We start from the raw sequence: 57,081 nt of genomic DNA, 5'->3' as shown, positions 1-57,081 counted from the left end.
CTACCCGAAGCCGTTTAAGTGCAATTCCGGAATCCTTCTCCATTACCGCTGCTACATCACGTGTTTGATACGCCAATGCTTCAAGCGTAGCCCGAACAAAATGCTCCTTCTTGGTTCCCCGAGTCAGCCCGAAGACAGCTCCTCTAACATCGCTGTCCCAGTATGGTGTTCCTAAGCCGACAAAAGCAGGAACAACATATACGCCGTCCGTAGAAGTTACACGCTTGGCATACTTTTCGCTTTCAGCAGAGCTTTTCACCATCCGCAAGCCGTCCCGCAGCCATTGGATGGCTGAACCGGCAACAAAGATACTTCCTTCCAGCGCATAATTGATCTTGCCGTCTGCGCCCCAGGCAATCGTCGTCAATAGACCATGTTCCGATTTAACCGGCTTCTCCCCAGTGTTCATTAACATAAAGCAGCCTGTGCCATATGTGTTCTTGCCCATGCCGCTTTCAAAGCAGGCCTGGCCAAATAGGGCAGCCTGCTGATCACCGGCAATACCGGCAATCGGAATATTTTGGCCGAAGAAATGATAGTCGATCGTCTCGGCGTAAACCTCGGATGACTGCTTAACTTCCGGAAGCATAGATTTCGGCACATCCAGAATTCCCAACAATTCGTCATCCCACTTCAAATCATAAATATTGAACATGAGCGTCCGGGAAGCATTCGAATAATCAGTTACATGCGCTTTCCCGCCCGAAAGCTTCCAGACTAGCCATGTATCGATTGTTCCGAATAATAAATCCCCCTTCTCCGCCTTCTCTCTTGCACCTTCTACATTGTCAAGGATCCATTTCACTTTTGTACCCGAGAAATAAGCATCTATAAGCAGTCCGGTTTTGGACTTAAACAAATCATTATAGCCTTCCGCATTCAATTGGTCACAAATCTCAGCTGTTTGCCTGGACTGCCAAACAATCGCATTATATATCGGCTTAGCCGTATTTTTATCCCAAACGACAGTTGTTTCGCGCTGGTTTGTGATTCCGATTCCAGAGATTTGTTCCGGTTTGATGCCTGATTCAGAAAGGCAGCTCGCAATAACAGAAAGGATGGATCCCCATATTTCGTTCGCATTATGCTCAACCCAGCCCGGTTTAGGGAAAATTTGCTGAAACTCTTTTTGGGCTACGTGGACAACTTCTCCCTTTTTATTAAATAAAATCGCCCTTGAACTTGTTGTTCCCTGATCTAATGAAAGAATATATTTTTCCATCTCTTTTCATCTCCTTTATCTCGTTCACTACCCATTATTTTAACCTATAATTCAATTCTGCAGAATTAGACCTCTTTTTATCAATAATTCCGGCTGTAATTAATGTCAGGCACAGAATGGCCAGCATTACCCAGAAAGAGACGCCGACTTTCCCTAAAAAGACAGCCTGGTAGAACACGGCCGCCGTTCCCCCGCCGACTAACGGACCAATGATCGGAATCGGCGCATACTTCCAATTCGATGATCCCTTACCCGGAATCGGAAGCAGAAAATGAGCAATCCTTGGACCCAGGTCACGGGCTGGATTAATCGCATAGCCAGTAGTACCGCCAAGGGACATTCCGATAACCACAATCAGCAAGCCGACTGCAAGAGGATTCAGCCCTTCTGTAAAATCATTTGCACCAATTGTGAGAAGACCGATAACCAAGACAAAAGTTCCGATAATTTCACTAAGAAGATTGCCCATTGTATGAGGGATTGCCGGTCCCGTTGCAAAGATGCCCAATTTAGCACCAGGGTCATCTGTTACTTTCCAATGCGGCAAATACTGAAGGAATACAAGACTTGCACCGAGGATGGCGCCAAGCAACTGCCCAAGGATATAAAGGGGGACATCGCTCCAGGCAAAATTCCCCGTCATTGCCATAGCCACTGAAACGGCTGGATTCAGATGCGCTCCGCTGTAATTGCCCACGGCATACACACCCATTGTTACGGCCAGCCCCCAGGCGATTGTAATCACAATCCAGCCGGAACCATTTGAAAAAGTTTTCTTCAATGTATTTCCTGCGCCTACACCGTTTCCTAAAAGAATGAGAATCATGGTTCCAACTACTTCGCCCCAAAATGCTGTCATGCTGTCTCCACCTTTCTGAATGTTTTCCCCAAGCAATACCTTCCTCGGCTATATGAAAAGCAACCGCTTTCAAATATAAGGAAAAATGTCTGTTTATGAGAGAAAAGTCATAAAAAACCTGCGGCTTTTCCCACACCGGAACAAAAAAGAGATTCACACCAAATACACCTGCCGCTGCAGGATATCCCTTGTGAATCTCCAGTTCTCGACACAATCTATTAACTTAGTTAAAACCAATATAGTATAAGATGAAAGCCCTGTCAATCATATTTCACCACAGTCAGAAATTCATAGTAAAATCCTTTACTCCCAAAGGCGGACGTCAGATGTTGTCACTCCAAGCGCTCCTGCCTGCAATGCTGCTTCTACATCTTGCTTCGTTCGAATGAATCCGCCAGCCATGATCGGAATGTCGGATGTCCCCGCAATTTCCTCAATAATTTGCGGCATGGCTCCAGGAAGCAATTCTATATAATCCGGACGGGTTTTAGCTACCAGCGCCAAGCTCTTCTCAAGGGCATGCGAATCAATCAGAAACAGCCTCTGAATGGCTTTCACACCTTTTTTCTTAGCAGTTATAATGACATTTGCTTTTGTCGATATTATTCCGTATGGCTTATACTCCTGGCAAATAAATTCAGTTCCAGCTTCATCACTTTTAACCCCATGAATGAGATCAAGGTGATAAATCATTTTTTTATTATGCTGCCGGGCCAGTGATTGGACAGATTTAAGCATGGAGATATGCAGTTCCAAAAACACCCCTAATTCATAGGGGCTTTTCAGGAATCTCTCAAACTCTTTCATGTTCCGTGATGCCGGGATGATTTTTTGCATGGCCTGCGACTCCCTCCCCTGAAGTGTTTAATTCTTTATTCGCAGCAAGTTCTTCGCTCCATTGCGCCATAGAACATGTCCTATTTCAAAAAAAGTCCGGGAACTGTGTCCCGGACCTGAATTTTTATGCGCGAGAAGTATATGTGCCCTCAGAAGTATTGATGATCAATTTATCTCCTTGGTTAATGAAGAATGGCACCTGTACAACAAGGCCAGTTTCCATTACGGCTGTTTTTGTGCCGCCTGAAGATGTATCTCCTTTAATGCCCGGTTCTGTCTCGGCAACTTCCAGTACAACTGTGTTTGGAAGCTCAACACCGATTGTTTCGCTTTGGAACGTCATGATATGAACATCCATGTTTTCTTTCAAGAATTTCAATTCCCGTTCAATCTGAGAAGCAGGAAGTTCGATTTGGTCATATGTCTCGGCATCCATAAACACATGGCTGTCTCCGCTCGCATATAAATATTGCATTTTGCGGTTTTCAATATGGGCTTTCGCCACTTTCTCTCCTGCACGGAATGTCTTTTCCTGAATCGCTCCAGTTCTTAGATTGCGCAGTTTAGAACGGACAAAAGCCGCCCCTTTACCTGGTTTAACGTGCTGGAAATCAATTACCTGCCAAATTCCATTATCTACTTCAATTGTTACGCCTGTACGAAAATCGTTTACAGAAATCATTTTTTGTCCTCCTACACTACTACTTACAGAATGATTAATTCTTTCGTTGACTTGGTTAGCGATTCATTACCTTCTGCCGTTATGATGATATCATCTTCTATCCGTACACCGCCGGTTCCCGGCAAATAAATCCCTGGTTCCACCGTCACCGCCATTCCAGGCTCCAGGATAATATCTGACCGTACTGATAAAGCGGGACCTTCATGCACTTCTAAGCCAATTCCGTGTCCTGTGGAATGGCCAAAATACTCACCATAGCCTTTTTCAGCAATTAAATTACGCGTAAGTGCGTCCGCTTCCCTGCCGGTCATGCCAGGCTTGATGCCTGCCATCCCCCTCAGCTGGGCTTCCAGAACGATATCATAAATAGCTGCCAGTTTTTCATCCGGACGGCCGACTGCTAATGTACGGGTTATATCGGATACATACCCATTAAAATAAGCACCATAATCCAGTGTGACGAAATCACCCTGTTCAATTACTTTATCCGTAGCTACTCCGTGCGGCAGAGCAGATCTCTTGCCTGAAGCGACTATAATATCGAAAGAAGAAGAAGCCGCTCCTTGTTTCCTCATGAAAAATTCCAGTTCATTGGATACTTCGAGTTCTGTCACGCCCGGACGGATATAATCGAGAATATGAGTGAATGCTGCATCGGCAATTGCTGCCGCTTCCTTTAATATCTTAATCTCTGACGCTGTCTTAATCAAGCGTAAATTCTCTATGACACCTGATATAGGAACCATCTCAGCTTTAACGGCGGATGAATACGCGCTGTAGGAGGAATATGTTACATGATCCTGTTCAAATCCCAGACGGGCAATCCCCATCGCTTCTGCCTGCCTGCCTACTTCTTCTATAATGGTCCCTTTATGCTGCACGATTTCAAAACCGGCTGCCTGCTTGCCTGCCTGTTCAACATAGCGAAAGTCGGTGATGAATTTTGCTTCGTTCCCAGAAACCAGAACAACACCCGCACTGCCGGTGAAATTCGTTAAAAAGCGCCGATTATATGTACTTGTAATCAAAAAACCATCGACCTGAACCTTTGCCATTGCCTCTCTTAAACGAGTTAATTTATCCATCATGCTCCCCCCTTGCCAAATTTATTGCCGCTTCTAGCGCCAGTTCATATCCAAATACGCCCAGACCGACAATCTGCCCCGCTGCCACAGCAGCCGTTACTGATTGATGACGGAAGCTCTCCCTGGCATGTATGTTTGAAATATGAACTTCAATGACCGGCACGTCTATACCGGCAATCGCATCCCTTATCGCATAGCTGTAATGGGTAAAAGCGCCTGGATTCAGTATTATCCCATCGATACTTTCATCTTCCGCCCAATGAAGTTTATCGATAAGGGCTCCTTCATGATTGGACTGGAAACAGCTCAGTTCCGCACCTTGCTCCGAAGCCTTCCGGCTGAGCGCCTCTTCTACATCCTTAAGCGTTGCAGAACCATAATGAGCCGGTTCCCTGCTTCCCAGACGGTTAAGATTCGGACCGTTGATTAGTAATATCCTTGTCATGCCAACACCCGCTTTTATAAAAGTAAACGATATGCTTTACAAGAATATTCTAACACACCTATAAATTGTCTTACTACTTTTTTCAGAGGACTCTATTTAGCGCTCAGATTCATGTAACCGTTCTTCCGGGCGATGGAATTCATGATAATCAAACGAAATAGAAAAACCTGTGAATACTCCATACAGTAAAAAAATGCATATGCTCGTGATGATTGAATTCTTGGACATTTCCTGAACAGCCGGAAGATCGGAGAACATCGGATTTAACGCATACATAACCAGCAGCCAGCAAATAATTCCGAAAAACAGGCCGCCAAACATACTTTTTATCCGCTTCATCAACAAGTAATAGAATAAAGCCAGCAAAACAGACAGAATTCCGCTCAGCAAGATAACGGCCGCCTTTCCCTGCCACCGGTCAATCCAGTTTAGGTCCGACCAGGATGTAAGAAGAAATAGGGGCGTGAATTCCATCAGGTTAAAGTATTTTGCCAGCAGTGCAGCTATGCAGGCAAGCGCTCCGCCTGTAAATCCGGTCACGGCGGAATGCAGCAAGACCCCTCCTGAAGAATGGGCTGATTTTGGATGATTTTGCATATCTTTGACACCTCCGGCTTTAGTATGCCCGTCCTAAATAGAAATATTTTCTTTTTCTTCATTTGGACAAACAGATATAGTAGAGGTTTTCTGTTTTTTTAGGTATCATGAATCTAAACACGCAACTTCACCGATTCGGAAGCTACGTGAAATACTTAATTAGGTTGGTGTCAGCATGTCAGAGGTTCAAAAACCCGTCTACGGCGGGCAGGCAGTCGTTGAAGGTGTAATGTTCGGCGGTAAACGCCATACAGTCACGGCAGTCCGCCGTAAAGATTCAACGATCGCTTATTACCGTCTCCCTAGAAAGGCCAGCCCTGCCATGGACCGATTAAAAAAGATCCCCTTCCTCCGGGGCATTGTTGCTCTGATCCAATCGAGCGCAACTGGTTCAAAGCATCTAAACTTTTCATCTGAACAGTATGAAGAAGAGAAGGAAAATGATGCCAGTACGGAGAAAATAGAAAAAGAGACATCTAAACTGAGTTTGTGGCTGGGTGTCGCTGTGGTTGGAGTGCTTTCTTTCCTCTTCGGAAAACTGCTTTTCACCTTGATCCCTGTATTTCTCGCGGAATTCACTAAACCGATATTCAAGAGTGATACTTCCCAGATTCTGATTGAAGGCCTTTTCAAGCTAATCCTTCTTTTAGTTTATATTTATCTCGTTTCATTGACACCATTAGTCAAACGCGTTTTTCAGTATCATGGAGCCGAACATAAAGTCATAAACTGTTATGAAAGCGGCAAAGAACTGACAGTGGCAAATGTCCAGGCAAGCTCCAGGCTTCATTATCGCTGCGGAAGCAGTTTTATCCTGTTCACCGTAATTGTCGGGGTATTCGTATATATGCTCGTTCCTGTCGACCCTCTTTGGGTGCGGGTCGTAAACCGGGTTCTGCTGATTCCTGTCGTACTGGGTATTTCGTTCGAAGTTCTTCAGCTGACAAATAAAGTAAGGGATATTCCTGTTCTTCGTTTTCTCGGCTATCCTGGATTATGGCTCCAGCTATTAACCACAAAAGAGCCCGATGACAGTCAGGTAGAAGTTGCTTTGGCTTCGTTCAATGAACTGCTCAGCCTCGAAAAAAAACAGCGAGAAGGTTTAGGAGCAGAAGATATAGTGTAAAAAAATAACAGAGGATACAGAATTCAAGAATATTTATACTGAATGGGTTTAAAATAAGGTAAAAATGCTTAAGATGCTCTTAAGGAGGTGTCTTTGTGAATCGTTCTTTATCATATCTGATGTTTGGGATCATTACCCTCGGAATCCTCGGAATTACCATGAGCCTCGTATCCAACCCAATCGGATTTTTCAGGAATATCCTGATAGGCGCAGCAGTGATAGGGGTTATTTATATGATTTATACCCGATTAACAAATGCCGGACCCGATAAAAAAGAGCAAAGGTCTTTCAAAAAAGCGGCCAGACAGTCCAAAAAGCGCCACAAAAGCCGTTCAGCCAAAACAAAAGAAAGCAATGTGGCCAGTTTCTCCAGCGCTAAATCGAAGAAGAGACCCATTTCAAGACGAAAATCTGATGTTCAGTTAACTGTTATAGAAGGAAAAAAAAACAAAAAGAGAAATCGGGCCTCCTTTTAAAGGTCCGATTTCTCTTTTTGTTCATTCAATATCCCCATTTTTTCAAAAACTCCATCGTATGAAGTCTTCCAATTTGGAGCAATTCTTCCCGCTTTTCGTCATTCACTAAAAAGTCAGTGGCAGAGACACCCTTAACCGGGAGGAAAACGATATTTTTCACATGCCGTTTGGAAATATACCGAGAGTCATGAGCGTCCTTCATCGTCCTGAATAAGGCGGTAAACATTTCAACCGCATTTCGGATTCTTTGAGGCTCAGCATAATCTTCGCCCGTCAGTTTCAATCCGATAACAGGTCTCACCTTTTTCCCTTCAGGTGAATCGAACAGCCACATTGGAAAGTTGCTTAAGATTCCGCCGTCAATGAATATATTCTCGCCGCGCTTCCCCTTCAGTCTTACCGGCTCAAAAAAGTAAGGAATGCCGCAGCTCATCCTCACTGCCTTAGCTACAGGGAAATTCTTTGGATTAATCTGATACTGAACAAGATCATCAGGCAGGACCACAAGCTTGCCATTCGTAATATCTGAAGCAATTACACGCAGGGAATGATCCGGAATATCCTTAAAGGTTACGACCCCTCGTGCACGGAGCTTCTCATGAATCCATTTTTCCAGAGCATCCCCTTTATATAGGCCCAGTTTCCAATACATCATCAGCCATTTAGCGAAGGGAAAAGGCAAGAAAGGCCGCTTATCAAGGAAATCACCAATGTCTAAATCTTCCAGAATATGTTCAATTTCTTTCCCGGAGTAGCCCGCCATTATGAAGGCCGCTACGATCGATCCGGCGCTTGATCCGGCTATTCGCTGAAAAGTGAAACCCTTTTCTTCCAAAACCTGTACAGCGCCTACCATCGCAAACCCCTTGACCCCTCCTCCAGAAAAAACCCCGTCTATGATCACTTCCCCACCCCTATTCCGGCCTACTACATTTTTAAGCTGCACATACCGGAATTATGACTTTTTTAGGAAGGGACTCTCTTGAGGATATAAAGGCATACTGGCTCCAATATTTTTTTAATAATAGAACATGCTATACATAAGCACGTACAGAAAGGAGCAAATCATTTGGCAAAAAAAAAGGATCATACGTATACAGCGAACGGCCGCGACAAACAGGCCGTCACAATCCAGACCGACAATCAGTACCCGAATAAGAAATTTATTCCCGGTGATTCAATCGATGAATATACCGACTTAAAAGATGCCAATCAATATATAGCGGAAAAGGAAATAGGTCAGCAAATGGAAAATCAGTAAACCGTACAGCTATAAAAGACTATGCCATCTGGCATCGAAATTCAACTGGTGCTAGGTGGCTGAGCCATTTTTGAAAGCGTTGATAGTTATGAAAATAAATAGAGTTTTCTATAGCCAAGAATTAACTCCTTTATAGAAGCGGCGTTTCTTACGAATGATGGATTGTACACTGAGCTATGCATTAATCAATACATTTTTTTAGGATTCACAAAGAAGCCTCGTTCTTGTAAAGCAATTTTCATACGAGGATAGCCATATTCCTTATGTTCTTGATGAATAGGTAAATCTGTTGTTTTAATGATTTTTCTTTTTTCGCGCGGCTTGACTGCCCCCCCATTTTTCACCCATTTGTAGTAACCAGAATGCTGTATCCCCGCCATTTCAGCTAACCAAGTAATGAGGTAAAGCTCCTTCATGGAATCAATGAGTTGATATCGATTGGATTAACTCGGTATACCTCCTCCTCTTACAGATTTGGATATTGCTTTTTTAAATATTCGACCTGGTTTTGTAATAGATTATAAGATAAATTTCACTTCTGCCATCTGCTAATTTCCATTGTGTCGTTTCAAATACGGTTTGATCCCAACTGTATCATCATTTACTTTATGAAGAATCCGCCATTTGGAAAGATCAAGTATATCTGGCTTCGCATATCTTGATTGCTCTTGTCGATTTTTTAATACTTTCAGAAAAAAAAGACATTAAAAAGGAAGCACGCTGCCCCAATCTTGTAACACTTTATGCAAATCGGGTAGTGCGTGCATGTGTAATCTCTAAAAGATTATGGCGATGGAACAGCTCGACTTATGGATTAGACATTTGTCACAGCAGCAAATCTTCTTTACTAAATTAAAAAAGCTTTCATTCATTTAAAGCCATTTTGTATAAGTATCCTTTGCTTTAACTAATTAACGATAAGACCCATTCTTTTATATCTACCATTCGTAAATATGCTGGTGTTGAACGTGTACCTGTTATAATCAAAGGTACTAAAGAATCTTGTTGGTGCAATCCTCCATGGCTAGCCCCTCCTACGTGGGTAGGTGAGCCTTCACCAATAAATTCATAGCCTGGTTTAGCACTGACTATGATGAAATTCCCTTCATGTGAATGTAAGCTGCTATATAATCGGCCCAACGCATCTGGATAGTCACCGTAGAGAATTTGATTGTCATTTACAGTAATATCTAATAGTCCATGATCCCCTTCAACAAACCATGTCTGGTTATATATATCAATCAATTCTCCACCTTTTCGATAATGAAGTTCTCCTTTTTTTCCACCAGACTTGACCTTAATAGTTGCCCCTTCCAGCCATGCAATCACGTCAATTCGTTTATCATTATCTAGCTCTTGTATAAGCTTATTTATAGGTAACGTGTTTGTATCTAATGTGTAAATATATGACATACGTTCATTTACGGCAAGCACAATCTGATCTTTTTGTTGAATCCCTTTCTTTAGTTTCATAATTCGATATGCCCCTAGCATTTTCTTAAGATCGATTAAAGCCACTTTACGTTCAGACTCAATCCAAGCTTGTCCATTATCCCCTATTGTAATCCATATATTGTTCTGTAATGCTTCTTCCCATGAATCATATGCATTAAGAATCTTTTGTAAATGTTGATCGACTTTTTCAATTCCTTTTACATCCATACGTCCATGTTTATGAACACTTTGATCAAGATCAGGAAAGTAGGCAATCGTAAAGGAAGGAAGTTGATTTTTGTTAATTAAATAAGTTAATTCCTGAACTGAAGAAGAACTGTTAAACCCGAGCCTTTGCCAAAGTCGTTGATACCGTTTAGATCGACTTATGTTTTTTAATGAACCATAGGTAAAAACTTTAGCGCCTAATGTTGAACGGTCTTTTTGAATAGAAGTAAACCATGTTAATAATTTTGGCAATTTATAAGAGTGGGATGTATTCCCTCGATACACGAGTGCGTTAATCGAAGCCGACTCTTTACCTTTGTCCTCTAACTCCTCATGTATGGTTTTTACTCCCTTACTGATATGATTACCATTCATGTGAAATAAGATATCTTCCAGAGATCGACTAAGACCAAGTTTCCATAATTCACGAATATGACTACCATAATTTATGAGACGATTTTCTTTTTTATTGAACCAAACTAGTCCGGGTAAATGGTGGTCATTACAATAGGTACCAGTAAGTATTGTTGTGTCAACATTAACAGACATTGTTGGAAAAGGACTGACAACATCTGAAAAGTACATGCCGTTCTCCATTAAATACTTGAATGCTGGTGCTCGATTATTTTTAATGGCCTCATGTAGGGGTGGGTCCATTAATGTATCAATAACAAGCATAATGACTGGTTTTGATTTTTGAACACTTTTTTCTTGTGAAGATGTCATTAAATCATCCTTCCACCTATTTATTGAACCAGCATTTCAAATCTTCACTGACATACTGAAGACTGTTTTATTTATTTTTCCATTAAACAAATTTTTTATGTCTTGTTTTTGATACATATATAAAGAAACAACAGGATCTTAACTAGACGATGCTTGTTTAAGAGGGAATTTTATGTATCTAGAAAAGAAGATATATTTAATGAACTTTAAAGTATTTAAATCAATCAATGTTCTGGAATTTGTTCTCCCATTGACTTGCTGATGATATTGATATCGAAAAAAGACTCGTTTTGTATTTATTTATGGGTTAAAAAATGATTCTTACAAAAAGTATCTTGCAACGCGGGGATATCTGTAGGGGTAACTTTGTTTATTAACACTTTGATTAAATTGACAGAGAGGAACCAGGAACGAACCAATAATATTTGGGATGGTGTTTGGTCCTTTTGTTTAAATGAATTCATTCTTAACCTAGCAGAAAATTCCATTCCTTATTAACTCATTTTTTGTAAATATTAGGATTTTTTCTCTTTTAATCGATTGAAAAATTCTTTTTTCTTAACAGATTGTTATGTAGTTTTGAGAAGGTTAGCAGTACAATGATAGAGCCTATTAATGTTAACGACATATCCCATTGTGCATCCCAAATATCACCTTGTGTTCCTAAAAAGTCCTTTGAAGCTTTTCCGCCTTTTGAAATTATTGTAGCTAACCATTCTATAATTTCATATAAGGAGGCAATAGTAAGTGCAAAACTTAATGTGACAGCCCATAACCACGGCCCTTTTTTAAGCGGGGTTTTACGTATTACTATTTCTCTAATCACAATCGCATATAAACCTTTTAGAAAATGCCCAAACCGATCATATTGGTTCCGGTTTAGATCGTAATGATCTTTTATCCAATTAAATAGAGGAACTTTTGAGTAAGTATAATGGGCGCCGATGAACATAGTAATAGATAGAATTGCAATAATAATATAGGATAAAGTGGTGAGGCGAAACTTATTATATGTGGCTATTAAGATGATCAATAACACACCCGCAGGAAGGACTTCCATTGTCCATATCAAGTATCCTTCCGGCTGAATAACTGACCAAATAAAAACTGCAGTAACTAACGATAGTAATACTAAATGAATTTTTTTAGTTTGATCTTTTCCCAATTTTTTCACTCCATTAGATTTATGATATTTTCAATTGTAAAAGACAGAAATAACTACATTGCACTTTAATGGATCGGATTATGTAATCAAAAGAATCAAACAGTATGTGTATGGATAAAATGCTTAATCCATTTAAGTCATTTGCTGCTTGGGAAGGGATTTGGCTTTGCATGGTCATTGAACTTTAATTCCGCACATGCAATTTTGCAAGTGATATTCCTAAAGAATCTTTTGCTTTACATATTTATCCCTTATTCATTCCACTTATTACAATGCCTCCAAGAGCCCTATCTGCACAACACAGCAAATATTCCAATACGATAGAGCCATCGATTGAATATCGCATATGATTGCTTTTTTAATTTTCAAATGATCCAACAGATGTTTAATATCTTCTCTAATCAGGGGATAAATCACTGGCAGTCTTGATACTGACTGCTTCCATGACCTCTAATATTAAAAGGAATAACATTAAATTCTTGGGATAATTCCTTAACTTGGTATTTGAAATTCACACTGTTAGTACAGGAGGATGAATAAAAACCAATAGGAATACCTTTTCCCTTTAAGAATAATCCAAGTAAATACCATTCACATCTAACATTGGCATGAATATTCACTTCACTAATCTTAAATTTTTGCTAAAGTCCTCAATCATTCTTTATTCAGAAAGGTTTCAATATGTTTTGCTTTTAAATCCCTTATAGGAAAAAAAGAAAAGTGCTTTTATGACAAGCGACTTGGATTTAGATAGGGAGGTATGGAAAAGTAAAATTCCTATACCGTTTTTTTCTTATTATTTATCCCTTTAATTTAATTTTTTGGTATTAGGTCAATAAAGTAGACACAATTTTTTAGATTTATTTCACCTACCGCGCTTACGCTTGGTGGCCTCTTCCTTCAAGTACAGAATGCATTCTGTACTTGAAGGAAGAGGAAAAGTTGAGTTTTGGCTTAATTCGCAATCTTATCAAAGTACATACGTTCGTATTCGGATGGGGAAAAATAACCATTTGCAGAGTGTATTCTTTTTGAGTTATAGAATATCTCGATATATTCATAGATTTCCTTTTTCGCTTGTTCTCTAGTCTTGTATTTAGTCAAATAAATTAGTTCTTTCTTCAATACACTGTGAAAAGATTCAATACAAGCGTTGTCGTAACAGTTTCCTTTTCTGCTCATGCTTACATCGATCTTGTAGGCGGCTAATTGCTTTTGGTAATCTTTCGAACAATATTGACTTCCACAGTCTGAATGATGAAGAACAGATCCGAGCGGCCGTTGCTGGCGATTATAAGCCCGGTCCAAAGCGTTGATAACCAAGTCTTTTGTCATTGTTTTATCGACGGACCAGCCTACAATTTTACGGGAAAACAAATCCATTACACTCGCCAGATAAAGCCATCCTTCTGATGTGGGAACATAAGTGATATCAGCCACCCATACTTTATTTGGCTCATCAACTTTAAACTCTTGATTGAGCTTGTTTTCATAGACTGGGAGTGTGTGTTTTGAGTTCGTCGTCGCTTTATATTTTTTTACAGTCTTTGATCGAAGATCCTCTTCTTTCATGATTCGAGCTACTGTTTTTTGACAAACCGGTATCCCTTTTTTCTCTAGGTCTTTCGCTATCTTCGGACTTCCATAAAGTCCTCTGGATTCCAAATAGGATTTATGAACATGCTTAACCAGGGTCTTATGGCGTTTGGTTTTTTCACTTTCAGGGCGGTCCACCCATTTATGATATCCGCTTCGTGAAACATTCATAACGTTGCACATCTTCTCCACACGGAACTTGAAGCGATTCTCGAAGATAAATGAGAAAATTACCGATGGTCTTTCGCGAAGAAGTGCATAGCCTTTTTTAAGATGGCATTCTCCTCTTCCAAATCACGGAGACGTTTTTGCATGGCTTTTAATTGTTGGTTTTCCGTCATGTTTGGAAGGGCAGCTTCTATAAACTCTTCACCGTATTTCTTTTTCCAATTGTGAATAGTATTTGGGTTGATATCCAGATCCCTGGCCGTCTGGGCAACTGATTTGTTTTGTTCAATCATCATTTGGACTGTGCTTCTTTTGAAATCTTCATCAAATGTTTGTCTGCTCATTTGGACACCTCTTATTATTAGTTATTTTAATAATAAACTGTGTCTACTTTTGAGTCTAACATCATTTCCTTTATATCATTTTTTTATTACTAATTGTTTTGGTAACAAACACCTTGAATTTTTAAGGTGTTTTGACCCAAGATATTAAGGTTAAGGAAATGAACAAACATTTAATAAAATGAGGTGATATAAATGAAAACAAACATGGATAAAATCTTACCGATTTTCGCTTCAGTTGGAGTAGGTATTGCTGCTTATCAAATGTTGAGTGGGAATGGCGGAAAAATGAAAAATATGATGCCACTTGGCTCTAACATGATGGGGATGGGAACTGGCATGCAAGGACAGAATAACAACAGTCTGGAAATCAATAACGCATATAAAAACCGAGTTTCCTAATTAAAGTAATTCCTTCTAATCCATATATAATCCCCCTTCCATGCCAGAGGTACGGTGAGGGGGTTCTAATTTATTTCAAGAAATAGGTTGCAATAACCGGTCGAAGGTGTAATACAATGAAATCATTCAAAATGGTTCATTCCTTACCTATTCGATGGCCTAGCTATTATAGATGTAACTATTCCAATCATACAAATCGTTAATCCAGAAAAAAGAAAAGCTTTTAACTCTAACATTTTAAACGCCAATGTTACAATTAGACCATCTATCATGAAAATAACGACCCCAATATTTACGGACATAGCTTTCGATATAAATTGAGCTAACAAGTCGGTTCCTCCGGTACTTGCTTCATATCGAAGCATGATTCCTACTCCGATTCCAATCAATCCTCCTCCTATTAACACACTCGGAAAAACAGAAAGAGAAAATTGGTTTCTTAAAGGGGCCAGCCAATCAATGAACACAGAAGCAGCAATTAAACCGAGAAAGCTATTAAAAAAGAATGTTCTTTCATGGATCCAGGCGAATATACACAGAGGGATGCTTAAAAGGAATATCGCTAAACCTGTTGGAAATTCAAAGTAATAATGGATGATGAGGGCAATGCCTGTAATCCCTCCATCTAATAATTGATGGGGAACTAAAAAGCAATTTATTCCGATACTCAATAATAGACTGCCTATAAGAATAGCCGTGATTTTCTGAAGAATGTGCATCACCTTTTTTCATGGGTTTATAACTAATATATGTACAAGCATATGATTACAGAATGAGGCTGAGATTTGTAATTAGGTGAATGCAGCCTTTTTAAAAAAGGGCGTGACAAGTTGAATTTCCCTATAGTCTATATATACATATAAAACCTCCTTAGTTTGACAACTCTTTGAGTGAGTCTTAGGAGGCATTTATCTGCCTCCTATTTCAAATTTATCTGATGGGAATGGTTTCTTCCCATGATCAACTCGATCCTGATTCAATTCTTCTTGAAGTTTAGCTTCATATGCCCGAGTCTCTTTACGAACTATCTTCTTTTCGAATTTACGTTTATTCGCACTTGCTTTAACATGTGTTGAATCGATGAAGACATGGTCAGCACTTAGTAGTCCTTTATCTGCAATTTCTTTAAGAATTCGATAGAAAATCTGTTCGAAGATATCCGTATCTTGGAAACGACGTTCATAATTTTTACCGAAGGTAGAAAAGTGCGGTACTTCTGAATGAAATCCAAACCCTAAAAACCAACGATACGCCATATTTGTTTCAATTTCTCTTATTGTTTGACGCATTGAACGAATTCCAAATACATATTGAACAAATGTCATTTTAATGAATACGACTGGATCAACACTAGGTCGACCTAATGTTGAATACAGTGATTCAACTAGTGGATAGATGAAAGAAAAATCAATCGCTGATTCAAGCTTTCTGACCAAATGATCCTGTGGTACAAGTTGCTCTATTGTAATCATTTCCATTTGATCACGTTCACTTATTTGATTTTTTGTCATCATATCCATTCACCTCAGACATTTATTTAGAAAGGAGTTGATTGTAGTGCAGGCGGCGACTCCTGCGGGAAAAGCGTGAAGGCCGATACCCCGCAGGAGCAAAGCGACGAGGAGGATTGGGCCACGCCCGCGGAAAGCGTCCGCCGAAACGAAAATCAACTTACACTATTTCAAAAACTATTACTATTATTTTAAAAGAAAAAAGCCTGTAGGCAAACTCGAAATTTCGAGTTTGTCTACAGGCTGTTAGGAGGCATTTATCTGCCTCCTATATTTTTGGAACTATTTAAATTTAAATAACCCATGAACTTAAAAAACTGATCATACAATCAACTTTTTAAAATATGCGTAACGTTATCAATTGCTTTTTGTAGTTTTTCACTGTTTTTTTCATATATCTGCTTAGCTTCTTTATTTTCTGTTCCTAGCGCAAAGAGTTCTAAGTCTGCTTGGCATTTTTTCATAGTCGAAAGAAGTAAAGGCCTTTCTTGAGGAGACGGTACTTGCAATATATCATCAAAAAGATCCACCGTCAGTTCTCCATAAGAATTTATTTGTCCAAGAAAGACATTTTCAATGGTGACTCCTAATTTTTCTAATTCAGTGTGTAACCAACCTCGACTTCGACCAATCGTCGCAAGTGGTTCATCCAATATTTCCCCATCCATTATGACGGTCTGAGGCTCTTTGACTGAAGCAACCACCAAGTTTAAATCCTTTGCCGTTAATGGCTGGTTCTCTTTCTTTAACATAACGGATAAATCTCCGGTTGCCTCTAATACCGCAAATTCCACATCAGACACCTGAAAAGCATCCTTCTTTCGAAGTAATGCTAACAATTCATCCGTTGTATATCTTTCCTTCTTCAAGTTATCTTCCATGATTTTTCCATCTTTGATAAAAACCGTTCCTTTCCCTTCTACAAGGTCCCGAACCATTTTGCTTTTCAAAGAAAGGATTCCAACTATAAAAGGTAGTGCGGCAGTGGTAACAATCCCTATAACCCCCACTAAAATACTTCGTTCAAGACCCGTAATAACTTCCGCCCCAATACTACCTATGGTTATACCAACCACATACTCAAAGTAAGAAAGTTGAGATAGTTGCTTTTTACCTAGCAATTTAGTTACTAAAAAAAGGATAATGAGAAACAACAAAGCCCTCAAAAATACATCTAACCAATCAGGCATTACATAACACCTCCTATATACTTTATTTTAAAACCCTTTATACTGGAATTCCTCCCTCTCCAATTCTCCCACCCTTTTTTTCAAATCTGTGACTACTTCGTTCACTACCATCATCGTTTCATGTAAGGTTTGTTTCGATTCGTTATCTTGTGTACGTAAGGCTAAACTGGATAGACTAGCTTCTACGCCTTTTAGGCTGGCAAGACATTGCTTTACTTCCGATCCGATGGTCATCTTACATCCTCCTTATCCCTTTGGTTTAAAAATCAAAGCTCCTAACATGCCGAAAATAATGGCAGATGAAATGCCAGAACTTGTCACTTCGAACATCCCTGTAAGTACGCCGACTAACCCGTGTTTTTCAGCTTCTTGCATGGCCCCGTGTACAAGTGAATTCCCAAAGCTTGTAATAGGAACAGTAGCCCCTGCCCCAGCAAAATCAATTAAGGGTTCATATAAACCTACCCCATCTAAAATAGCCCCTATTACGACAAGGGTACTTAGCGTATGTCCCGGTGTCAGTTTAAACACATCAAACATAATTTGCCCAATGACACAAATCAAACCACCTATAACAAAAGCCCAAAAATAGATCATGTCTATTGTTCACCCCCGTATTCAATCGATACCGCATGGGCGATACAAGGAATCGTTTCATTTTGCTGAAAGGATAGGGGGGATAATAAGGCCCCTGTTGCCACCACTAACATTCTTTTAAATTCACCTTTTTTCATTCGGTTTAATAAATGACCATAGACAACTGTTGCTGAACACCCCGCACCACTACCTCCTGCCAAAACCGGTTGCCCTTCCCGATAAATCATTAATCCGCAGTCCTGATACTGGTTTTCACTAATAGGGGTTCCATGCTTTTTAAATAAATCCAGGGACACTTCATGGCCAATCTGGCCAAGATCCCCGGTGACAATTAAATCGTAATAAGATGGATCAATATTCCTTTCCTTTAAATGAGCTTCAATGGTATCAACTGCAGCTGGAGCCATCGCCCCTCCCATATTAAATGGATCCGTCAATCCCATATCGATGACACGGCCAATGGTTGCAGACGTGACACGTGGCCCTTCCCCGGTATTACTTAATAAAGCCGCACCAGCACCTGTCACGGTCCATTGCGCAGTAGGTGGTTTTTGTCCACCGTATTCCGTTGGATAACGAAATTGTTTTTCAACGGCTGTATCATGACTGGAAGCTCCTGTTAACAAATATTGGGCTCCGTTTGTATTGACAATATAGGCCCCTAAAGCTAATCCTTCCATCGAGGTAGAACAGGCACCAAACAACCCAAAATAAGGGGCACCAATTGTTCGGCATGCGAAACTAGTCGGAGTAATCTGATTGATTAGATCTCCTGCCAGGAGAAACTGAACCTGTTCCTTTTGAATTCCGCCTTTTTCCATGGCTTTTTGACAAGCTTCTTCAAAAAAGATTTTATGAGCCTTTTCATAAGAATCCTGTCCAAGCCATAAATCAGTATGCAAAAGATCAAAATCTTTCGCGATAGCTCCATCTGCTTCAAATGGCCCTCCCACTGTACCTGTAGAAATAATCACGGGCTTTTGTTCGAAGACCCATGTACGATGACCTTCTAACATTACAAACCACCCCACTGTACAAGAATTGTTTTAATCAAGGCAATGACAAACGCAGAAAAGACGCCAAATAGAATCACCGATCCTGCAAGTTTAAACATATTACCGCCTACCCCTAATACCAACCCTTCGGTTCGGTGTTCAATCGCTGCAGAAATGACGGCATTGCCGAAACCAGTAACCGGTACAGCCGTCCCAGCCCCTCCAAATTGAGCCATACGATCATAGACCCCGAAACCTGTAAGAAGCATCGTAATAAAAACTAAAGTCCCTACGGTTGGATTTCCAGCTGTTTGGTCCGTAAAATCAAAATAATTAATATAAAACGCAGAAATGAGCTGCCCGATCAGACAAATAAGGCCCCCTGTTAAAAATGCTTTTATGCAATTTTTAACGACTGGTCTCTTTGTTTCCCGGTGTTTTTGAATACCTTGATATTCTTGTTGAACTGGTGTCAATTGTTTCTTTTGTTTATTCGACATGGTCCGACCCCTCTTTCTCCTTAGGTTTCTTCTTTCATCAGACTTTTGATTTTATTAAAATCCTTTTCTAATTCCTTCCTATTGGTGTTATCCTTTTGGATTTTTTGTTCTAATTGATCAAGTTCCAAATACATTTTTGAATCGGTCGAAACCAAGATTTTATGATCCGGATAGTCTTTTTCCAAGTCTGATTTCACGTGCTTTTCGATTTTCTTTAATTGAAAACGCTCAAAGTTTTCGACTTTGATCGCTATCAATAGCTCTTTATCCGTATTCACAGCCTTCACATCTGAAATGTCTTCCTCTTTGATGACCTTCTTTTTTGCTTGATTCGCCATGGATTGATTGATTGGCTTGCTTGTATGTACCTGTGAAATACTTAAATCCTCATGGTCCTCACCAGATTGTTTTTGATTACAACCTGAACCTAATCCGATAACAGTTAGTAATAAAAGAAACATGATGAATTGGTTTATTTTATCTTTCATGAGATCACCCTTTATTTATTATCTTGAGGTAAAAAAGGTTGGTTAACACTCAACCAACCTTCCTTCCCTAGCTTTTACATTATTGTTGTTTGTATTGGGGTTCTTCTTGTTCGACTTGTTGAATACGTGGTTCAATGGTGTCTACAACGGATTGAGTTTGTTTAGCAGCATCTTGGTAAAGTTGCTTTGCTTGTTCGTTGTCTGTACCAAGTGAAAAGGTTTCGAAGCTAGCCTGTGCACTTTTCAAACCTGCAAGAGTGGTCTTAAGGTCATTGATTACTGTCATGAATAACGCCTCCTTGTTTTTAATAAATTACTTTTTTAGAATGGCGAAAACAGAACTTTATATACATTCAAAATTTATCCATATTTTATATCCAAAACCCGTCATCAGAAGAAATTAAAAATAAATGACAAAATATAAAAGAGCAACCGTTTTATATTTACACGGTTGCTCTTTTTATTGTTATAAACGATTCCAAACTCTTTTTAAATCCAATGGGACGAATACTTTATCCCCATGTATTTCCTTATGTATGATGGGTTGTGAAAAGCATGGATCTACACTTAGCCCTTCTGTTTTATGCCTAGCTGGATTTATTCCTAAAAAATGTTTAAAGTCTTCGGGTAACTGCATAACATTAGCTCCTTTCCCCTTTTTTATTTTTTATAAAGAACAATTCTTAATATATCCATTAAGAATATTTTTATTGCTATTTTTATCAAATGAATCAATTCTTAGTAGATATTTTGAGCATAAAGCTAAGAACTTCAGAATCCATTTTAAAAAATTATGAACATCGATGTTGATTTAACCAGCCCTGATTTCATTTAGCCGGGTTTTGGAAACAAATAGAGTGCAAAATCTGAATGCCTTGCCTTACCGGGGTGACTCCCATCCACTGCTATAAAACATCATCGTGAAATTCTCTGTGATTGAAGATAAAGTTGATGCAGTAAAATTTGATTGTATAAAAAAGGTTGAAAGGGAGAAGGTAATATTGCAAGTAAAAAACCAATAGAGAGGACGATAAAAATGAATCATAATTGGTTAAGACTATTAACAGTTGTTTTTCTTTCTGCCACGATGTTAATGGGATGTAATAATACAGATGGGGATAATGATCCAGCTCCTCCTGATACAGAGGAACCAATTGAAGATCCTAACGATGCAACAGATCCGGATAATACAGATGAAAATAAAGATGATGAAGCTGATTTAGTTCCTGATTCAGAAGATCCAGATGATGATGAAGCTGATTTAGTTCCTGATTCAGAAGAACCAATTGAAGATCCTAAAGATGTAAACGACCCAGATAATACAGATGAATAATAATTTAAATAGATAAACAGCAATATGTTTTAATACCGTTTGTTTTCAAACGGTATTTTTTTTATGCTTCAAATTGAACTTTATTATATATCTAAAAAAGTTTACTTTTCCAAGGGGATAAATCTTTATCCCCAGTATTTGGAGACTACTTCTGTATGGAGAGTTACAGAGCTAAAATAATTAATAATAATACGAATAAAGGGGGTATGCCAATGGATAGTACGGATAAGGAATATATGGATAAGGATAATATCTATATCTACTCAATAATGCTCCAGCCAATAATCCAACTAATACTCCTCCAAAAAAGGGGCTAACAAACTAATTGGCCTAGTGACAGGGTAGCTGCTCTAGTCCGCAGGATTTCTTCTAATAAAGTAATTAATTGTTAAATAAGGCAATAGAAAAGAAATGACAATAGGAAAAAACAAAAATAAACCCATTGAAATTACCATGCGAGTCTAATTCATCGCAATAAACCTCTGCTTCAATAAAACAATTCCTCATATCAGCCTCATTATCCAATTCACCGAGAATATCATACACAGTCTTTTCTAAGGCATCGACAGTTGTATAGGGGATGTAGATTATATACTCGTTAGCTATGATCTCCATTTTTGTAATTATCTTTTAGGAACTGTTCGATACTTCTCTTACCTTCCCTTTACCACGTATTCGCAGCCCCATTCTTAAAATTATTTAGGGCGTCTCATGAGAAAAGGTCTATCTAAACAATTCATTCGTATTCCAAACGTATACTCGCTACATAGTTTGTATATGTTAAGAAAAAACAAGGGAGGAATTTTAGTTGGAGTGGAATTTTTATCTATACTTGTTAAATACGTTCTTTATGTTATTCATAGCAATTTGGGAAGTTCGTCGGCCAGCCAAAGCTTTGAATTGGATAGTAATCGTCCTTGTTTTGCCTGTCATTGGTTTCTTACTATATCTTAGCATATCAAATCCCAAGCTTATTCATCGTAAAAGATTGACCTCTTCTCATAATGAGTCTAATAAGTTACCTGATACATATGGTGATTCAGCATCGATAATCGCCGATGCTTTAAGGTATTTTACTGTAGGCGGGCTTCGAGTCGGCAAAGTCCAAGTACTAAACAATGGAATAGCAAAATATGAACAACTTATCGAATCCCTACAAAAAGCCAAAAAAACCATTGATCTGGAATATTTCATCTATCGGAATGACCATATTGGTAATCGCATCACAGAACTGCTGATCGAAAAAGCAGTAAATGGAGTGCGGGTTCGTTTTATTAGAGATGGTTGGGGGGAGTAAAAAATTTCCGCGTCAAAAAATTCTTCAGATGGTGGAAGCAGGGATAGAATGTCGGACAATATTTCCTTTAAGCTTTCCCTGGATTTTGTCCAATTGGAATTATCGGGATCATTGTAAGATTGTCACGATTGACAGAAAGGAATCCTTTACTGGCGGTATGAACGTTGGGTATGAATATACAGGATTAAAGCCAGACGTAGGATTTTGGAGGGACACTCATTTGCAAATTTTAGGGGAAGCAACAGGCGACTTGCAGACTATCTTCGACGTTCATTGGAATATCGCTGTACCAGAACGGATAAAGTCAAAAACAAAATCTGAAGCAACGAAAAAGCCCACTAAAATCCCAAAATATAAATCAAAGGAAATCAATCCAACCGGCAGCATAGATCTTTCAAGATGGTCTGCCGAATTAGGATCTGAGTTATGGCCTATAGAAGGTAAAACAGACAATACCCAAACAAAGACAGGAGGATTGCAAAAAGCATACATCCATACGTTGGAAGGAAACCCTGGAATTCCTACACCAGTTATTCGGCAAGCTTACTTTATATGTATAACACAAGCGACCAAAACAATTGATATAACAACGCCCTACTTTATACCAGAAACAGATATTATTATGGCATTAAAGACAGCTGTGGCTCGTGGTGTACGCGTAAGATTACTTGTTCCTCGCCATATTGATCAAAAAATCGTGGGCTTTGCAAGTCGTACCTATTACGGGGAACTTATAGAAGCTGGGGTCCAAATCTACCAGTACGATAAAGGAATGTTACATGCGAAACTGATGATCATTGATGAGGAAATTGCAGAAGTAGGCGCAGCAAACTATGATATGAGAAGTTTTCGCCTGAATTATGAAGTGTGTCAAGTCGTGTACAGTGCTGATGTGGCAAGGGAACTCACAGAGCAGTTCGAGAGGGATCTTACTGATTCTGTATCATTAAGAATTGAAGACTTGTTGCAACGATCCCTGACCGAGCGCATTGTTGAACAGGGTTCTCGCCTGCTTTCTCCATTATTATAAGTTGATGTATCCTGTTTTTATTGTTCTATCTTAAATCTAGATTTAAAAAATTTCATTGTTTTTAAAATATTTCTGATTCATTTGAAAAAAGTCGAAAACCCGTGTAAGAAGAACTTTCAACATGGGTTTTTTTCTTATTTACGATGGAAATTCATTACTAAAAAACGGTAATACTAAAAAGGCAGCTCAAAGAGTTTGAATTCAAAAATATCTGTTACCTTTAATTGAAATATAGGGGGATATCAATAGATAATATATTTGAAAATCTTAAGGAAATACGTTTATTAGAAGATAAACCGTACCTTATAGAACTAAATGATTGGCTAAAGAATGAGTTTTTAACTTGGGAATAGTGGATACTAGTCGGTTTTTTAGTTGTGCCTTGGGTTCTATGGGCTAAACTCGTTAAACGAGACATTATTTTAGAAATTTTGTTTTTTGGTACCATAATTATCATAACAACAACCTTATTAGATAATAGTGGGCTTACAATATAGGTTTTGGGATTATCCCATTGCATTCCTACCTTGGTTCGATATTTTGAGTGGAGATACAGTTATTCATTCATATATTACATCATCGTTGGAATAGGAACTCGAGCTTTAATACTAAAACTAGCCTTTTTATCTAAACTTCAAGATCTTACTACTAAGTAAAATTTAAATTGGAGGAAAAAACTTTGGAAGAAGTTAGTATTGGTTTACTGACAATCAAAACCATCGTAGGCTTTGTCACCTTATTTTTTATCATTATCATAACAGGCAGAACATCCATCTCTCAGTTAACCCCGTTTCACTTAGTTTTTGTGTTAGTACTTGGAGATTTTTTAGGAAATACCATTTATGAAGATAAGGTAAGTACTTTTCACTTTTTATATGCCATCGGATTGTGGACGTTTCTTATGTTGGGAATAGAGTATATGACTCTAAAAAATAAATCGACACGTTCTCTCTTATTAGGCAATCCTAACATCATCATTCGGGATGGTGTCATGGATCGAAAGTTACTTAAAAAGAACAAATTGGATGTAAATCAAGTATTAAGTATACTTCGACAAAATAATGTTTTTTCAGTTCGCGAAGTCAAATACGGTATATTGGAAGCTAATGGGCAAATAAGTATATTATTAAAATCCAAGTATCAGAAACCAGACAAGCAAGACCTCAATCTTCCAGAAAGTACAGTAGACCTCCCAACATCGTTAATTATAGAAGGGGAAATTCTATGGGATAATTTGCATAAACTCGGATTTGATCAACAGTGGTTAGATACCCAATTAACTACCAATGGATATGATAATGTTAAGCGTATACTCTACGCAGATTGGAGAGAGAGTGAAGGCATACATATAAGTCCCAAATGAAATTTGTAGGATAAAAGCATATCAATTTTCTTGATAGAATATAATGTGGATTTAAAAAAGATGAACCAGAGAATCCGTTTTAAAAATTTATCTGATAGGGCGTTTGTTATTCTTTGGCCTTCCACAATCAGGCGCTTTTTCGGAGTAAGGAGTACGCTCTTTTCACGTCTAAGTGTTCATTACAAAGACCAGCTAATATCATGACAAGAGATTAGCTGATCTTTTGGTCACCGAACAGAATAATGAAAACTACGAAACTTTAGAGAACCAATATATTTGAAGTGTGGCATCAATTTAAAACCAAGTAGATGGCAAAAAGCAAAAGCAACAACACTTTGTCCATGCGTATCGACATAATTTCGGTCTACTTCCATGTCCGTACAATGACGAAGAACCCCTTCCATCAAAGGATAGCAATCTGGGAAGTTCGTCCTTCCAAGGCTTTAAATTGGATAACAATCGGACTTATTTTGCCTATCATTGGTTTCTTGCTATATCTCAGCACATCAAATCCTAAGCAATTTCTTCGGTAAAAATTGACATCCTCTCATAATAACTGACAAATTACCTGATACATATAGTGATTCAGCCTCGGTAATCGTTGATGCTTTACGGCATTTCACCGCATGGGCTTCGAATCCGCCAAGTTCAAGTACTTAACAATGGAATAGCAAAGTATGAACAACTCATCGAATCCTTACAAACAGCCCAAAAAACATTGATTTGGAATAATACATCTATCGGAACGACCAAAATTGGTAATCGAATCACAGAACTGCTGGTCGAGAAAGCAGCAAACGGTGTTCGGGTTCGTTTTGTAAGAGATGGTTGGGGAAGCAAACCTAGTAATAAAATCCTTCCAGATGATGGTTGCAGGGATTGAATGCCGGACAATATTCCCTTTCCGCTTTCCCTGGATTCTGTCCAATTGGACTTATCGGGATCATTGTAAGATTGTAACGAGTGACGCCTAGATCCTTGCCCCTGCGAGATTTGTTCATTTTACAATCTTCGTATATCTTTTACGAAATGGATTATATTAACTACGAAGGGCGAAACGCTCAGGGGCAACCGAAACTCTTCATCTCCCTGACTCTCGTCCTTCATTTTTTTCCATTCTTTGTTGGTTATATGCATCGTACCATCCATTACGTATCCAAAAATTTTTCTTGTCATCAATGAGGTAATAACTCCAATATATATGGAAAAATAATTCGATAAGAATTGGCCTTAGAAGTCAATTCCTCTTTTTCCTATTTGAGCACTTCTTTTCAGGGAGAATGTCCCATTGCAAGTGACCTAGTAAGACTAGGGCGGTGCTTGATTGGAGAGGATTAAACATACTAGGGAAAGGTATAATTCCCATGGACTATGGAGGGGACAATAGTATGAAAACATTAGCGAAATTAGACGAAGAATATCAGGAAATTATTCTTTTAGTAAAAGAGCCTATGAGAAGCCATCTATTAATTGAGTTAATGACCGAAATGGAAAGGGAATACCATATCCCTATGATAAGTACTGAAGATTGGGAAATTAAAGATAAACCAGTTATTGCATTATATAGAAAGATCAGTTTAAGCATAAACTTAAATTCTCATATTTATTTCGATGGTTAAATAAAAGTCCTTTTTCGAGTGCCACTTTTAAGGGTGGTATTTTTTTGTTTAGTTGTAGCTTTGTAATAATGCTCAATGAACAAATAAATCTAGTTATTTTTATAGTTCAGTTACCATAACACTTCTTAGAATAAGTAATTAATTAAAATCCTTTCGTAAAAGTGTACTTTTACGAATGGGGTACCAACTCATTCCTGTATTGCATGGTTTTTGTCTTGTTGCTTTGTGTGTACCTATAATTTTTGCCAACACGGGCAAATCCCCATATTGATTACAAATAGTTATTATTTATAAAGTGATTAAAATGCAACGTTGTTTTCGATGTTTGCCTTAGCTTGATGGGCATGTGGTAGGACCCCTATAAGATCGGAAACAGCAATTATTGAAATAAAATTAATGTCGGTTATTCCCAGTGAAAACCAGTCAGCATCCATCGCAAGCACTTTTAATAAAATGCTCTTTTTATGAATATTCCCGGAAATCAGGTAACTTGCCAAATAGGATAAATTTCCCCAAATTAAATGGTAATGCTGATTATTTTTTTTGATTAGGAAATGGTGCAACTTCCCAGAAACCAAATATAAACATAATTCGCTTATTGTAAAAGCAATAAAAAATGAACCTTTATTAAAGGTATTAACAGTGCCCTATAGTTGAATAAGGGGTACTTTTTAAAACTAATTTGAATGTATGATAATGCTAAGAACCACACATTCAAAAAGCCACCAAATTGGTGGCTTTCTTATAAACTAACGCACCTGTTCAAAAACCATGGTTTTTGAGAAGTCGGAAGAATAATTCTACAATAAAAGGTATTATATAGGGTTTTTCTTTTGACCCTTAACCAATTGACACCCCAGGTTAGCGAAAAACAAAAAACACAAGTGGAAGAATTTTAGTCTGAAAACCATTTATGGGGTTCAGACTAATTGATACTCACTTGTGTTTTTTTTGTACGTTCAAAGTAGACCTTATCCTAATCGGTCTCCTTTTTTTACTTTTTGTTGAGGTTCTATAAGAACAACACCCTGTTCTGAATATACACCCATCACTAAAACCTCTGAACTAAAATCAGCAACTCTCAGGAGGTTTGCCGCTTGCTTCCTTCAGATTCCACGTCACCGTGGACACCCTTGCATTAAGCTAACCACTACTACTGCCTTCATGGTTCGGGACTTTCACCCTATAGATTGCACCCATGCCGGGCGCACGAAAAAAGCGACACTTCATTATTGAAGTATCGCACCTTTTAGTTATTTAACTTACTGTTTTATATAAGGCGAACCAGCAGGAGGTTGTTCTTTAACCTTCTTACGGATTGGCTTATGACCTCTAGCCCCTAGAACAGGAGCTAGTGAACTGTCTAACATTCAGAAAGATATAATTTCTGATAGGATAAAAAATATTAAACCTTCTCAGAGTAAAAGTTAACGTCTTTCGCTTACAGATCTAAGTCCTGCTTTGGTCCATTATAATCTTGCAGATTGGAGCTTTGATTCTGTTGGTTCTGACTGCTATTGTCATTGCCGTTCTTATTGAACATCTGCTGAATCTTATCTACTGCTTGAGGAGCAAGATCGAGTATCTTTTCATATAAATGCGTGCTTTCATCAAGATGAACCATTTTCACCTCATTGGAATTCACAATTAAGAAGGCAATTGGGGTAATGGAAACACCGCCTCCGCTTCCTCCACCGAAAGGTTGTCCCTTTGATTGTCCTTGACCGCTGCTACTTGAATCTCCATCAAGCATAAATTCGCTTCCACCTGCTGCAAATCCGAAACCAACCTTAGAAACAGTTAATATCACACTGCCATCAGGGGTTTCAACAGGGTCTCCTATAATAGTGTTAACATCAATCATTTCTTTCAGATTTTCCATAGCAGTTGTCATTAGCCCTTGAATTGGATGGTCAGACATATACTTCTCCTCCTTTTCTATACAGATTTTGATTTATCATAAGATAGGGCAGAAAGCGGTTTAGTTTTAAAATTCGACCGTCCACCTTTCCAAAATTTAATCAGTTTAATTCCTGATAACAGCATGCCCGATTCGAAATTGAAAAATACATATAAGAGATGTTTGTGAAACAACAGCTTGAAAGTGAGGAGAAATCGTTGATATCTGGAACCGCCTTCAATTTTGCATTTTGGTTTGTAGTGTTGACTTAAAATAAAGTCTGATCAAAATTAACATCCAATCCTTGATTTTTGGTTTACTTTACCATAAAACCCTATAATTTCAATAATAATCTAATCATTTGCCATTAACAGCAAATCTTCTTTACTGATAACATAATTCACGAATATGACTACCATAATGTATTGACCATCATATACCTGGTTATGTCTTATTTTTGATAACTTATACAAAGAAACAACTGGATTCTGACTAGACCCCATTCCCTTATTCCAGAGAATTCTCTTTTCCCGATTTTTACATATTTCTTGCTTAAGAGGGAATTTTATTTGTATCTATAATGTAAGGAGATAAATTTTATGAACTACAAAGTATTTAAGTCAATCAATCAACTTTCTAGAAATTGTTCTCCAATTGATTTGCTGATGATATTGATATCAAATAAAATTCGTTATGTGTTTATTTTTGTTTTGATTTTCATGTGGTTTAGAAATGATTCTTACAAAAAAGTGTCTTGCAACGCGGTGATATCTGTGGGGGTAACTTTGTTTATTAACACTTTGATTAAATTGTTTTATTTTAAACCACGTCCGTTTGTGAAACGTCGGGTCGGCATACTCATTCCTTCAAAAATGGATTCTTCATTTCCAAGTAAACATACTCTGCTTGTATTTGCTATATCTACTTCTATCTTTCTTTATGACCGTGTCCTTGGTTCAATCATGTGAGTATTATCTATGTTGACGGGCTTCTCACGTATTTGGGTAGGACATCATTATCCATCTGATATTATCGGAAGTGCCTTTATTGCCACCATGTCCAGCATCATATTAGATAAAATTGCCCACTTCGTAAATTATTTTGCCCGTCAATAGCAGCTATATTTTAGTCGAAATCATGTGGGAATATTATTTGTTTTTATACAGGAATCAGTCTTTTACCAAGAGAAATTTCAGATTTTACTGATTCCAATTTCTTCACATAAAAATGCCCACATTGAAGTGGGCATTTTTATGTGAAGAAATTCATTTGTTTGTTAAAGGATTTTTGTCAGGTACTAATTCCTTTGAAAACTCTGTTATAGCAGCAGCGTTTGGCATTCGGCCAGCTGTTTGCGTTCGAATATTATTCATTACATTTTGAACAGGACGCAGCATATTTCTGTTTTGATTTCTTCCTAATCCATAAACAGCTGCACTGACTCCTAGACCTAATAAAGACGCCCACATCATACCTCTATTATTTCTTTTTCTGCTAAACATCTTTAACATGTTTTGCCTTCTCCCTGTATTCAAAAGCGCTGGTATCCAGTTATTCATTTTCAGACACTTCCTCTATATAAAATTTGGAAAGCAAAATTTTCCCCTTCCATCATCTAATATTTGCTTTTAGGGGTTTGATGATGCTGGCAATGTTTTGATATGGACTTAAATTTCAGTAAACCAAATTCGATAAAGTATTTAAACTGATTAAGATATAAGAATAGAAACATTTTACAGATAAATAAAAGAAGTAATAGGAGCCACAATTTCATTGATTTTTTGCCTGTTGTTTCCGGTTGTCATATCAATTTCTTACTCCTTCTGTATTTTACTCGTTTTCAAAACTAACCTTTTTTACTATTTTATATATGAAATTCCTTCTTAAACTTACCTGCCCCTTTAGCTCTATAAGAAAAAAAGCGACGCTTCGTTATTGAAGTATCGCACATGTTAGCCATCCATGCAGCGGAAAACCGGCGCTGTACCACAGAGAATAAAAATGGGGTTCCGGGTCAATAATGTTTAATGGCTTGCGAAGAAGGTCTTTGAACTATGGTGCCTTAGAGCCCATCTGTTAGTCTCTGACTCCAACGACTACGTGTACCACCGACTGTCGCGCCCTATAGGGGTAGCACTCATGGGAGATTAATCCTTTTCTCGTCGTTGGCGCCAGCCCATTCTTCATGGGAGTTCAACAACTATTTCATTTGCATTAAGCTTGTCCACAAAAATTCTTCTCCGAAAAATTCACTTGGTCATTCCCCTAAAACTTATGATATCAAAATCCTTTAGGAATTTTTCTTTAAGTCTGCTACATACGGCAGTCTTGATGGCATCATTGTGTTAATGAACTGGTTTTATCTATCTGGGCTCATCATCATTATAGTGGGAGAAATCAATGCCTTCATAAATGAAGATCATCCAAAATGTGAATGAGCTTCCTTCAGTTCCCGTAATACCTGAAAGCTCTTCAACGAACACTAATCAAGAAATAACATCTTGTATTGGGGAGGAATTCTTTCATGAGTAAGAAAGGAAAGCATAAGGGTAAAAAGGGGAACCATAAAACATCAGGTTCTGCAAATGGGCAGAATGGCTATCATTAAAAAGTTAAGCTGCATAGCCTTTTGGGCTCACTTTGTAAGTATAATTATTGTAAGATTAACGAATCTCTTTACCAGAAAGGCAACCGGAAGTTTGAAAATAACGAAAGCTTCTTGTATGTTCCCTTCATTAACTTGAGCAAGAAGGCTGACTTCAGTCTTTTTGGGAAACGGACGACAGGAAGCACTATTCCTTGGATGAACGTGCGAAAAAGTGACGGAATCTAATAGTGGTTCAGCCTCTGATCGCTGGCGAACAGCGTTTGAAGAAGGAGGAACCGATTGAGAAGTAATAATTGAGGATGCCGGATAGTTTGGCCATTCAATAAATCATGAGGATAATTATCAGGTAGAAAATTTCCTAAAAGTTGAATATAAGGGCACTGATAAATGATCCATTTATCAAAATATAGAACTAATTAAGTGTAGCTTTGAAATAAAGATTGACAAAAGGTCCTCTTGAGGCCCCATATTAGCATAAATAAAAAGAATCCATTTTGAAAAAAGATGAACAGCTCCCTGTCAAGTATACAGTGGAAATAATAAAAATACTTTAAGCGGCTTGAACCCTGTATTCCAATGGGCTCAAGCCGTTTAATTTTTCTTGGTAACGTTCGTTATTGTAAAACTGGATATAATCAAATCAATTCCTAATAAACTTTCACCTGGAAACTTAATGCCACAGTCGATAATCACGATATCGTTTGAATATTCGATTGCATACATATTTTTCCCGATTTCATTCAAGCCGCCTAAGGCGAAGATAGATAATGCATTCTCTTTTGTACTCAAATTTATATCCTCCCACTTTAAATATAATCTTAGTATGCCCTTTGGGTTTCCTTTCATTAATCATATATTAGGATTCCAAGGGTAATGAAATCCTGCGAATTAGTGATCATTTAAGAAATATACATATCTTTCTGAGGGAGTATAAGTACATTTCTTCACAATCCCACATCAGGATTAAATAAAGGAGAAGCGATGAATGGGCTCTCACGAGCTATTTTCTTTGGAAAACAAGGAGAGCTTCAGGAACGAACCTTATAGCACCAGTTGCAAAGAGCCAGTGCATTAAACATAATTATTAATGCCAAATCAAGCTTCTCAATACGTTCAAAGTAATCGAGCATTAACTCAAATGAATCAAGCTGTAAGTCAAGCACAACAGCAATTACAACAAATGACCGGTGGGCAGCAACAATCTGGACAACAAATGGGAAAGGGCAACAACAATTTGGCAAAATGGGACAGCAAGACCAACTACAATAATGTAAATGAGCTTATATAAATATTGAGAATTTTGTAGTAAACACCGAATGTATGATTTTGCTAATTATCGTTTCTTCTAGTATATTCACTTGGCGATTTTTAAAATTTGAATCTTCCAAAGGTTGGTGACTGTTAGGCCTCCTTTTTATTTTGAATATTACCATCTAAAAAATTACCAAATGTATGTATATTTTTTTCATAAAGTTGGAAATCTAAAGTGGTAAATCAAGGAATAAGGAGGAACTGTTCATGCAACAGCAACAACCGAATCAATCTCAAAATCAGCAGCCGGTCTTTCAAGAACCGCCACAAGTAATCACAGGGAAAGATTTTAATTACTTAAAGGACATGCTTTCGTGGAACCTTTTAGGATTCAAAAAGGCACATTTTGCAGCAGGCCAGTGCCAAAATCAACAGATCGTAGCGGCCCTTGAAAAGGCATGCATGATGCACGAAAGACATTATCAGCGCATTTTGCAGCATTTGGAGCAAAATGGAAACCAGATGAATCAATAAGGGGGACATACGAAATGAATAACAATCAAAACAAGATTCAAAATCCAGAAACACCTGTACCAAAAACACCTGAGATGAATGAGCGTGACTTCCTAAACGATATGCTTTCGTATGAAAAGTACATGACGGCATCTTATTCTACTGCAATGAATGAGGCAAGCCACGCTTCGCTATATCAGGACATTCACGCGATTTTCGACGAAACGAAGAATATGCAGCGTGAACTGTATAATCTGATGTTTCAAAAGGGATGGTACTCGCTTGAAGCGGAACAACCACAAAAACTTCAACAGGCCGCACAGCAGTTTACAGGGTACATGTCCCAGTTTCCGCATAATCCTCCATTGCAATAAGATCGCTCAAAAAGCTATGCTAACCAGTCCATAGCTTTTTACTCATTCCTTTTTTCATCGACTAACCCTTTTTCACCGTTGTAGAAAGTATACTTTGTTTATGTTATGTACTACCAAAACTTTCCTGAAGAGTGTTTTATAATGGGTTTGAACGGTTTATGGTCGAAAGATTATAAATAAGTAATCAGCTATTAGTACAAGGTAAAATTGTTACGTGCTCGGACCATAACGGTCATTATGGGACAAAAAAGAGGTTGGGTACCTAAAAGGAGCCCTAAATACACAAATTGTTGAAATCATTAAGAAAGATGTTGCTCTTCGATAAAAGCTCAGAATCAAATGGAAGATTGATAAAAAGACGTACTAAGGTTTATCCTTGTACGTCTTTATTCATTTATATCCTTCGCAAATAATATTAAAATTGACACCATAGAACAGAGTGTACAAATTAAACAACCGAAGGATGGTGAAAGCCCCACATCTAGGTAGATAACTAGATAACTAACAATTGGACTCTTAGATAAAAATTCCAGCCTTAAAAACTGACTTTGGCGTGGTTATCCGTAAGCTATATAAGAACCCACTTCTCATTAGGTTTTGAAGCTTGAAAAGCTCACTAAATTGGAGGTTTCAGAAAAACAGATATAGTTCAACATTGCCAAACATCATAAGTATACCGTTTTTGGTGTGTTTTAACCAAAAACGGCCGAAAGTTGGGTTAGCTGCCCCACATAGCTCATATAAAGTGGCTAATTCATGTTACCTGTTTATCAGCTTGTTTAAAAATCCCTTAACATTATTGGTTTCTTTAATTACTAATTTAAGAAATAAAACCCTGCAACTTTTATAAGTTACAGGGGAATTAAGTATTTTATTCAGATTTTTGGGATAAAAATGCACTTTGCACTTGGCTTACTACTGTTTGAGCTTGTGCAATCTCATTAGCAACTTGTTTGATTGCTTCTTGAGCTAAAGTTGGGTCTGAAGATGATTTCTCAATTGCTTGAGTTAGTAAACTTTGTGTAAGGGTCACATTTGCTTTAGCTTGATTTAATTGGTTTACGTCAATTTGTTTTTGTGCCATTAAGATCTCCCCTTTTTATTAGTTGAATTACTTTTATATCTTTACCTAGTTCAGTCTTTTTATAACCGGGAAAATCCCCAAAAATGATGGTTTTATTTGAACAACTTTTTTCTCTTCCTGTAGAAAATAGGTGTATATAAATTACGCGTTTTGATCACCGGTACCTGTGTCAACGATTAAAGAATGATCTTTATCCATGACGGCCGCATAAAAGATGTTATTGATTTGGTGAAATCCTTGGTTTGTCAATTCTTCCTGAAGCCATTTTTCATCCTTTTGGATTAATTTTAAATTTTTATGCTGGATTTTCCCTTCGACGACCATGGCAATCGGCAGCCCTTGATAGTCTGCTTCAATATTTAAGTGTCTAGGCGTTAAATTAACAACAGATTGGTTAGGCAATATACTAAGTTCTCCATTCGGTTCCAGAATCACATAATCGATGTCCCTTATGTTCGGATATCCTGCAGCTCGAATGGTTGACAATAGCTCCACAAGAGAAAAGCGAGTTTTCCGTAAGTCTTTTTTGGAGATTTTCCCATGTTTGATTAAAATGCTTGGATGGCCAATGAACATTCGATTTAACCTGCGAAAAAGACTTAATTTAGAAAACAACAGATACATGATGACAATCGTAATGATTCCCACAATGGTCTGTCCAATTCCATTGGCTCTGATAGGACTGACGGACAACGTGACAAGAAACACAATGGCGGCAAGATCAGGCGGAGTCAACTGAGCCAATACAGTCTTTCCCATACAGCGCATTGCCAAAATGACTAGACCAAAAAGCAGAATTAACTTCCCAATAAAAGTGAGCATTTTTTCAACCTCATTTTTATGTACTTATTAATAAAAAATACAAATACTATTCTGTCACATAAACTTGAAAACATACTTAGCAAAGTGGACAGCTTTATACAATTGAAGAAATGATGATTCTAAGCCAAGTGTTTAATTAACTGCTCCTAGCATTTTACGTAGAATAGTTTCGGATATCCTAGCCAAAGATAATCAAATAACCATCACATTGATAGGCGGGATTAAAATGTATGAATTCACTTGGAGAGTTTTTAAAGAAACAGGTAATGTGGACATTTACTTACTTCTAAAGGAACTTGAGAAAGAAAAGCATATGATTAATATTTTACCGTCAGTGGAAAGTTCCAATAATGTGAATTATCCTGTTTCTTAAACGAATTTACATAAGCGTAGAATGATGATTTTGAAAAAGCAGTAGTCAATCATGAAGGCTTCTTCATCTCAACCAAGTTCTCCTCCCAAAACTTCAGCCAAAAAACAGGGAGTTATAAAATGGACAGTTAGACCTCTTGAAGAAGTATCTCTCCATTTTGAAATTCCACCTCAAATTACTGCCTCTGAGGGTATACTCTTCAGTTAAATACGAAACGCCCATTCATATTGTAAGGTATACCGCCTATATAAGCATATCCTTGAAGAAATTAAAAAACGCGAGGAATTATGTAATACTTCTCCATTGTTTATTGGATTATTCTGCTCGTGGTGCATATACTGGGATTGTTCCTTTAAACAAGGGAGTAAATAACATATCTAATCCTTTTTTCCTCAGAACATAAACTTTTAATGAAGGAGAGTTTAGCATTGGAAACTTCTCAGGTAACTACCTTGGTTAGTTTTCCATTCCCATCAGTATGGGGTTTCCACGCTGCTATAGCTGGCAGACCGATTATTTGGGGCACACTTATCATTAACTCTATTACAGATAACAGGGTAATTGGTACGGTTAATTTTCGTGGTATACCTATTCCGATTAATGGATTTTGGAATGAAAGCACCAAACAAATCACATTTGATTCACCTTATGCCACATTCTCTGGCAACTTAACCATATTTGATGATCCCCAGATTAGAATTCGACATTTTATTCTACGAGGACGTTTTCTTATGAAGCCTCCCTCTCTACAAGCAGGTGAGTATGGATCGTGGATTGCTACAACTGATATAAGTCTGAATGAATATCCTATTAGTGGTAATACCTATACCGAGCAATTGCCTCCTGTTGGAGTCTTTTTAACATCGAATATTCTTCATCAACTGCAGCATCAGAATTTTGGGGGATATCGGGGTTGGACAGAGGGTTTCCTGCCTTATTAATTTTTAAAAATAGGCTTACCAAGGTATTTTACTTCTCGCAAATCAGCGATTATCGAGAAGTAAAATTCACCTTTTTTATTTTGTCCTCAGGTCGGATGAAAACAAAGGTAAGGTAATAACCGAGGAAGAAATTTAGGGGTATGGAAGCTGTGAATACAGAAGGAGCTATTAGTGGCAGTAAAAGTAGAACAATACTTAAAGAAAATCAAAAAAAGTGAAATAAGATGTAGAAAAAACGTTTTCAAGGATTATCAATGATAAAGACTATTATCGGATAACAATATACGGTCTCATCATTTCATAATCCTCGTGTTCCAACATATGACAATGCCATACATACAATCCTGTATAAGGACCAAAGGTCATTATAATCCGAGTTACCTCGTTAGGATTAGCATTTACTGTATCCTTCCAGCCTCTTTCTTGTGGTACTGGAGGCATTAACGGGCCAGTGTACTGGATGACTCTCTCCTTTTTATATATTTCTACATTGAAAGCTCTTCGTTCTAATACTTGGAAATGGATTAAGTGAATATGAATCGGATGTGAATCATCAGTTAGGTTGATTAAATACCATACTTCGGTTGACCCCACTTTAGGATATTCTGTTATGGGAGCACCCCACCCTTTACCATCTAATAACATGATTTCACGCCCATATTTATCCGTTTTCTCATCTAATGTTAAGTGCCTTTCCTTTGAAGCTGATTGTTCGCTCATTTTTGGAAAAGGCTTCATATAAGACGGTATAACACTCGTATCAATACTTAAAAGAGGAAGTGTCACCCTAATTTCCATCACTGTATCTACCACATTTTCCGGTTCGCCGTCTGGAAAAGGAGCTGGGGCATCATTTTTCAGGATAATATTCTTTCCCTCAAGATTGGTAAAATCTATGATGACATCTGCTCTTTCGGCAGGTGCCAATATGATTTCTTTCATTCCTATCGGATTTTCCATTAAACCTCCATCCGTTCCAATTTGATAAATGAGTTGACCCGAATCAAGCTTGAACCTATAGAAACGGCTGTTAGATCCGTTTAACAGTCTAAATCGATATTTACGTGGTTCCACGTTTAAAAAGGGCCATACTTTTCCATTCGCCAAGATAGTATCTCCAAAAAATTCAGGAACGATTGATGTTTCTAATTGCGGGACTGGTTTTTCTGGCTGCCTTGGGTAAAAAAGAGAGCCATCTTCATTAAATGATTTGTCTTGAATAATAAGAGGAATCTCATATTGACCACATGGTAAATTCAATAAACGTTCCCGGTGATCTCTTATAAGATAAAACCCTGCCAATCCCGCATATATATTGAGTCTCGTGATACCAAGTGTATGGTCATGATACCAGAGGGTACAAGCTTGCATGTTATTATCATATTGATATACTTTCTTTCTAAAATAAGGCCCCACTTGTTTGAACCCTCTTGTAAACCAAGCCTCCGGATAGCCATCGCTTTCGGGTTCAACGCTAGCCCCGTGTACATGTACTACAGTACGTACTTCCGGTACATCCAAATGGGCGCCATGTACCGTATAGTCTACCGGTAAAAGATGCTTTGCGGGGAGATTGTTGGTCCATTTTATGACTACTTTCTCTCCACTTTCCACCTCAATGGTAGGACCTGGATAGCTGCCTTCATACCCCCAAACCTTTGTATCATTTAACTCACTATGGAGGGATTGCTTAAATTCTGTCATATTCACTTTATAATAAGTATGAAATTGATCTTTCCGACGTGGTTTTAAGACTGGGGGAATGGGAAGTTCATTTACAAATTTAGAGAGAATCATTTTTACGCTCCTTTATAACCTGCTGATTTAAAGTACTTTATTTATAAAAGGTTATAAATATTACAAGCGCTATATGACAATAAGTTATTTATTAGTAAAATGGTAAAGAGCAGTAGAGGGTGTAATGCAAATGAAATCATTCAATCTGAAGCTCTAAATGGTTCCTTTCCCTACCTTTGAATATACTTTTATGGACAAAATTCCCAATCGTTTCCTAAAAATCCATTCTAGTTTACCCCTTGTCCTTTACTATGTATTTTATTTGCTCTATACCATACCATTTTTTCATTCCTTAGCTATTCGATGGCCTAGCCATAAAAGAAGTAATCATTCCGATCATACAAATAGTTAAGCAAGAAAAGAGGAAAGCTTTTAACTCTAATGTATTAAGCGCCGATGTTACAATTAGACCATCTATCATGAAAATAACTACCCCTATATTTACGGAAAAAGCTTTCGATATAAATTGAGCTAACAAGTCGGTTCCTCCGGTACTTGCTTCATATCGAAGCATGATCCCTACTCCAATTCCAATCAATCCCCCTCCTATTAACATACTCGGAAAAATAGAAAGAGAAAATTGGTTTCTTAAAGGCTCTAGCCAATCAATGAATATAGAAGCAACAATTAAACCGAGAAAGCTATTATAAAAAAATGTTCGTTCATGGATCCAGGCGAATATACACAGAGGGATACTTAAAAGGAACATAGCTAAACCTGTCGGAAATTCAAAGTAATAATGGATGATGAGGGCAATGCCTGTAATCCCTCCATCTAATAAATGATGGGGAACTAAAAAGCCGTTTATTCCGATACTCAATAATAAACTACCTATAAGAATAGCCGTGATTTTCTGAAAAATATACATCACCTTTTATCATGTGTTTATGGCTAATATATGTACAAGCATATGATTTCAGAATGAGGCTAAGATGTGTAATTAGTTGAAAGCAATCTTTTTAAAAAGGGGCGTGACAAGTTGAATTTCCCTTTTGTCTACATATACATATATAATCTCCTTTTACTGCATTACCTTTGACATCTTTTGGGTGAGTTTTAGGAGGCATTTAACTGCCTCCTATGTTTTTTAGAACGAATAAAATAACCCATGAACAACGGATCATACAATCAATTTTTTAAGATGTGGGTAACGTTATCAATCGCTTTTTGTAGTTTTTCACTGTTTTTTTCATATATCTGCTTGGCTTCTTTATTTTCTGTTCCTAGTGCAAATAATTCTAAGTCTGCTTGGCATTTTTTCAAAGTCGAAAGAAGTAGAGGCCTCTCTTGAGGAGATGGTACTTGCAATATATCATCAAAAAGGTCCACCGTTAGTTCTCCATAAGAATTTATTTGTCCAAGAAAGACATTTTCAATTGTGACCCCTAATTTTTCTAATTCAGTTTGTAACCAACCTCGACTTCGTCCAATCGTCGAAAGTGGTTCATCCAATATTTCACCATCCATTATGACAGTCTGAGGCTCCTTGACTGAAGCGACCGTCAAGTTTAAATCCTTTGCGGTTAAAGGCTGGTTCTCTTTCTTCAACATAACGGATAAATCTCCGGTTGCCTCTAATATCGCGAATTCTACATCAGACACCTGAAAGACATCTTTCTTTCGAAGTAATGCTAACAATTCATCCGTTGTGTATCTTTCCTTTTTCAAATTATCTTCCATGATTTTTCCATCTTTAATAAAAACAGTTCCTTTTCCTTCTATAAGGTCCCGAAACTTTTTACTTTTCTCAGAAATAAGTCCAACTATAAAAGGTAGTGCGGCAGTGGTTATAATTCCTATAATCCCCACTGTAATTTTTCGTTCAAGACCCGTAATAACTTCTGCCCCAATACTTCCTATGGTTATACCAGTAACATACTCAAAATAAGAAATTTGAGATAGTTGCTTTTTACCTAGCATTTTAGTTACTAAAAAAAGGATAATGAGAAACAACAAAGCCCGTACAAATACATCTAACCAATCAGGCACTATATAATACCTCCTATATACTTTATTTAAAACCCTTTATACTGGAATTCCTCCCTCTCCAACTCTCCCACCCTTTTTTTCAAATCTGTCACTACTTCGTTCACTACCATCATCGTTTCATGTAAGGTTTGTTTCGATTCGTTATCTTGTGTACGTAATGCTAAACTGGAAAGATTAGCTTCTACGCCTTTTAGGCTGGCTAGACATTGCTTTACTTCCGATCCGATGGTCATCTTACATCCCCCTTATCCCTTTGGTTTAAAAATCAAAGCTCCTAACATGCCGAAAATAATGGCAGCTGAAATGCCGGAACTTGTCACTTCGAACATCCCTGTAAGTACACCGACTAACCCGTGTTTTTCGGCTTCTTGCATGGCCCCGTGTACAAGTGAATTCCCAAAGCTTGTAATAGGAACGGTAGCTCCTGCCCCAGCAAAATCAATTAAGGGTTCATATAAACCTACCCCATCTAAAATAGCCCCTATTACGACAAGGGTACTTAGCGTATGTCCCGGTGTCAGTTTAAACACATCAAACATAATTTGCCCAATGACACAAATCAAACCACCTATAACAAAAGCCCAAAAATAGATCATGTCTATTGTTCACCCCCGTATTCAATCGATACCGCATGGGCGATACAAGGAATCGTTTCATTTTGCTGAAAGGATAGGGGGGATAATAAGGCCCCTGTTGCCACCACTAACATTCTTTTAAATTCACCTTTTTTCATTCGGTTTAATAAATGACCATAGACAACTGTTGCTGAACACCCCGCACCACTACCTCCTGCCAAAACCGGTTGCCCTTCCCGATAAATCATTAATCCGCAGTCCTGATACTGGTTTTCACTAATAGGGGTTCCATGCTTTTTAAATAAATCCAGGGACACTTCATGGCCAATCTGGCCAAGATCCCCGGTGACAATTAAATCGTAATAAGATGGATCAATGTTTCGTTCCTTTAAATGAGCTTCAATGGTATCAACTGCAGCTGGAGCCATCGCCCCTCCCATATTAAATGGATCCGTCAATCCCATATCGATGACACGGCCAATGGTTGCAGACGTGACACGTGGCCCTTCCCCGGTATTACTTAATAAAGCCGCACCAGCACCTGTCACGGTCCATTGCGCAGTAGGTGGTTTTTGTCCACCGTATTCCGTTGGATAACGAAATTGTTTTTCAACGGCTGTATCATGACTGGAAGCTCCTGTTAACAAATATTGGGCTCCGTTTGTATTGACAATATAGGCCCCTAAAGCTAATCCTTCCATCGAGGTAGAACAGGCACCAAACAACCCAAAATAAGGGGCACCAATTGTTCGGCATGCGAAACTAGTCGGAGTAATCTGATTGATTAGATCTCCTGCCAGGAGAAACTGAACCTGTTCCTTTTGAATTCCGCCTTTTTCCATGGCTTTTTGACAAGCTTCTTCAAAAAAGATTTTATGAGCCTTTTCATAAGAATCCTGTCCAAGCCATAAATCAGTATGCAAAAGATCAAAATCTTTCGCGATAGCTCCATCTGCTTCAAATGGCCCTCCCACTGTACCTGTAGAAATAATCACGGGCTTTTGTTCGAAGACCCATGTACGATGACCTTCTAACATTACAAACCACCCCACTGTACAAGAATTGTTTTAATCAAGGCAATGACAAACGCAGAAAAGACGCCAAATAGAATCACCGATCCTGCAAGTTTAAACATATTACCGCCTACCCCTAATACCAACCCTTCGGTTCGGTGTTCAATCGCTGCAGAAATGACGGCATTGCCGAAACCAGTAACCGGTACAGCCGTCCCAGCCCCTCCAAATTGAGCCATACGATCATAGACCCCGAAACCTGTAAGAAGCATCGTAATAAAAACTAAAGTCCCTACGGTTGGATTTCCAGCTGTTTGGTCCGTAAAATCAAAATAATTAATATAAAACGCAGAAATGAGCTGCCCGATCAGACAAATAAGGCCCCCTGTTAAAAATGCTTTTATGCAATTTTTAACGACTGGTCTCTTTGTTTCCCGGTGTTTTTGAATACCTTGATATTCTTGTTGAACTGGTGTCAATTGTTTCTTTTGTTTATTCGACATGGTCCGACCCCTCTTTCTCCTTAGGTTTCTTCTTTCATCAGACTTTTGATTTTATTAAAATCCTTTTCTAATTCCTTCCTATTGGTGTTATCCTTTTGGATTTTTTGTTCTAATTGATCAAGTTCCAAATACATTTTTGAATCGGTCGAAACCAAGATTTTATGATCCGGATAGTCTTTTTCCAAGTCTGATTTCACGTTCTTTTCGATTTTCTTTAATCGAAAACGCTCAAAGTTTTCGACTTTGATCGCTATCAATAGCTCTTTATCCGTATTCACAGCCTTCACATTCGAAATGTCTTCCTCTTTGATAACCTTCTTTTTTGCTTGATTCGCCACGGATTGATCGATTGGCTTGCTTGTATGTACCTGTGAAATACTTAAATCCTCATGGTCCTCACCAGATTGTTTTTGATTACAACCTGAACCTAATCCGATAACAGTTAGTAATAAAAGAAACATGATGAATTGGTTTATTTTATCTTTCATGAGATCACCCTTTATTTATTATCTTGAGGTAAAAAAGGTTGGTTAACACTCAACCAACCTTCCTTCCCTAGCTTTTACATTATTGTTGTTTGTATTGGGGTTCTTCTTGTTCGACTTGTTGAATACGTGGTTCAATGGTGTCTACAACGGATTGAGTTTGTTTAGCAGCATCTTGGTAAAGTTGCTTTGCTTGTTCGTTGTCTGTACCAAGTGAAAAGGTTTCGAAGCTAGCCTGTGCACTTTTCAAACCTGCAAGAGTGGTCTTAAGGTCATTGATTACTGTCATGAATAACGCCTCCTTGTTTTTAATAAATTACTTTTTTAGAATGGCGAAAACAGAACTTTATATACATTCAAAATTTATCCATATTTTATATCCAAAACCCGTCATCAGAAGAAATTAAAAATAAATGACAAAATATAAAAGAGCAACCGTTTTATATTTACACGGTTGCTCTTTTTCATTGTTATAAATGATTCCAAACTCTCGTTAAATCTAAAGGCACGAATAGTTTATCCCCTTGTATTTCCTTATGTACGATAGTATGTAAAAAGCATGCATCTCCTTTTTTTATTTTTTCTATAAAGAACAATTCTTAATACATCCATCAAGAATATTTTTATTGCTAACTTGAGCGAACAATACTTACTATTTAACCCTTATAAATAGTCAAAACCACCATTATAAAGTGACCCCGTAAAGTTAGACACGGTTATTTCATTAGGCAGCTTGGGCATGAGTGCGGTATTGTACCGGACTAACTCTGATTTCATGATATCAAAGAAATTCTCCATAACAGAATTATCGTAACAGTTTCCCTTACGGGACATACTCTGGATAATGCCTCTTTGTTTAAGAACATGTCGATATTGTCTCATTTGATAATGCCAACCTTGATCTGAATGCATTAATAGCTGGTGGTCTTCAGGCAAATGTTCTAATGCTTTATCTAGCATCTCTGAAACTAATGAATAGGTGGGCCTAGAGCCAATGGAATACGTAATAATTTCTCCATTAAATAAATCTAATACAGGAGAAAAATACAGCTTCTCTCCGAATAATTTAAACTCTGTGATATCCGTTACCCACTTCTCGTTAGGCTGTTCAGCTGTGAATTGTCGATCTAGAATATTGGGAGCAATTTTACCAACAGTTCCTTTATAGGACTTATATTTTTTCATACTGACTAGACATTTTAACCCTAATTCTCTCATGATTCGTTGTACTTTTTTATGATTTACTTTTTTTCCACGATTGACTAACCCATCTCGAATTCGGCGATAGCCATAGCGTCCCTCATGTTCGTCATAAATAGCCTTAATTTCCACTTTTAAATCGGCATCTGGTTTCACCGGAAATGTATGCCTTAATTCATAGACTACTTGTGCTTTGTCTTGTTTGGTGATTTTTCCTTGTTTTGAACTAAGGCATTAAATACGCATTTTCCATACGTAGATATTCTAATTCTGCTTGTAAAGCCTCCGCAGAGCCTTCTGCAGGTTAATCTTTTTTATTTACTTTCTGTTTGTCTTTTTTCATTGAAGGAGGTCCCTTTTTCTTTGGTTTTAGGGCGTCAATTCCGCTGTTCTCCAACTGTTTTTTCCATTTCAAGAGCGTTGAGTGAGTTGGAATATTAAAAATGGCAGCTGTTTCTCTGATAGACGTCCCGTTCACGTTCATATAATTAAGTACGTCTAGTTTATATTGAGCTGTGTAATTTGTATAGCGTTTCTCAAAAGCTTTTTCCCCATGAAGTTGAAATTGCTTAACCCAGTTTAGTAATACAGAGCGATGAACTCCAATATTGCTTGCGAGTGTATTAAGTCCGTCCACTCCATTTAAATACTTTTTGACAATCATTATTTTTTCTACTTCTGTAAATTTGGCCAAAAGAAAAGCACCTCCAATTGTTAGATTTTGTGTCTAACAATTGGGGTGCAGTTCATTAAGGGTGGTTTTGACTATTGAACATTATTATACGAAGGGCCATATGCAATGTCGGAAGTCTCGAGCTAATGCCTAGTCCAGAATAGTCATGGAACATAGTCATTATAAAGGGGCAATCATCTAAAGGGGGGGTTTGGAAATAAAGAGCAAAAACAATACCAGGTTGAATAATGGTTGAAACTAGTCAAATAGTTAATAACTTGAAAATACCAATGCACACAGCACCTTATCGATTCCATTTTCTTATACACGATCTTTTGGACCCAACATACTAAACTGATTCAAAAAGGGTATGAAGTTGGTCTGTATAATAAACGGACTCTAAATATGGTCCCGGAGGCTGGTGACCTTTCTTCACTTCTGCTAGCACAAACCATCGCCTTGGTTTATGCTACTAATGTTAGTATGTTTATTTACGAAAGCGCAAAAGCAGCTGGAATGGGAGACCAGCTGCTTAAAAAAAGATGACTAAGTTTTTATGGAGTCTTCCCTGCAGGCATGTTCTGCTTCCTCATCCCCCACAAAACCAAAAAGAGAAGCAGGAGCCCTAAAACAGCAGCAATGAAGTAGCTTGTATTTAAATGATCCTTCATAAGAATGGACATGAGAGGAGGGCCGGCGGCCACTCCAATAAACCTGGCAGAGCTGTAAAGAGAGGTGATCGTACCGCGTTTCTCCTTCTCAATATTTTCCGTGATGACAGCATCAAGCGACGGAAGCATTGCTCCAATGGCGATTCCAAGAATACTGCTCACGACCAGAAGCATACCCAGCCTTTCCTTCGTAAGACCGACAAAGATAATACTGGCGGAAATTGCTGCCAAACTTAAGCAAATGACCAGCTTCATGATCGAAATATCGCCTTTTATCTTCCTTCCTGTCATAAATGAAGAAATACATAGAAGCAGCAAAGGAATAGCCAGTACAAACCCTTTTGAAACACCTTTCAAATGATGGGTCTTCTCCAGACTGTCAGAAAGGAAAAATAGAACCCCGAACAAAACGAGCATAACAAAAGCCCCCAGCATAAATACAACAAAGAGCCATTTCCCTTCCTTTTTTAATGTTTTTTTAGTTTCCTTAATAAATTTACGGAATTTCGGTGGCTTTTTTCTGATTTTTGGTGACTTAATAAAAAATATAGTAAGCAAAATGGAAATCAGGCCAAAAAAAGATATGGAAAAAAACGGCAAAAACCAAATAATACTGGCAAATAAAGAACCCAGTATCGGACTGAGCACCTTTCCAAAGGTATTGGATGTTTCAATAACTCCTAAACAAGAACTTGCTTTCTCATCATCATCCACATATAAATCTCCAACAAGCGGAAGAATGATCGGCATTGCCCCTGAAGCTCCTATCCCCTGAATAATTCTCCCAATAATGATCCACATATAAGGATTATCAAGTTTCCAAGAAGCGAATCCAGCGATTAAGCCGCCAATGAAAGCAAGAATAAGACTGGGTAAGATGACTTTCTTTCTACCAATATGATCGGATAGATAGCCCGCAACCGGTATTAAAAAAACGGAGGCCACCGAATAACTCGTGATCACCATACTGGACTGAAACGAAGATATATCCGCCTTCTCCTCAAAGATCGGAAGGACTGGGATAAGCATAGAATTTCCCAATGTCATCACCAATGGAATGGAGGCCATACTGATAATACACCATGGACTAACCTGACTTTTTTTCATGTACACACCTCTATCAAGTAATAATGATATTTTGTCCGAATTCGGTCAGTCCATGATTGGTAAAATCTATATGATGGTGAGAAAGCAGCAAATGGCTCTGGTCAAAAAAATACGTCGGCATAAACTATCGTTCGGAGGGCGGGAGTGATGGTGCCGCATTACAGGAGAGGTCAGTACTGATACCGGGCACTACAGAAAAACTGCCTCTTCCCTTTGTTTGGCCAGGACATTTACTCTGTAATACTAGGTACCATCATAAAAATAAAACTGAATCAGCAGCCAGCTGCTCAGTCAGTATGATTGGCCGTCCGTTCAGGCTTGTTTGTTATTCTCGGCGCCCCATGATATCCACTGGGATTTTTGCGTCATTCGCGTCCAATTGTATCATTCAGTTTCTCACGGTATTTGTCCCTCCAAGTTTTCGTGTCTTTCACCAGTTCATCGCAAAATGCTGCAACATCCTCTCCTGTAAGGTCCGTTACTTTTTTATATTCCGCTGCCCCTTCCTCAAATAGATCCAGAATGCCCGTAAAAATCCGCTGGGTGTCCTTCCAGTCTATCGGGCCTCCCGAGGTCCATATATATTTTTTGATGGCCTCGTATGCGTTATGGTATTCACTTGGAAGTGCCTTCGCACGTGCCTCTATCGCCTTCCATTCCCTTTTGTCATTCAGGCTTCCGATAATTTTTTCAAAAAAACTCATATTATTTTCTCCTTATCCTTTTATTTCATTTTAAGTTCATTAATTTTACTTGAGACGAATTCCCAGTTTCCCCAAAAGTGATCACGATGCTTTTGACCTGCTGCATTGAGCGTATAAAATTTTCTTGGCGGGCCCATAGTGGATGGTTTTTTTTCAATGTTCACCAGCTCTTTTTTTTCAAGCCGCATGGTGATCGTATATACTGTGCCTTCAACTACATCCGTGAAGCCAAGCTCACGCAGCTTCTGTGTAATTTCATAGCCGTATGTTTCACCGCGGCTTATGATTTCCAGCACACACCCCTCAAGCACCCCTTTCAGCATTTCCGTAATATTTTCCAACTCTCCACCCCCCTTATGTAACCAAGTATTGTTTGGCATCATTATTCAGTAATACACACTACTGGTATATAGTAATGAAGAGTAGGATGGATTGTCAAGAATAATTGATGACTACATCTGCTTTTTTTGTTGATTCAATGGTCAATTTATTAATGGCCAATCCGCTTATTGTAATGGATCATCATATCTTACTTTCTAATGAGGCAGCACTTGGCATTTTGCCTGCTCCCTCCGTTTTTCGAAAAAATACAAAATAACCTCTTTAGTAACGAATACCAAAGAGGTTATTTTATCAAATATTGTGTCAAATCTGTAGCTTTGAAATAAGGTTTGATCAAGAATATCTCACAAACCCACATCTTACGTTAACTTAAAAAAAACGTTTTGGTTTAATCAAAACGAATTCTTCGTTTGTGAAATATTGCATATTTTTCGAAAAAAAGTTTAATCATTTTCTCTGACCGATTTTCAACCTAAAGCGCCCAAACATGAATAAGGAATTATTTTTATGCCAATCTTATTCCAACCATATAAAGCAAATGCAAACCCTAATGATAAACATATAATCCAAACATTTATTGCCTCAGTAATCGCAATCTCGATTTTAAATGAGTTAAAGAGAAATTTAATTATATAGTAGTCAATTACAAGTGATAATGATAAAACAAGGCTATACATTAAGACAAATCTTTGTTTTCCCTTTTCCAATAATCTTCCCTTAAAAAATTATGAGTCAAATATATTTGGATTAATGATCTAGGGCTAATCATCTTCTCATATAAAAAAACATCTGCTAAAGGGACTGACCCCTTAGGTTGAGACAAATAAAAAACACCTTCAAGGTTGAAAACGGATGATTGTTATCCGAAATAAGACTTGGAGGTGTTTTTTTATGGGGACAAGAGTGAGCTATCCAGTGGAAATAAAACAGAAGGCAGTAGAAATGAGACTGGCAGGGGTGTCCGTAAAAGAGATAATGCACGAGTTAAATATCAAGAATAAAACACAGATTCAAACCTGGGTTAGATGGTATAAAGCTGGAGAAATCAATCGGTTTGAACAGCCTGTTGGTAAGCAATATACGTTCGGGAAAGGGCCCTTTTACTCTTCAGAGATGGAAAAATTACAAGCAGAGAATCGCTTTTTAAGACAACAAAATGAAGTTTTAAAAAAGTACAAGGAATTGGAAAGGATGTTGATAGAGAAACGACAATCCAGCTTGTAGAGGAATTACGTGAGACGATGAGTGTCAAGGATATTTGTCTTCATCTAGGGGTTTCCAGAGCTACCTATTATCGTTGGAAGGCAAACAGGAATACCTACCATGAGAAACGTGAATTTGAATCTCAGATCGGCGCGTTGTGTAAAGCACATAAATTTCGATATGGATATCGGAAGATTACAGCGGTACTAAATCAGGAAAAGTGCATTAATCGTAAAGCGGTGCAGCGTATTATGCAGGAGAATGGCTGGCAGTGCAGAGTGAAAGAGAAGAAGCGAACGAACACAGGCCAACCTTATGCCGTCGCAGAAAACATATTAGATCGGAACTTCCAGTCCGATCGTCCACTCGAAAAACTTGTGACAGACATAACTTATTTGCCTTATGGGCAGAAACAATTGTATCTTTCCAGTATATTAGACTTGTACAACGGACAAGTCATTGCTTTAACGATTGGAGATAGACAGAATACAGCCTTCGTATTAGATACACTCGATCAGCTCCCGGCCTTACCGGAGAATTGTGTATTACATAGTGATCAGGGTTCTGTTTATACTTCATACGAATATCAACAGGCGGTTAAAGCAAAAGGCATTACCATGAGCATGTCCCGGAAAGGAACGCCCGCTGATAATGCCCCTATCGAATCGTTTCATTCCTCACTAAAGTCTGAAACGTTCAACCTCGACAGCGTGAACCGAACTACGACGGCAATCGTAGAGCGAACTGTCGAAGAATACATTTATTATTATAACAACATTCGCATTCAAACAAAACTAAACAACCAATCACCGATACAATATCGGCAATTGGCTGATTGAAGGTGTTTTGATCCCTGTCTCACTAACGGGGGTCAGTCCCAAAAAAGCAGAGTTTTTCTTGGTCGATGAAATGATGCAAGTCTCCCATAGTATGGAGTTGTCTGATGAACACGATTTTCAGCCGCCTTCATTATTTACACATCTTTTGACGTGTTTAGAAAAGCCTCAATTTTATCCCGGTCAAACACATGAAAAACTTGTCCATCCAACACAATAAAAGGCGTTGCAATGCCCCCTCGCTTAGCATTCGGTCAAACATCAGTTGATCGTAAGCAACATTGATGACTTCATACGGAAAATCTTTTTCTTTGAAATAGTGCAATACCTTTTCACATGACTCGCAATGGTCACTGACATACAGGGTTATTATTTTCATGAGAAAAAACATCTGTTTATTGTTTTTTTCTTTACTGAACACTTTCAGTTTACAGAATCAAAGCAAACATGACCGAAATATAGTTCACATTCACAGCGAATAAAAAACCTGAAGAAGTGCTCAGGGTTGCCTTTCCTTAGTCAAAAAGTTGTTCTTTTGCCAGCTCACGATGAATAGAAATGCTTTTGCGTTCTGTTCGAATCAATCCTTCCTTTACTAGTTCATTGATAGTTGAGGTTACCGATTCAGAGTAGCACCTATCATGTTACCGATTTCTTGATGAGTCAGAGGAAGAGCTATTCGATGAAAGTTATCCTCCAGCACGCCAAATTCTTCGTAAAGATTCAATTTGAGACAAATACCACAGTTTATTAATCATGAGCCAACCTCCGGATGATATGTTTATTCTTACTTTATCATGGAGAGGATATGCATGACTAACTTAATGATTGGTCATCATAATGTATGCTAGTTCACATTTATTAAAGGAACTGGATTACAGAATTGCTATTTAAACCAGACTATAATGAAGCCAGCAACACAAAGGAGAGATGAAGATGAAAAAAGTAGCTATATTTGTACACGCAAGTGAAAAGGAACTAGGAAGAGCCGTCCACGGATTGTTGTATTCAGAAGAAATCCACGCTACCGGCGGAAAAGTGAGATTAATATTCGATGGTGAAGGGACGCAATGGATTGGTCGTTTTGAAGACACAAACCATCCAATGAACCCGTTATACAAAAAAGTGAAGTCTTTTGGTATCATTGAGGCTTGTGAATATTGTGCTGGAGCTTTTGGAGCAACGGAAGATGTTCAAAAAGCCAGCATTTCTACAGCAAATGACTACGAAGGTCACCCAAGTATAGCAAAACTAATCTCCGAAGATTATGAAATTATTACGTTGTAATGTAAGAGAATTCGTATAAAGCACGCATCACGTGAACCGAACCAATAAAAAAAACAGAGTACAAGAATGGTTTCCTATACATAAACGAATGTCAGTCGGCAGTCGGTATAATGATTGTTTGAGAAGATGAGTATAAATAACCCCCCTTGGGTTGGCCAAGGGGGGTTAACTTGTCCGTTTTTATACAACATCGTTGATAAATCCGTTTTCATTATCTAAAGAAGCCTGACAGTTGCATAAAAAAAGGACAGGTCCATCAAGGTGAAGTCTGCTCAAAATCAAAAACAAATTATATATCCCGCTTGTTAGACTAGCTTCATAAAGAATCCATTTAGAGTAAGGAAAATTATGAGGACGTTTTACGGTTAGCACATTCTATAAGAGAAGGGACAGTCTCAGCCTCACTTATTATGGGGAAGCTAGGCTCTTATTCAAGGCAAAACAGTTTAGCTACAGCTTTTCGCGAGATGGGAAGAAAAGAAAAGACGATCTTTATTCTTAATTACCTTTCAAGAGAAACTTTAAGGAGAAATTTAAAAAGGATTAAATAAAGGAGAAGCGATGAATGGTCTTGCAAGAGCAATTTCCTTTGGGAAACAAGGGGAGCTTCGGGAACGAACTTTACAACATCTGCTCCAGAGAGCCAGTGCATTGAACATAATTATTAATGCAATTTTTTGATTCCTTTCAATCGAGTAGAGCGACCCAACGAAGAGACATCTTGTATATTCAGCCACGGTTTATAATCTAAGCCAATCCCGGATACACGACCTTCTCTAATCTATTTATCGATTTTTGATGTTTTTGTTCTTTTAGACATAAAAAAATACCCCTTTAGACAATATTATCCAAAGAGGTATTTCTTCGCGACTTTTTTACAAACATCGCAACTTTATTTCAAAGCTACAAAGCCACAATATCGCTTTATTTTACAATCCGCATTTCAGCTGCGCACCGCAGTTTGTGCAGGTGTTGCAGCCGCCAAGGTCTTGCACTTCACCTTGTCTGCAGACAGGACAAGTGTTACCGACCTCTGAGCCGATGGTTACATTTGTCGAGCGAAGTTCATCAATGGTATCTACAAGGACAACCTTCTTTTCTTCCCGCCCAACCGGCTGCTCCTTTTGATCAAAATGATTTTCTTCTGCTTTAAGCGTTAGGACTTGGGTGTCACGGCTGCCGTCAACATAGACAGTGCCGCCTTTTGCTCCGCCTTTATAGAGACGTTCATACACTTTCTGAACCTCTTCCACGGTGTATCCTTTCGGAGCATTTACCGTTTTACTGATTGAACTGTCGATCCAGCGCTGAATAATGCATTGTACATCAGCATGGGCTTCCGGCGGAAGCTCCATTGCAGAAACGAACCATTTAGGAAGATTGTCTGCATCTGCTTCAGGATTCTGCTCCAAATACTCTTGAACAATATCTGCTTTCACTTCAATAAATTTCCCTAATCGGCCGCTGCGGAAATACGTAAAGGAGAAATATGGCTCCAGTCCGGTTGAAACACCTACCATTGTACCAGTGCTTCCTGTCGGTGCCACTGTAAGCAGATGTGAATTCCGGATACCGTTTTCTTTGATGCCTTCGCGGATATCCTCAGGCATTTTTTTCATGAAGCCTGTCTCCGTGAAACGCTGGCGTAGACGGTTTGTTGCCTCTTTATTCTCGCCTGCAAGGAAAGGAAAGCTTCCTTTTTCTTTTGCAAGCTCAATAGAGGTTCTGTAAGCAGTCGTAGCAATTGTTTCAAACACCTTGTCTACAAGCTCATTGCCCTGTTTCGAACCGTATTCTGCTTCACAGTATATAAGCAGATCATGAAGTCCCATGACTCCAAGTCCTACCCTTCTTTCACCGAGTGCCTGCTTTTTATTCTCTTCAAGGAAATATGGTGTAGCATCAATCACGTTATCCTGCATTCTGACACCGATTTCCACAGTCCGCTTCAGCTTCTCATAATTGACCGTTTTGGTTTCCTTATCTGCCATCTCAGCAAGGTTCACTGCTGCAAGGTTGCAGACCGAGTACGGAGCCAAAGGCTGCTCACCGCAAGGGTTAGTGGCCACAACCTGCTGGCCGTATGCCTTAGCATTGGTCATATCATTGGCATTATCAATAAAGAAAATGCCGGGTTCCGCTGAATAGGTTGCACAAATATTAATCAGATTCCATAGCTCTTTGGCCCGGATCTTCCGGTATACCCGATTCTTATGGCCAAGCTTTTCCCACTCACGCACGTCCCCCACTTGATGCCACTGTTCATTATAGACAGCCATTTCTTCCGCATCATATGCTTCGACATCAGGAAAACGCAGTTCATACATCCCGTCTTGTTCCACAGCCTCCATGAATTCCTTTGTCAGGCATACGGAAATATTAGCTCCTGTAAGGAACTCAGGGTTATGCACACTGTACGTTCCGCCAGTCTGCAGCTTTTCCTCGGCATCTTCGATAATGCTCATGTTGAAACCGCCGAGCCCCGGAATTTGCTTATAATTAACAATTCCCTGATACATGTTCGCTTCCTGCTCAGTAAGCGGAGTGAACTTCAGTTTGTCCATTGCCAGCTTCTTAATCGCTTCATCCTTTGTGTTCTCCACTAAGAAACGAAGAATACGCGGATTCTGCATCTTCGAAATGATGAATTCAACAATATCCGGATGCCAGTCAGCCAGCATGATCATTTGCGCTCCGCGTCTGCTTCCGCCCTGTTCAACCAGATGAGTGAGCTTCGCAATATCGTCCAGCCATGAAACCGACCCGGAAGATTTCCCGTTTACGCCTCTTGCCAGTGCGTTCCTCGGTCTGAGGGTCGACCCGTTCGTTCCAACGCCTCCGCCTCGGCTCATAATTTCCATTACCTGTTTGCGGTGCTCAGAAATCCCTTCCCGTGAATCCGGTACGAAAGGCATCACATAACAGTTGAAATAGGTCACATCTGTATCTGCTCCGGCTCCGTATAAAACACGGCCAGCCGGAATGAAATTCTTGTTTTTAAGCTCTTCATAGAACTTTTCAAACCACTCCGCACGTTTTTCTTCTGTCGTTTCAACAGCTGCCAGTCCGGTTGCATTCCGTTTTGCAATTTGTTCATAAAAGATCTCAAGCGGCTTTTCAATTACATCCAATGATCGGCTGACCACTCCCGTTTCTCTTTCTTCTGCAGTATCCAATACAGCACGGAATTCTTCATCAACAAGCACATCGGCTTTTTTCGTTTCCCAATCGATATCCACGATAATTCCAAGCCCTCTGGCTGGAAATTTAGGATCTTCTTTAATGGTCAGAACGACGAAGTCTCCTTTTCCAAGTGTGATTTTTTCCGTATCCTTAAACGAATACCGGTCAATCATGACAAGGCGGGATACCCCTTTGTGCGTGATGCTCATCTCCGGTGTGATGGGGTGAACCTGAGGAAACAGCGAAATATCCTTATTAAGCCTCTCCACATTGATTTTCATTGATTGATTTATTACAGCCGACATTAAGACCTCTCCCTTTAATAAAAATTGTTGCTTCTCTTGATGCACGAATTTTTATGTATACTTACAGCGTATACGTTAGTTTTTTTAGATACCCATTAATCTATCATATAAACGCCGCTTTATCAATATATAGTATTCACTTTTAAAATAACAATACTAGATATTGTGTTTGCGAATAACATCAATCTGACTTTGTCAAACTTAGTTCCCCTTTAAAAAAGATAGGAAAAAGGAGTTTTCGACAGTTTTCCCTTTCATTTTCGAGCATTTTCATTAAATTTCGCAGTTGCATTTTCAAAAGGATATCCTGAGCCGCGTCATAATAACAAAGCAAATAATATGCTCTAGTTTCGCTGAATTTTTTTTAAAAACTGTCACAAAATATGGAGTCAGGCTAAGCGGCTGAAAACCGCAGCATCTTCCATTATAAAATTATTTTGATTATTGTACGGCTCACCTATATAATAAAGGATGTCTTATGCTGTTTAGTTGGAAAGGAGTTTTACCTTTGGAAGTTTTGTATACACTGATCATTGTTCTAGTCCTGATTATTTTATACTCCGTTTTCAATTGGCTGCGCCAGCGACGGATTGTCAAGACCCTGACACAGGAAGAATTCATTTCAGGCTATCGGAAAGCCCAGCTTATTGATGTGAGAGAGCCGAACGATTTCAATAACGGCCATATCCTGGGAGCCCGCAATATCCCGATGACTCAAATGAAAACCCGTCTTATTGAAATCAGGCCGGATAAACCCGTCTATCTTTATGCTCAAAGCGAACTGATCAGCGGCCGCGCTGCTCAAATGCTGCATCGAAAAGGGTATAAGGAACTGTATCACCTTAAAGGCGGATTCAAATCATGGACAGGCAAAGTGAAAATCGAGTAGGAGGGGGTGATTAACCCCCGACCTCTCACACCACCGTACGTACCGTTCGGTATACGGCGGTTCCATTAAGTTTGACGCAGAAATTCATATCGATTATATAAACTTTTCAACCCTCGGTGACTCCAATACAAGTTATTGAGGGTTTTGTGTAAGATTGGACTACAGGCTATTCTCCAATATTTCTTTCTGGAGTTTCCCCATTCATATGCCTTTTGGTCAGGGACACCTAGACCTTTGAGTTTTCTTACTCTTGTCCTCGGTTTCTTCCATTGTTTCCATTCAAGCATACGGAGTCTCCGTCTAATCCACTCATCAAATTCTTTAAATTTACTTGGTGTATCAGCCAATGCAAAATATCCACACCATCCCGTTAGATATTGATTTAGTTTCTCGATTCTAACTTCCATAGGAATTTGTTTAGAACGGGAGGTTAACTCCCGTATTTTAGCCTTAAGCCTTTTAATACTTTCATTGGCTATTCGAACCTTCGGTTTCTTATTGACCGTAAAGCTAAAGCCAAGAAACTTTCGTTTCCACGGGCGATCAACTGCTGACTTTTCTCTATTTACTTTGAGCTTTAATTTCTGCTCAATAAAGCATGTAATTGAGTTCATCACTCGTTCTCCAGCTTTCTTCGATTTCATGTAAATATTACAATCATCGGCGTAGCGGACAAACTTGTGACCTCTCCTTTCTAACTCTTTATCAAGTTTATCCAAAAGGATATTCGAAAGAAGGGGGCTCAGTGGACCTCCTTGTGGTGTTCCTTCTTCTGCATCATAGACTACACCATTCATCATAATTCCTGCTTGGAGATATTTCCGTATAAGTTTCAAGACCTGCCGGTCTTGGATTCTACTTGCTAATATCCCCATTAACTTATCATGATTGACTCTATCAAAGAATTTCTCCAAGTCCATGTCAATCACCCATCTATAACCTTCACTTATATATTCCCTTGCTTTACGAACCGCATCATGACCTCTTCTATTTGGTCTAAACCCATAACTATGTTCTGAGAAGGTTGGGTCAAGAAGTGGGGTTAGAACTTGGGCGATAGCCTGTTGAATGAACCGGTCTGTCACGGTAGGTATTCCTAGTAATCTTACTCCACCGTTCGGTTTCGGGATTTCGACTCGACGGACTGGGTTAGGTTGATAGGTACCTTCCCTTAATGAATCACAAAGAGTTTCCCAGTTCTCATAGAGATGTCTTCGTAGGGATTTTACGGACATTCCATCTATGCCGTGACTCCCTTTGTTCTTCTCCACACGTTTAAGTGCTTCTATTAAGTTTTCCCGTGACAGAATCAGATCCATTAACATGTGATATTTCCTTTCGACGTGAACGTAGAAATCTAATTATGTTATTCCTGCTCCACCCTCATGAAGTCCCCTGTGGAATTCACCACTTCCTCCTTCAAGTAAGTCCTTTCGGATTGTCTGCTTCTATACAGGAATTATATGCCTAGTTCTCGTTCTTCCTAATAGTTCAGTCCTTCCCATTCCATCTCGAGTTGGAATGGTACTATGACCTCGGCTGACTTCTGATTGTTCAGCTGTCCATCGCTGGATAGGTTACCAAGGGAACTTGGCGTTCCAATCAGACCTCCCCGGGTAAGAGTACAGTCTTTCCCTCCATCTATCTGCTTCATTTACTCTGTACCACCTTCGGCAGTAAGGACTTCGTTTTGTTGTGCAAACTCATCCAATGGTACCTAGCCTTATATGAAGTTCGTGTTCCTCAGACCGGAGGTTTGCCGCTCGCTTCCTTCAGATTCTGCGTCACCACAGACACCCTTGCGTTAAGCTAACCATTACTACTGCCTTCATGGTTCGGGACTCTCACCCTATAGACTGCACCCATGCCGGGCGCACACA

Annotated in this window: 58 protein-coding genes and 10 pseudogenes (1 of these 68 cut by a window edge); 21 read left to right on the top strand and 47 right to left on the bottom strand. The window is 38.6% G+C overall.

All coding sequences use genetic code 11. From position 1 onward, the window contains the following. The 7 genes from glpK to BQ4305_RS08900 form a co-directional block, all read right to left on the bottom strand. Nucleotides 1-1,222: the 5' portion of a glycerol kinase GlpK gene (glpK, locus tag BQ4305_RS08930; protein WP_110927469.1), read on the bottom strand. The gene continues 269 nt to the left of window position 1, outside the view; 1,222 of the gene's 1,491 nt are visible here — the first part of the coding sequence; it begins with the start codon at nt 1,220-1,222; the stop codon falls past the left edge of the window. Nucleotides 1,223-1,256: 34 nt separating this feature from the next. Further along, nucleotides 1,257-2,081: an MIP/aquaporin family protein gene (locus BQ4305_RS08925; RefSeq protein WP_110927468.1), complete on the bottom strand. Its 825-nt coding sequence runs from the start codon at nt 2,079-2,081 to the stop codon at nt 1,257-1,259. A 303-nt stretch (nt 2,082-2,384) separates the two neighbouring features. After that, entirely contained in the window at nt 2,385-2,918 is a 534-nt protein-coding gene (locus tag BQ4305_RS08920; RefSeq protein WP_110927467.1) for a glycerol-3-phosphate responsive antiterminator, read from the bottom strand. A gap of 124 nt (nt 2,919-3,042) precedes the next feature. Next, nucleotides 3,043-3,600, bottom strand: coding sequence for an elongation factor P (efp, locus tag BQ4305_RS08915; protein ID WP_110927466.1), 558 nt, complete (start codon nt 3,598-3,600; stop codon nt 3,043-3,045). 23 nt (nt 3,601-3,623) lie between these two features. Continuing rightward, complete coding sequence (locus BQ4305_RS08910; RefSeq protein WP_110927465.1) at nt 3,624-4,685, bottom strand: M24 family metallopeptidase; 1,062 nt, start codon at nt 4,683-4,685, stop codon at nt 3,624-3,626. After that, entirely contained in the window at nt 4,678-5,130 is a 453-nt protein-coding gene (gene aroQ, locus BQ4305_RS08905; protein WP_110927464.1) for a type II 3-dehydroquinate dehydratase, read from the bottom strand. The genes BQ4305_RS08910 and aroQ overlap by 8 nt, the downstream gene beginning before the upstream one ends. A gap of 96 nt (nt 5,131-5,226) precedes the next feature. Next, complete coding sequence (locus BQ4305_RS08900; protein ID WP_110927463.1) at nt 5,227-5,727, bottom strand: YqhR family membrane protein; 501 nt, start codon at nt 5,725-5,727, stop codon at nt 5,227-5,229. 175 nt (nt 5,728-5,902) lie between these two features. Here BQ4305_RS08900 and BQ4305_RS08895 point away from each other — a divergent pair, with 175 nt between their 5' ends. Next, nucleotides 5,903-6,853, top strand: coding sequence for a DUF1385 domain-containing protein (locus tag BQ4305_RS08895; RefSeq protein WP_110927462.1), 951 nt, complete (start codon nt 5,903-5,905; stop codon nt 6,851-6,853). 95 nt (nt 6,854-6,948) lie between these two features. Then, on the top strand, nt 6,949-7,329 hold the full coding sequence (locus BQ4305_RS08890) for an SA1362 family protein (protein ID WP_110927461.1): 381 nt from the start codon (nt 6,949-6,951) through the stop codon (nt 7,327-7,329). Nucleotides 7,330-7,354: 25 nt separating this feature from the next. On the opposite strand, the gene BQ4305_RS08885 is transcribed toward BQ4305_RS08890, so the two are convergent. Further along, nucleotides 7,355-8,233: a patatin-like phospholipase family protein gene (locus BQ4305_RS08885; protein WP_110927460.1), complete on the bottom strand. Its 879-nt coding sequence runs from the start codon at nt 8,231-8,233 to the stop codon at nt 7,355-7,357. Nucleotides 8,234-8,398: 165 nt separating this feature from the next. Between BQ4305_RS08885 and BQ4305_RS08880 the strand changes: the two genes are divergently transcribed. Continuing rightward, nucleotides 8,399-8,590, top strand: coding sequence for a hypothetical protein (locus BQ4305_RS08880; protein ID WP_110927459.1), 192 nt, complete (start codon nt 8,399-8,401; stop codon nt 8,588-8,590). A gap of 19 nt (nt 8,591-8,609) precedes the next feature. On the opposite strand, the gene BQ4305_RS22255 is transcribed toward BQ4305_RS08880, so the two are convergent. The 5 genes from BQ4305_RS22255 to BQ4305_RS08860 all read right to left on the bottom strand — a co-directional run bounded on the left by BQ4305_RS22255 (nt 8,610) and on the right by BQ4305_RS08860 (nt 14,251). Then, nucleotides 8,610-8,708, bottom strand: a complete 99-nt coding sequence (locus tag BQ4305_RS22255; protein WP_407640149.1) for an IS3 family transposase — start codon at nt 8,706-8,708, stop codon at nt 8,610-8,612. A gap of 67 nt (nt 8,709-8,775) precedes the next feature. After that, nucleotides 8,776-9,006, bottom strand: coding sequence for a hypothetical protein (locus tag BQ4305_RS08875; RefSeq protein WP_199880632.1), 231 nt, complete (start codon nt 9,004-9,006; stop codon nt 8,776-8,778). A 487-nt stretch (nt 9,007-9,493) separates the two neighbouring features. Further along, nucleotides 9,494-10,978 carry an alkaline phosphatase family protein gene (locus BQ4305_RS08870; protein WP_110927457.1) on the bottom strand — a complete coding sequence of 495 codons (1,485 nt, stop codon included), beginning with the start codon at nt 10,976-10,978 and terminating at the stop codon, nt 9,494-9,496. Between the two features lie 532 nt (nt 10,979-11,510). Further along, on the bottom strand, nt 11,511-12,143 hold the full coding sequence (locus BQ4305_RS08865; protein ID WP_110927456.1) for a DUF2238 domain-containing protein: 633 nt from the start codon (nt 12,141-12,143) through the stop codon (nt 11,511-11,513). A gap of 954 nt (nt 12,144-13,097) precedes the next feature. Further along, nucleotides 13,098-14,251, bottom strand: a protein-coding gene (locus tag BQ4305_RS08860; protein ID WP_110927455.1) for an IS3 family transposase whose coding sequence is annotated in 2 segments (ribosomal slippage) — nt 13,098-13,999 and nt 13,999-14,251 — 1,155 coding nt in all. Because the reading frame shifts where the segments join, the coding sequence is not laid out codon by codon here. 192 nt (nt 14,252-14,443) lie between these two features. On the opposite strand from BQ4305_RS08860, the gene BQ4305_RS08855 reads away from it, so the two are divergent. After that, complete coding sequence (locus tag BQ4305_RS08855) at nt 14,444-14,650, top strand: hypothetical protein (RefSeq protein WP_110927454.1); 207 nt, start codon at nt 14,444-14,446, stop codon at nt 14,648-14,650. 143 nt (nt 14,651-14,793) lie between these two features. Here the strand turns inward: BQ4305_RS08855 and BQ4305_RS08850 are convergent, their stop codons facing one another. The 9 genes and pseudogenes from BQ4305_RS08850 to BQ4305_RS08810 all read right to left on the bottom strand — a co-directional run bounded on the left by BQ4305_RS08850 (nt 14,794) and on the right by BQ4305_RS08810 (nt 20,217). Next, the gene (locus tag BQ4305_RS08850) at nt 14,794-15,369 is read right to left on the bottom strand and encodes a YitT family protein (RefSeq protein WP_110927453.1); all 576 of its coding nucleotides are present in this window, start codon (nt 15,367-15,369) and stop codon (nt 14,794-14,796) included. 210 nt (nt 15,370-15,579) lie between these two features. Further along, nucleotides 15,580-16,164: pseudogene (locus tag BQ4305_RS08845) on the bottom strand (transposase); the annotation flags it as partial. 326 nt (nt 16,165-16,490) lie between these two features. Further along, entirely contained in the window at nt 16,491-17,351 is an 861-nt protein-coding gene (locus BQ4305_RS08840; RefSeq protein ID WP_110927452.1) for a DUF421 domain-containing protein, read from the bottom strand. Nucleotides 17,352-17,378: 27 nt separating this feature from the next. Next, a complete protein-coding gene (locus tag BQ4305_RS08835; RefSeq protein ID WP_063596892.1) occupies nt 17,379-17,585 on the bottom strand; it encodes a DUF1657 domain-containing protein in 207 nt (68 codons plus the stop codon). 12 nt (nt 17,586-17,597) lie between these two features. After that, nucleotides 17,598-17,948 carry a stage V sporulation protein AE gene (spoVAE, locus tag BQ4305_RS08830; RefSeq protein WP_063596893.1) on the bottom strand — a complete coding sequence of 117 codons (351 nt, stop codon included), beginning with the start codon at nt 17,946-17,948 and terminating at the stop codon, nt 17,598-17,600. 2 nt (nt 17,949-17,950) lie between these two features. Next, nucleotides 17,951-18,964 (bottom strand): stage V sporulation protein AD, encoded by a 1,014-nt coding sequence (spoVAD, locus tag BQ4305_RS08825; RefSeq protein WP_063596894.1) that lies wholly within the window; start codon nt 18,962-18,964, stop codon nt 17,951-17,953. Next, on the bottom strand, nt 18,964-19,443 hold the full coding sequence (spoVAC, locus tag BQ4305_RS08820; RefSeq protein WP_110927444.1) for a stage V sporulation protein AC: 480 nt from the start codon (nt 19,441-19,443) through the stop codon (nt 18,964-18,966). The genes spoVAD (BQ4305_RS08825) and spoVAC (BQ4305_RS08820) overlap by 1 nt, the downstream gene beginning before the upstream one ends. 20 nt (nt 19,444-19,463) lie before the next feature. Further along, nucleotides 19,464-19,931: a YhcN/YlaJ family sporulation lipoprotein gene (locus BQ4305_RS08815; RefSeq protein ID WP_110927451.1), complete on the bottom strand. Its 468-nt coding sequence runs from the start codon at nt 19,929-19,931 to the stop codon at nt 19,464-19,466. 79 nt (nt 19,932-20,010) lie between these two features. Beyond that, nucleotides 20,011-20,217, bottom strand: coding sequence for a DUF1657 domain-containing protein (locus BQ4305_RS08810; RefSeq protein ID WP_048689175.1), 207 nt, complete (start codon nt 20,215-20,217; stop codon nt 20,011-20,013). Nucleotides 20,218-20,967: 750 nt separating this feature from the next. Between BQ4305_RS08810 and BQ4305_RS08805 the strand changes: the two genes are divergently transcribed. Beyond that, a complete protein-coding gene (locus BQ4305_RS08805) occupies nt 20,968-21,264 on the top strand; it encodes a hypothetical protein (protein WP_048689178.1) in 297 nt (98 codons plus the stop codon). 381 nt (nt 21,265-21,645) lie between these two features. On the opposite strand, the gene BQ4305_RS08800 is transcribed toward BQ4305_RS08805, so the two are convergent. After that, complete coding sequence (locus BQ4305_RS08800; protein WP_048689180.1) at nt 21,646-21,879, bottom strand: hypothetical protein; 234 nt, start codon at nt 21,877-21,879, stop codon at nt 21,646-21,648. Nucleotides 21,880-22,072: 193 nt separating this feature from the next. On the opposite strand from BQ4305_RS08800, the pseudogene BQ4305_RS08795 reads away from it, so the two are divergent. Both BQ4305_RS08795 and BQ4305_RS08785 read left to right on the top strand, forming a co-directional pair. After that, nucleotides 22,073-23,591, top strand: a pseudogene (locus tag BQ4305_RS08795) (phospholipase D-like domain-containing protein). A gap of 679 nt (nt 23,592-24,270) precedes the next feature. Further along, nucleotides 24,271-24,954: a DUF421 domain-containing protein gene (locus BQ4305_RS08785; protein ID WP_048686163.1), complete on the top strand. Its 684-nt coding sequence runs from the start codon at nt 24,271-24,273 to the stop codon at nt 24,952-24,954. Between the two features lie 257 nt (nt 24,955-25,211). Here the strand turns inward: BQ4305_RS08785 and BQ4305_RS08780 are convergent. Then, a pseudogene (locus BQ4305_RS08780) lies at nt 25,212-25,361 on the bottom strand (Tn3 family transposase); the annotation flags it as partial. Between the two features lie 197 nt (nt 25,362-25,558). On the opposite strand from BQ4305_RS08780, the gene BQ4305_RS21400 reads away from it, so the two are divergent. Beyond that, complete coding sequence (locus BQ4305_RS21400; protein ID WP_063596899.1) at nt 25,559-25,837, top strand: phospholipase D-like domain-containing protein; 279 nt, start codon at nt 25,559-25,561, stop codon at nt 25,835-25,837. Between the two features lie 505 nt (nt 25,838-26,342). After that, nucleotides 26,343-26,573, top strand: coding sequence for a hypothetical protein (locus tag BQ4305_RS08770; RefSeq protein ID WP_110927450.1), 231 nt, complete (start codon nt 26,343-26,345; stop codon nt 26,571-26,573). 1,441 nt (nt 26,574-28,014) lie between these two features. On the opposite strand, the gene ytfJ is transcribed toward BQ4305_RS08770, so the two are convergent. Beyond that, on the bottom strand, nt 28,015-28,494 hold the full coding sequence (gene ytfJ / locus BQ4305_RS08755; protein ID WP_063596902.1) for a GerW family sporulation protein: 480 nt from the start codon (nt 28,492-28,494) through the stop codon (nt 28,015-28,017). Between the two features lie 578 nt (nt 28,495-29,072). Between ytfJ and BQ4305_RS08745 the strand changes: the two are divergent. Beyond that, nucleotides 29,073-29,588 (top strand): annotated as a pseudogene (locus BQ4305_RS08745) (undecaprenyl-diphosphatase). 150 nt (nt 29,589-29,738) lie between these two features. On the opposite strand, the gene BQ4305_RS08740 reads toward BQ4305_RS08745, so the two are convergent. After that, nucleotides 29,739-30,032, bottom strand: a complete 294-nt coding sequence (locus BQ4305_RS08740; protein WP_063596904.1) for a hypothetical protein — start codon at nt 30,030-30,032, stop codon at nt 29,739-29,741. A 750-nt stretch (nt 30,033-30,782) separates the two neighbouring features. Between BQ4305_RS08740 and BQ4305_RS21850 the strand changes: the two are divergent. Continuing rightward, a pseudogene (locus tag BQ4305_RS21850) lies at nt 30,783-30,911 on the top strand (ribonuclease); the annotation flags it as partial. A 720-nt stretch (nt 30,912-31,631) separates the two neighbouring features. Here BQ4305_RS21850 and BQ4305_RS08730 read toward each other — a convergent pair. Further along, a pseudogene (locus BQ4305_RS08730) lies at nt 31,632-31,718 on the bottom strand (IS3 family transposase); the annotation flags it as partial. 323 nt (nt 31,719-32,041) lie between these two features. Here BQ4305_RS08730 and BQ4305_RS22250 point away from each other — a divergent pair. The 4 genes and pseudogenes from BQ4305_RS22250 to BQ4305_RS08710 all read left to right on the top strand — a co-directional run. Further along, nucleotides 32,042-32,125, top strand: a pseudogene (locus tag BQ4305_RS22250) (Tn3 family transposase); the annotation flags it as partial. A gap of 94 nt (nt 32,126-32,219) precedes the next feature. After that, nucleotides 32,220-32,369, top strand: coding sequence for a hypothetical protein (locus BQ4305_RS08720; protein WP_199880631.1), 150 nt, complete (start codon nt 32,220-32,222; stop codon nt 32,367-32,369). A 230-nt stretch (nt 32,370-32,599) separates the two neighbouring features. Beyond that, nucleotides 32,600-32,866 (top strand): hypothetical protein, encoded by a 267-nt coding sequence (locus tag BQ4305_RS08715; RefSeq protein ID WP_063596907.1) that lies wholly within the window; start codon nt 32,600-32,602, stop codon nt 32,864-32,866. Nucleotides 32,867-32,880: 14 nt separating this feature from the next. Then, nucleotides 32,881-33,219 carry a spore coat protein gene (locus tag BQ4305_RS08710; RefSeq protein ID WP_048689409.1) on the top strand — a complete coding sequence of 113 codons (339 nt, stop codon included), beginning with the start codon at nt 32,881-32,883 and terminating at the stop codon, nt 33,217-33,219. Between the two features lie 871 nt (nt 33,220-34,090). Here the strand turns inward: BQ4305_RS08710 and BQ4305_RS08705 are convergent. Both BQ4305_RS08705 and BQ4305_RS08700 read right to left on the bottom strand, forming a co-directional pair. After that, nucleotides 34,091-34,303 carry a hypothetical protein gene (locus tag BQ4305_RS08705; protein WP_063596908.1) on the bottom strand — a complete coding sequence of 71 codons (213 nt, stop codon included), beginning with the start codon at nt 34,301-34,303 and terminating at the stop codon, nt 34,091-34,093. Nucleotides 34,304-34,444: 141 nt separating this feature from the next. Further along, complete coding sequence (locus tag BQ4305_RS08700) at nt 34,445-35,125, bottom strand: DUF421 domain-containing protein (RefSeq protein ID WP_110927447.1); 681 nt, start codon at nt 35,123-35,125, stop codon at nt 34,445-34,447. 226 nt (nt 35,126-35,351) lie between these two features. On the opposite strand from BQ4305_RS08700, the gene BQ4305_RS08695 reads away from it, so the two are divergent. Then, a complete protein-coding gene (locus BQ4305_RS08695) occupies nt 35,352-35,498 on the top strand; it encodes a YqzL family protein (RefSeq protein WP_082196741.1) in 147 nt (48 codons plus the stop codon). Between the two features lie 428 nt (nt 35,499-35,926). Then, nucleotides 35,927-36,439 (top strand): hypothetical protein, encoded by a 513-nt coding sequence (locus BQ4305_RS08690; RefSeq protein ID WP_063596909.1) that lies wholly within the window; start codon nt 35,927-35,929, stop codon nt 36,437-36,439. 267 nt (nt 36,440-36,706) lie between these two features. On the opposite strand, the gene BQ4305_RS08685 is transcribed toward BQ4305_RS08690, so the two are convergent. The 13 genes and pseudogenes from BQ4305_RS08685 to BQ4305_RS08625 form a co-directional block, all read right to left on the bottom strand. Further along, entirely contained in the window at nt 36,707-38,236 is a 1,530-nt protein-coding gene (locus BQ4305_RS08685; protein WP_110927446.1) for a multicopper oxidase family protein, read from the bottom strand. Between the two features lie 292 nt (nt 38,237-38,528). Further along, on the bottom strand, nt 38,529-39,104 hold the full coding sequence (locus BQ4305_RS08680; protein ID WP_110927445.1) for a YitT family protein: 576 nt from the start codon (nt 39,102-39,104) through the stop codon (nt 38,529-38,531). Nucleotides 39,105-39,364: 260 nt separating this feature from the next. After that, entirely contained in the window at nt 39,365-40,225 is an 861-nt protein-coding gene (locus BQ4305_RS08675) for a DUF421 domain-containing protein (RefSeq protein WP_063596910.1), read from the bottom strand. A 26-nt stretch (nt 40,226-40,251) separates the two neighbouring features. Next, on the bottom strand, nt 40,252-40,458 hold the full coding sequence (locus BQ4305_RS08670) for a DUF1657 domain-containing protein (protein ID WP_048883024.1): 207 nt from the start codon (nt 40,456-40,458) through the stop codon (nt 40,252-40,254). Between the two features lie 12 nt (nt 40,459-40,470). After that, on the bottom strand, nt 40,471-40,821 hold the full coding sequence (gene spoVAE, locus BQ4305_RS08665) for a stage V sporulation protein AE (RefSeq protein WP_063596912.1): 351 nt from the start codon (nt 40,819-40,821) through the stop codon (nt 40,471-40,473). Between the two features lie 2 nt (nt 40,822-40,823). After that, nucleotides 40,824-41,837: a stage V sporulation protein AD gene (spoVAD, locus tag BQ4305_RS08660; protein WP_063596894.1), complete on the bottom strand. Its 1,014-nt coding sequence runs from the start codon at nt 41,835-41,837 to the stop codon at nt 40,824-40,826. After that, nucleotides 41,837-42,316 carry a stage V sporulation protein AC gene (gene spoVAC / locus BQ4305_RS08655; protein ID WP_110927444.1) on the bottom strand — a complete coding sequence of 160 codons (480 nt, stop codon included), beginning with the start codon at nt 42,314-42,316 and terminating at the stop codon, nt 41,837-41,839. Before spoVAC (BQ4305_RS08655) ends, spoVAD (BQ4305_RS08660) begins: the two co-directional genes overlap by 1 nt. A gap of 20 nt (nt 42,317-42,336) precedes the next feature. Then, on the bottom strand, nt 42,337-42,804 hold the full coding sequence (locus BQ4305_RS08650) for a YhcN/YlaJ family sporulation lipoprotein (protein ID WP_110927443.1): 468 nt from the start codon (nt 42,802-42,804) through the stop codon (nt 42,337-42,339). Between the two features lie 79 nt (nt 42,805-42,883). Continuing rightward, a complete protein-coding gene (locus BQ4305_RS08645; protein ID WP_048689175.1) occupies nt 42,884-43,090 on the bottom strand; it encodes a DUF1657 domain-containing protein in 207 nt (68 codons plus the stop codon). Between the two features lie 470 nt (nt 43,091-43,560). Next, a pseudogene (locus BQ4305_RS08640) lies at nt 43,561-44,695 on the bottom strand (IS3 family transposase); the annotation flags it as partial. Nucleotides 44,696-45,228: 533 nt separating this feature from the next. Continuing rightward, complete coding sequence (locus BQ4305_RS08635) at nt 45,229-46,452, bottom strand: MFS transporter (protein WP_234396915.1); 1,224 nt, start codon at nt 46,450-46,452, stop codon at nt 45,229-45,231. Between the two features lie 365 nt (nt 46,453-46,817). Further along, nucleotides 46,818-47,156 (bottom strand): DUF1048 domain-containing protein, encoded by a 339-nt coding sequence (locus tag BQ4305_RS08630; RefSeq protein WP_110927441.1) that lies wholly within the window; start codon nt 47,154-47,156, stop codon nt 46,818-46,820. Nucleotides 47,157-47,176: 20 nt separating this feature from the next. After that, entirely contained in the window at nt 47,177-47,497 is a 321-nt protein-coding gene (locus BQ4305_RS08625) for a PadR family transcriptional regulator (protein ID WP_110927440.1), read from the bottom strand. 892 nt (nt 47,498-48,389) lie between these two features. On the opposite strand from BQ4305_RS08625, the gene BQ4305_RS08615 reads away from it, so the two are divergent. After that, nucleotides 48,390-49,540, top strand: a protein-coding gene (locus tag BQ4305_RS08615; protein WP_110926723.1) for an IS3 family transposase whose coding sequence is annotated in 2 segments (ribosomal slippage) — nt 48,390-48,663 and nt 48,663-49,540 — 1,152 coding nt in all. Because the reading frame shifts where the segments join, the coding sequence is not laid out codon by codon here. Between the two features lie 154 nt (nt 49,541-49,694). Here the strand turns inward: BQ4305_RS08615 and BQ4305_RS22245 are convergent. Further along, nucleotides 49,695-49,916, bottom strand: a complete 222-nt coding sequence (locus tag BQ4305_RS22245; RefSeq protein ID WP_199880630.1) for a glutaredoxin domain-containing protein — start codon at nt 49,914-49,916, stop codon at nt 49,695-49,697. A 557-nt stretch (nt 49,917-50,473) separates the two neighbouring features. Here BQ4305_RS22245 and BQ4305_RS08605 point away from each other — a divergent pair. Both BQ4305_RS08605 and BQ4305_RS08600 read left to right on the top strand, forming a co-directional pair. Continuing rightward, complete coding sequence (locus BQ4305_RS08605) at nt 50,474-50,824, top strand: DsrE family protein (protein ID WP_199880629.1); 351 nt, start codon at nt 50,474-50,476, stop codon at nt 50,822-50,824. A gap of 338 nt (nt 50,825-51,162) precedes the next feature. After that, nucleotides 51,163-51,499 (top strand): annotated as a pseudogene (locus tag BQ4305_RS08600) (Tn3 family transposase); the annotation flags it as partial. A gap of 1 nt (nt 51,500) precedes the next feature. Here the strand turns inward: BQ4305_RS08600 and BQ4305_RS22075 are convergent. Then, a pseudogene (locus BQ4305_RS22075) lies at nt 51,501-51,605 on the bottom strand (TnsA endonuclease N-terminal domain-containing protein); the annotation flags it as partial. A gap of 148 nt (nt 51,606-51,753) precedes the next feature. Continuing rightward, a complete protein-coding gene (locus BQ4305_RS08590) occupies nt 51,754-54,312 on the bottom strand; it encodes a vitamin B12-dependent ribonucleotide reductase (RefSeq protein WP_110927436.1) in 2,559 nt (852 codons plus the stop codon). 508 nt (nt 54,313-54,820) lie between these two features. Between BQ4305_RS08590 and BQ4305_RS08585 the strand changes: the two genes are divergently transcribed. Next, on the top strand, nt 54,821-55,201 hold the full coding sequence (locus tag BQ4305_RS08585; protein WP_110927435.1) for a rhodanese-like domain-containing protein: 381 nt from the start codon (nt 54,821-54,823) through the stop codon (nt 55,199-55,201). Nucleotides 55,202-55,266: 65 nt separating this feature from the next. Here the strand turns inward: BQ4305_RS08585 and ltrA are convergent, their stop codons facing one another. Beyond that, entirely contained in the window at nt 55,267-56,526 is a 1,260-nt protein-coding gene (gene ltrA, locus BQ4305_RS08580; RefSeq protein WP_110926047.1) for a group II intron reverse transcriptase/maturase, read from the bottom strand. Between the two features lie 158 nt (nt 56,527-56,684). Next, nucleotides 56,685-56,855, bottom strand: coding sequence for a hypothetical protein (locus BQ4305_RS21395; RefSeq protein ID WP_199880500.1), 171 nt, complete (start codon nt 56,853-56,855; stop codon nt 56,685-56,687). Nucleotides 56,856-57,081 lie beyond the last annotated feature (226 nt).

This window comes from Bacillus massiliglaciei (assembly GCF_900098925.1).
Lineage (GTDB): Bacteria > Bacillota > Bacilli > Bacillales > DSM-1321 > Peribacillus > Peribacillus massiliglaciei.
This window is presented reverse-complemented; position numbering and strand designations above follow the sequence as displayed.

What these genes read in the sequence shown, in the direction of transcription:
- efp (WP_110927466.1), bottom strand. Translation starts at nt 3,600, where the DNA reads ATGATTTCTGTAAACGATTTTCGTACAGGCGTAACAATTGAAGTAGAT.
- spoVAC (WP_110927444.1), bottom strand. Translation starts at nt 19,443, where the DNA reads ATGTCGAATAAACAAAAGAAACAATTGACACCAGTTCAACAAGAATAT.
- BQ4305_RS08870 (WP_110927457.1), bottom strand. Translation starts at nt 10,978, where the DNA reads ATGACATCTTCACAAGAAAAAAGTGTTCAAAAATCAAAACCAGTCATT.
- BQ4305_RS08850 (WP_110927453.1), bottom strand. Translation starts at nt 15,369, where the DNA reads ATGCACATTCTTCAGAAAATCACGGCTATTCTTATAGGCAGTCTATTA.
- BQ4305_RS08920 (WP_110927467.1), bottom strand. Translation starts at nt 2,918, where the DNA reads ATGCAAAAAATCATCCCGGCATCACGGAACATGAAAGAGTTTGAGAGA.
- BQ4305_RS08875 (WP_199880632.1), bottom strand. Translation starts at nt 9,006, where the DNA reads ATGAAGGAGCTTTACCTCATTACTTGGTTAGCTGAAATGGCGGGGATA.
- BQ4305_RS08670 (WP_048883024.1), bottom strand. Translation starts at nt 40,458, where the DNA reads ATGACCATCGGATCGGAAGTAAAGCAATGTCTAGCCAGCCTAAAAGGC.
- BQ4305_RS21395 (WP_199880500.1), bottom strand. Translation starts at nt 56,855, where the DNA reads ATGAAGCAGATAGATGGAGGGAAAGACTGTACTCTTACCCGGGGAGGT.
- BQ4305_RS22245 (WP_199880630.1), bottom strand. Translation starts at nt 49,916, where the DNA reads ATGAAAATAATAACCCTGTATGTCAGTGACCATTGCGAGTCATGTGAA.
- BQ4305_RS08925 (WP_110927468.1), bottom strand. Translation starts at nt 2,081, where the DNA reads ATGACAGCATTTTGGGGCGAAGTAGTTGGAACCATGATTCTCATTCTT.
- spoVAC (WP_110927444.1), bottom strand. Translation starts at nt 42,316, where the DNA reads ATGTCGAATAAACAAAAGAAACAATTGACACCAGTTCAACAAGAATAT.
- BQ4305_RS08800 (WP_048689180.1), bottom strand. Translation starts at nt 21,879, where the DNA reads ATGGAGATCATAGCTAACGAGTATATAATCTACATCCCCTATACAACT.
- spoVAE (WP_063596893.1), bottom strand. Translation starts at nt 17,948, where the DNA reads ATGATCTATTTTTGGGCTTTTGTTATAGGTGGTTTGATTTGTGTCATT.
- BQ4305_RS08700 (WP_110927447.1), bottom strand. Translation starts at nt 35,125, where the DNA reads ATGCTCACTTTTATTGGGAAGTTAATTCTGCTTTTTGGTCTAGTCATT.
- BQ4305_RS21400 (WP_063596899.1), top strand. Translation starts at nt 25,559, where the DNA reads ATGCTTTACGGCATTTCACCGCATGGGCTTCGAATCCGCCAAGTTCAA.
- BQ4305_RS08635 (WP_234396915.1), bottom strand. Translation starts at nt 46,452, where the DNA reads ATGAAAAAAAGTCAGGTTAGTCCATGGTGTATTATCAGTATGGCCTCC.
- BQ4305_RS08805 (WP_048689178.1), top strand. Translation starts at nt 20,968, where the DNA reads ATGAATCATAATTGGTTAAGACTATTAACAGTTGTTTTTCTTTCTGCC.
- BQ4305_RS08715 (WP_063596907.1), top strand. Translation starts at nt 32,600, where the DNA reads ATGCAACAGCAACAACCGAATCAATCTCAAAATCAGCAGCCGGTCTTT.
- BQ4305_RS08910 (WP_110927465.1), bottom strand. Translation starts at nt 4,685, where the DNA reads ATGGATAAATTAACTCGTTTAAGAGAGGCAATGGCAAAGGTTCAGGTC.
- ytfJ (WP_063596902.1), bottom strand. Translation starts at nt 28,494, where the DNA reads ATGTCTGACCATCCAATTCAAGGGCTAATGACAACTGCTATGGAAAAT.
- spoVAE (WP_063596912.1), bottom strand. Translation starts at nt 40,821, where the DNA reads ATGATCTATTTTTGGGCTTTTGTTATAGGTGGTTTGATTTGTGTCATT.
- BQ4305_RS08630 (WP_110927441.1), bottom strand. Translation starts at nt 47,156, where the DNA reads ATGAGTTTTTTTGAAAAAATTATCGGAAGCCTGAATGACAAAAGGGAA.
- BQ4305_RS08855 (WP_110927454.1), top strand. Translation starts at nt 14,444, where the DNA reads ATGAAAACAAACATGGATAAAATCTTACCGATTTTCGCTTCAGTTGGA.
- BQ4305_RS08680 (WP_110927445.1), bottom strand. Translation starts at nt 39,104, where the DNA reads ATGTATATTTTTCAGAAAATCACGGCTATTCTTATAGGTAGTTTATTA.
- BQ4305_RS08590 (WP_110927436.1), bottom strand. Translation starts at nt 54,312, where the DNA reads ATGTCGGCTGTAATAAATCAATCAATGAAAATCAATGTGGAGAGGCTT.
- BQ4305_RS08710 (WP_048689409.1), top strand. Translation starts at nt 32,881, where the DNA reads ATGAATAACAATCAAAACAAGATTCAAAATCCAGAAACACCTGTACCA.
- spoVAD (WP_063596894.1), bottom strand. Translation starts at nt 41,837, where the DNA reads ATGTTAGAAGGTCATCGTACATGGGTCTTCGAACAAAAGCCCGTGATT.
- BQ4305_RS08810 (WP_048689175.1), bottom strand. Translation starts at nt 20,217, where the DNA reads ATGACAGTAATCAATGACCTTAAGACCACTCTTGCAGGTTTGAAAAGT.
- BQ4305_RS08770 (WP_110927450.1), top strand. Translation starts at nt 26,343, where the DNA reads ATGAAAACATTAGCGAAATTAGACGAAGAATATCAGGAAATTATTCTT.
- BQ4305_RS08645 (WP_048689175.1), bottom strand. Translation starts at nt 43,090, where the DNA reads ATGACAGTAATCAATGACCTTAAGACCACTCTTGCAGGTTTGAAAAGT.
- BQ4305_RS08720 (WP_199880631.1), top strand. Translation starts at nt 32,220, where the DNA reads ATGAATCAAGCTGTAAGTCAAGCACAACAGCAATTACAACAAATGACC.
- BQ4305_RS08740 (WP_063596904.1), bottom strand. Translation starts at nt 30,032, where the DNA reads ATGAATAACTGGATACCAGCGCTTTTGAATACAGGGAGAAGGCAAAAC.
- BQ4305_RS08605 (WP_199880629.1), top strand. Translation starts at nt 50,474, where the DNA reads ATGAAAAAAGTAGCTATATTTGTACACGCAAGTGAAAAGGAACTAGGA.
- BQ4305_RS08840 (WP_110927452.1), bottom strand. Translation starts at nt 17,351, where the DNA reads ATGCCTGATTGGTTAGATGTATTTTTGAGGGCTTTGTTGTTTCTCATT.
- BQ4305_RS08900 (WP_110927463.1), bottom strand. Translation starts at nt 5,727, where the DNA reads ATGCAAAATCATCCAAAATCAGCCCATTCTTCAGGAGGGGTCTTGCTG.
- ltrA (WP_110926047.1), bottom strand. Translation starts at nt 56,526, where the DNA reads ATGTTAATGGATCTGATTCTGTCACGGGAAAACTTAATAGAAGCACTT.
- BQ4305_RS08895 (WP_110927462.1), top strand. Translation starts at nt 5,903, where the DNA reads ATGTCAGAGGTTCAAAAACCCGTCTACGGCGGGCAGGCAGTCGTTGAA.
- BQ4305_RS08650 (WP_110927443.1), bottom strand. Translation starts at nt 42,804, where the DNA reads ATGAAAGATAAAATAAACCAATTCATCATGTTTCTTTTATTACTAACT.
- aroQ (WP_110927464.1), bottom strand. Translation starts at nt 5,130, where the DNA reads ATGACAAGGATATTACTAATCAACGGTCCGAATCTTAACCGTCTGGGA.
- BQ4305_RS08815 (WP_110927451.1), bottom strand. Translation starts at nt 19,931, where the DNA reads ATGAAAGATAAAATAAACCAATTCATCATGTTTCTTTTATTACTAACT.
- BQ4305_RS08695 (WP_082196741.1), top strand. Translation starts at nt 35,352, where the DNA reads ATGTATGAATTCACTTGGAGAGTTTTTAAAGAAACAGGTAATGTGGAC.
- BQ4305_RS08705 (WP_063596908.1), bottom strand. Translation starts at nt 34,303, where the DNA reads ATGGCACAAAAACAAATTGACGTAAACCAATTAAATCAAGCTAAAGCA.
- BQ4305_RS08685 (WP_110927446.1), bottom strand. Translation starts at nt 38,236, where the DNA reads ATGATTCTCTCTAAATTTGTAAATGAACTTCCCATTCCCCCAGTCTTA.
- BQ4305_RS08835 (WP_063596892.1), bottom strand. Translation starts at nt 17,585, where the DNA reads ATGACCATCGGATCGGAAGTAAAGCAATGTCTTGCCAGCCTAAAAGGC.
- spoVAD (WP_063596894.1), bottom strand. Translation starts at nt 18,964, where the DNA reads ATGTTAGAAGGTCATCGTACATGGGTCTTCGAACAAAAGCCCGTGATT.